Origin of the sequence: Streptomyces spiramenti (assembly GCF_012034385.1) — a bacterium.
GTDB classification, from domain to species: Bacteria; Actinomycetota; Actinomycetes; order Streptomycetales; family Streptomycetaceae; genus Streptomyces; species Streptomyces spiramenti.
The window spans coordinates 1-45152 of sequence record NZ_JAAVJB010000016.1 but is presented as its reverse complement, the minus strand read 5'-3'; the positions used below and the strand labels follow the sequence as shown (position 1 = coordinate 45152).

The following is a 45152-nucleotide window of genomic DNA, read 5'->3' as shown; positions in this document are numbered from 1 at the left end:
GCTGAGCGCAGAACGGCGGGGCGGAGCCGCGCGCGGTCGGCCTGCCGATGGCGTGGCCGCGCGGGTCGGCCAGGGGTCACTCCGGCGCGGCGTCGCCGCCGGGCGCCGTCCGGCCTTCGACGGTGGCGTCGTCCCGCTGCCGCTCTCCGCCGTTCGCTGTGCTGTCGACCGCATCGCGCGCGCGGGCGTCGCGACGCAGGAGGGTGTGGTTCAGGGCTGCCAACTGGGCTGCCAGAGCCAACTGCCCGACCGTCCAGAGGACGCTCAACGGCGCGTCACCTCCAACCGCTGCCCACACCAGCAACACCGCCCAGACCAGCGTCAGCACGGTGAAGAGTCCGCGGTTGAACCGCGCGATCAGCCGAACGGCGCGTGGCAGCGGATAGGTCGTGCCCGTCCAATCCCCGGAGCGACTGCGACGCCACAGCACCGCGGCCCCGCCCATGGCGACCGCCACCCCGGCGCCGACGAGAAGAACGACGGTCCGGCTCGCGCCGGTTGCGCCGAGTACCACCCCGGCCACCCCCGCGAGCAGCAGGATCACGCCCGGCAGCAGGACGACTCTGCGACCGTTCATCGGGCCTCCCCCGCCTCGGCGCCCCCCGATGTCGCCGCTCGGCCACCGACCGCCTGCGCCCCGGAGCGTCGGCCCGTTCCGGCCGCGGCACGCGCCGCGGTGTCCCGGCGAAACACCCTGCGCCGACCGAACCATCCGAGCGTCAGCGCCAGGCTCGACAGTGCGAACCGCAGCACGGCCCCGGCCCCCGGCCGGTGAGCGGCGCCTGGACCTGCGGAGGCGACGCCCACCACGGACGGGACCGCACCGGCCCACTGGAGCGCGGGGTCGAGACGGCGCAGACCGTCGCTCATCGGATACTCGGTCCGGCGTAATGCCATGGCAGCCTCCCGGTCGGATCGGTTCGTCACGACGGGCGGCGGTGGAAGACCCCGGAGGGGGCGGGTGGCCTTCCACCCCCTCCTACGGAGCAGGGCCGTGCCCGGCCGCCCCGTCCGCAGCGACGTTCTCCGGCCTCTGCCCCGGCGGTCCCCCCTCCATGCGCGCCCCGTACCGGTGTGCGGTCATGACCGGTCCGGGTGCATGACCGGTCCGGCCCGGCGGAGCGGGCCCGTGGCGCTACGGCCCCGACATGCACCGTGCCCCGGCCCCCGCTGGTCGCGGAGGTCGGGGCCCGTGGGGTGCGCCGTGCGCCGGAGGTCAGGCCACCGGGGTCATCAGCCGGCTCTCCTCCTTCTTCCGCGCCCGGGAGCGCTGGACGAGGAGGCCGGTGACGCCGAGCGCGAGGACGATGTACAGCGTCGCGGAGATGGGGCTGGAGACCAGGGCGAACGGGTCACCCTCGCTGACGGCCATGGTGCGCCGGAACTCGGTCTCGGCGAGCGGGCCGAGGATGACGCCGATCAGCACGGGGGCGACCGGCAGCCCGTACCGCCGCATCCCGAAGCCCAGCAGGCCGATGGCGAGCACCAGGACCAGGTCGAAGACCTTGCTGCTGGTGGCGTAGATGCCGAGCATCGCGAAGACGGTGATACCGGCGTAGAGGTAGTGCCTCGGCACCTTCAGCAGCTTCGCCCAGAGCGGGGCGAACGGCAGGTTGAGGATCAGCAGCACGACCATGCCGATGAAGAAGCTGGCCAGCAGCGCCCAGACCAGTTCGCTGGCGCGCTCGAAGAGCAGCGGGCCGGGCTGCAGCCCGTACTGGCGGAAGGCGGCCAGCAGCACCGCCGCGGTGGCGGAGGTCGGCAGGCCCAGCGCGAGCAGCGCGCCCATGGCGGTGCTGGCGGTGGCGTTGCCGGCCGCTTCCGGGCCGGCGACGCCTCGGCCGTCGCCGCGCCCGAACATGTTGCCGGGCTTGCGGGCGGCGAGGCGGCGCTCGGTGCCGTAGGCGAGGAAGGTCGGCACCTCGGAGCCGCCGACGGGGATGATGCCGAACGGGACACCGATGGTGGTGCCGCGCACCCACGCCGGGAGCGCGAGGCGGAACTCCTTGCGGGAGAGCCACAGTCGGCCGGCGGAGGTGATGAGCTTCGCCTCCTCCTTGGTGCCGCGTCGGGCAGCGACGGCGATGACCTCGCCGAGGGCCAGCAGGCCGACGGTGATCACCACGATGTTGATGCCGTCGAAGAGTTCGGGCATCCCCCCGGTGAACCGGGAGGCGCCGGACATGCCGTCGATGCCGACCAGGGCGATGGCGAGGCCGATGACGAGCGAGGTCAGACCCCGCAGAATCGATTCGCCCACCACCGCCGAGATGGCGACGAACGCGAAGACCGCGAGGGCCAGGTACTCGGCCGGACCGAAGTGGGTGGCGAGTCTCGCCAACGACGGTGCGAAGAAGACCACGAGGATCGCGGCGACGGTGCCGCCGAAGAACGAGGCGATCGCGGAGGTGGCCAGCGCCTGCGCGGCCCGGCCGTCCTGGGCCATCTTGTGGCCCTCGATGGTGCTCGCGATGGCGGTGCTGTTGCCCGGCGTGTTCATGAGAATGCCGGAGATGGAGTCGCCGAACAGTCCGCCGAAGAGCACACCGGCGAACATGATGAACGCGCCGATGGGGTCGAGGGAGAAGGTGACCGGCAGCAGCAGCGCCACGGCCATCGCGGAGCCGAGCCCCGGGAGCACGCCGACGGCGGTGCCGAGCAGGGCGCCCACGAACACCCACAGCAGGTTCATGGGGGTGAGGACGGTCAGGAAGCCGTCCCCGAGGTTGCTCAGCTGGTTCATCAGAAGACTCCCGCGAGGATGCCGGGGGGAAGGTTGAGGCCCAGCCCCGCGGAGAAGGCCAGCTGGATGCTGGAGGACATCGCGACCGCCACGAAGATGTCGAAGACCGGTCGGCGGCTGCCGAGGGTGCGTGCGACGCCCCAGAAGAGCAGCGCACCGGCGATGATCCAGCCGAGCGGCACGAGCAGCGCGATGAAGACGATCACGGTGCCGACCAGGCCGAGCACGGCGGGCCGGTTGGAGCGGATGCGCGCCGGCTCCTCGACCTCGGCGCCGCCGACTGCCGGGGGTTCACCGGCGGCGGTCGCGCCGCCGATCGCGGTGGTGTCGCGGTCAGGGGTGGCGGCGGTCGTGGCCGGGGTCGCGTCGGCGGCCTGCGGGGTGTCACCGGCCCCCGCGCCGGCAGGTGAGGTACCGGCGGGCACGGCCGTGGTGGCGGCCCGCCCGGCGGTGCGGACACCGACCTGCTCCGGCTCCGGGTTGCGCAGCACGTCCACGGCGAGGAGCACCGCGAAGACCAGGCAGGCGACCGAGATGAACGCGGGGAACACTTGCGGGCCGGGCGAGGCGACCCCGCTCGGCACGTCCATGGTGAACGTCCCGATCGCGAGGACGATCCCGGCGACCAGCAGCAGCGCCGGAATGACGAGGCCGGTCCGGCGCGCGAGGAAGTCCGACTGCCCACGGTCGGGAACGGGTTCGGTGGTCACAGCCCCAACTCCTCGATGACGGCGTCGACCCGGGCCTGGTCTTCGCTGATGAATGCGGCGAAGTCGTCACCGGTGAGCAGGGCGTCGACCCACTTGTTGCGGTCGAGGGCGTCCTGCCACTCCGGGGTCTCCGCCATCTCCTCGACGATGTCGATGAGTTCGCGGCGCTGTTCGTCGGTGATCCCGGGCGGGGCCACCAGACCACGCCAGTTGGGCAGCGCCACGTCGATGCCCTGCTCGATGAGGGTCGGGGTGTCGATGCCGTCGACGGGCTCCTCGGCCGAGATGGCGAGGGCGCGGAGGTTGCCGGCCTCGATCTGGTCGCGGAAGTCGTTGTAGCCGCTGACGCCGAGCTCCACCGTGTGGGAGAGCAGCGCGGTGAGGACCTCGCCGCCGCCGGCGAAGGCGATGTAGTTCATCTGCTCCGGGTCGACGCCCGCCTCGCGGGCGGTGAGGCCGGCGAGCAGGTGGTCGGTGCCGCCGAGGCCGCCGCCGCCGATGGCGTGGCTGCGGGGGTTCTCGCGCCACGCCTCGATGAAGTCGTCCAGCGTCTCGTACGGCGAGTCGGCGGGGACGATGAGGACCTCGTAGTCCTCGGCGAGCCGGGCGATCGGGGTGGTGTCCGCGAGGTCGACCGGGCTGTTGTTGACGGTAATGGCGCCTTCCATCACCGTTCCCGTCATCATCATCCGCGTCGGGTCGGCGCCGAGCTCGACGAACTGGCCGAGCCCGATGGTGCCGCCCGCGCCGGGGACGTTGACGACCTGGACGTTGTTGACGATCGAGCCGGCGCGAAGCGCCTGTTGGAGCTCCCGTGAGGCGAGGTCCCAGCCGCCGCCGGGCGCCGCCGGCGCCGTGACGGTGAGCTTGGACCGCGGTGTGGCGCCCGAGGTGGAGTTGCTGGCGTCCACCGCGGCGAACCCCGCGAGGACCAGCGTTGCCGCGACCCCGAGGACCGCGAGCGCGGGACGTTTCTTCCGCACGGTCACTCCTTGATTGGCCTGTTTGCAGAGGGTTTGGGCCACCCGAGGGTGTCCGCCTAGTAGATATAGATGACCGCCAGGTGGTATACAACCCTTCAGTTCGAACAGATTTCAGAGGAGGCCCTGGATCGTGTCCGCAACTACCGCAGACGGCGGCGACAACGCCGGTGGAATCCGGGCCGTGAGCCGGGCGTGGCGCGTGCTGCGCGCCTTCACTCCGGACCGCATGTCCCTCTCCCTCGCCGATCTCGTCCGGGAGACCGGCCTGCCGAGGACCACCGTCCTCCGGCTGGTGGACACCCTGGCCGGCGAGGGACTGCTGGAGGTGGGCGCGGACGCGCAGATCCGCGTCGGCACCAGCCTCATCGCGTTCGCCGCGTTCGCCGAGTCCGCCTGGGCGGTCCCGGCGGCGTCCCTGGCGCGGATGCGCGCCCTGGCCGCCGAGACGGGCGAGACCGTCAGCCTGTACGTGCGGGAGGGCACCCGCCGGGTCGTCGTCGGCCAGGCGCCGAGCCCCAACACCCTCCGGCACGCGGTGCAGCCCGGAGACGAGCTGCCGATGACCGTCGGCTCGGCGGCCTACGTGCTGCTGGGCATGGAGCCGGAGGCGGAGCTCGACGGCCTGATCGCCCGCATAGTCGCCGACGCCGACGCCGGTGACACCGCCGGCACGGCGGACGCAGGGGAGATCCGCGAGGGGGTGGCCCTGGCCACCTCGCAGGGGTGGAGCCTGACCCACGGGCAGCGCGAGGCGGGGAACAGCGGCCTGGCCGTCCCCGTCCGGTTCCCCGACGCCCGCCGCCCCGCCCGCACCGTCGTCCTGGCGCTGGGCGGGCCCACCGTCCGCTTCACCGAGGACAAGATCCCCGGCTTCGTGCACGCCGTCCGCCGGTGCGCCGAGGACGTGGCCCGCACCGGGCTGCCCCCCGCGCTCTACTGACGGCTGCCGCCGCCCGCCCGGCGGGAGGACCGCCCGCACCACGCCCGGTACCTCGTCACGCCCGGCGCCCCGCCCGCACCTCGCCCCGCCCGTGGCCACCGACCGGCCGCGGCTCCGACCACAGGGAGAACCGTGCCCGACCACCCCGCCCCCGGCGCCCTGCCGGCCGCCACACTCTCCGACGCGATGAACCGGTTCGGGGCCGTCGAGGGCATCCGCCCGCTGTGGCGCGGCGCCGTCCTCTCGGGACCGGCCTTCACCGTCTGGACCCGCCCCGGTGACAACAAGGGCCTCCACGCCGCCTTCGAGACCATCCGCCGCGGCGAGATCCTGGTGGTGAACGGCGGTGGCGACACCACCCGCGCCGTCATCGGCGAGTTGATCGTCCAGAAGGCCAAGGCCCTGGAGATCGGCGGCATCATCCTCGACGCCGCCGCGCGGGACGTCGCGGAGCTGGAGGAACTCGGTGTCCCGGTCTTCGCCCGCGCCGTCACCCCGGCCGGCCCGTGGAAGAACGGCCCGTTCCGCGTCGGCGAGCCGATCGCCGTGGGCGGGGTCCCGGTCCACCCCGGGGACTGGGTCGTCGGCGACGACGACGGCGTCACCGTGGTGCCCCGGGCCCGGGTGGCGGAGACCGTGGCGGCGGCCGAGCGGCTGATCGAGGGCGAAGCCGAACGCCGTGCGGCCAACCAGAAGTTGGTGCCCCGTGACTGAGCAGGGCACCGCGGGCGCCGACCGTGCCGGCGGCCGTCCGCTGGTGTGGATTCCCCGGCCGGTCCACGAGGACGCGGTCGCCAGACTGCGGGAGCACGCCGAGGTGAGCCTCGGGCACGGCCCCGACGCGGCGACCTTCGACGAGGTCTGCGACCGCGTCACCGCGATCCTGCTGCGGACCGCCCGTGTCGACGGCGACATGATGCTACGCGCGCCGAACCTGCGGGTCGTCGCCCGCCACGGCGTCGGTCTGGACACCGTCGACACCGACCGGGCGCACGAACTGGACATCGCGGTCACCACCACGCCCGCCGCCAACACCCGTTCGGTGGCCGAGCACACCATCGCGCTCCTGCTGGCGGTGAGACGGGGAATCGGGATCGCCGTCCGCAACGAGGGCGGCGACGTCCGCTCCTCGATCAGCGGCCGGGAACTGTCCGGCGCCACACTGGGGTTGGTCGGCTACGGCCGGATCGCACGCGATGTCGCGGCCATCGCGTCCCACGGCTTCGGCATGCGGATCCTCGCCCACGATCCCGGGCTGAGCGACACGGGGATCAGGGACGCCGGCGCCGAACCGGTGGACCTGCCGACGCTGCTCACCGACTCGGACAACCTCAGCCTCCACGTCCCGCTGGTACCGGCGACACGCGGGCTCATCGGGCTGCCGCAGCTCAGGGCGCTGCCCCGGGGCGCGGTGGTCCTCAACACCGCGCGGGGCGGGGTTCTCGACGAGGCCGCACTACTGACGGCGATCCGCGAGGGCCACCTCGCGGGCGCCGGTCTGGACGTCACCGCCGTCGAGCCGCTGCCGGCGGACCACCCGCTGCGGGCGGAGCCCAGCGTCGTCATCACCCCGCACGTGGGGGCGCAGACGGAGGAGGCGATGCGCCGCGTGGCGCTGGAGGCGGCCGACCACGTCATCGCCCACCTGGGCTGATCGGCGCGGGCGGCGTGGGCCGGTGGTGCCGCGACGGCCTTCGCGGCAACACCGGCCCACGTGTGGGCGCTCGGGCTCAGCACCAAGAGGCCTGCCCGCCCGCGCCGATCGCGGCGATGGCGCCGCAGGTGACACGCGTGCGGGAGATCGCGTTCACGCGCATGGGGTGTCTCTTCCTTCGTCCTGGGTTGACCGAGGTGGAGCGCCGCAGTCGGTGTCGACCGCGGTGGCTGGGGACGGGCTGTCGGCGCCTGTCACTGAGCTTGTTCTTTTTCTTTCGGCTTCGAGTGGTGTCTCGAAGCCGAAAGAAAAAGAACAAGCTGAGGGCCGGGCGGCGCCGGCCGTTTCGGGCGGGCCGGGGACGACTCCTAACCGCTCCCTGAGGGATGTATCGGCCCGGAAGTCGTGCGAGTCTGCACCGGCCGGTGACGAGGTGAGTCTCCGCGAGCGCACGTGACCTTGCTGCTCGCGCGTGCTGCGGGTGCTCCGCTGCTACTGCATGGCCCCCTTGGCGGCCGGAGTGCGGTCGGCCGCTGTCGCGAGGCCGCGCGGGCGGCACGTGCGTCGGTGTGCTTCATCGAGTACTGCCCCTCCCCTGCGAGCGCCCCTGCCGCGCCTCCGCGCGACCAGCCCGCTCGCAGGGAAGGCGCGGCGGGGGCCGCCCGGGCGAGGGCTACTCCCCCGCGGGCACCTCGTCCGCCCCGCGCCGGGGCAGCTCCCGTTCGGCGGGGCCGTGGTAGCCGGCGAGCAGCGGGCGGGGCAGCGGGCCCTTGATGCGCGCGCCACCCTCGCTCTCCTCCCAGGCGTGCGAGAGGATGCCCACGCTGCGGGAGAGCACGAACAGGCCGCGGCCGAGTTCGGCGGGGAACCCCAACTCGGCGTAGATTATGGCGGTCGCGCCGTCGATGTTCATCGGCACCGGCCGGGCGCGGCCCTCCGCCAGCGCGGCTTCCAACTCCTCGCCTGCCCGCAGGGCGTCACCGCTGACCTCGCCCGCCGCCACCGCCTCGCGCACCAGCTCCAGCAGCGGGTCGCGGCGCGGGTCGCGCGGGTGGAAGCGGTGCCCGAACCCCGGTACGTAGGCGCGGCGTTGCCGGTACTCGGCGACGATCTCGCGGGCGTCCTCGCCTCCGACGACGCGGGCCAGTACCTCCATGCACTGCTGCCCGGCGCCGCCGTGGACGTCGCCGAGCAGCCCGGCTCCGGTGGCGACCGCGCTGTTGAGCCCGACCCCGCAGGTGGCGGCCATCCGGGCGGCGGCGATCGACGGCGCCTGCGGCCCGTGGTCCACCGCGGCCACCAGGGCCGCCTCCAGCAGTCGGCCCTGCACGGGCGTGGGGAGTTCACCACGCACCATGAGCCAGATCTGCTCCGCGAAGCTGACCTTGCCGATCAGCTGCTCGACGGGGTAGCCGCGCAGCAGGATCTCGCCGGGCCGGATACGGGAGACGGCGGTGGACCAGTGGTCGGTGATCCGCCGTTCGGGGACGGTTCGTTCACCCACCGGCTGCTCTGCTTCCGGGCCACCGGCGGACGGCGTTGTGGGACCACTCATACGGCACCGCTCTCTCGCAGCTCGGCGATCTCTTCCGGGCCGTAGCCCAGGTCGGTCAGGAACGCGTCGGTGTGCTCGCCGAGCAGCGGCGGCGGGGCCGGGGCCGGCGCCGGTGCGGCGTCCACCCGGAGCGGGCTCCCCAGCACGCTCAGCGAACGGTCCCGCCCGTCGGGGAAGGCGATCTCCTGCACGAACTCCCGTGCCGCCAGGTGCTCCAGACCGAGCGCGTCGGGCACGGAGAGCACCCGGGCCGCCGGGACACCGGCGTCGGAGAGGACGTCCTCCCACTCCGCCGCCGGGCGGGCGGCGAGACCCGCCTCTACCTCCTCCCGCAGTTCCTCGCGGCGCGCCTTGCGGTCGGCGGGGTGGGCGAACCTTTCGTCGGTGGCGAGTTCCTCCCGTCCGATCAGTCGGCAGAGCGTGGCGAACTGCTGCTGGCGGTTGGCGGCGATGTTGAGGTGCCCGTCGGCGGTGCGGAAGGTGCCGGAGGGAGCGGCGGTGAAGTTCTCGTTGCCCATCGGCTGCGGTTCCCGGCCGGTGATCAGGTAGTTGGAGGTCACCCAACCCATCGCGGTCAGCGCCGACTCCAGCATGGAGACGTCGAGGAAGGCCCCCTCGCCGGTCCGGCCGCGCCGCACCAGTGCGGCGGTGATGGCGTAGGCGGCGGCCATCCCGCCCAGGGTGTCGGCGACCGGGTAGCCGGCGCGCAGCGGCGCCGTGTCCGGTGTCCCGGTGACGCTCATCATGCCGCTGAGCCCCTGGATGATCTGGTCGTAGGCGGGGCGGTCCCGCATGGGGCCGCTCTGACCGAAGCCCGATATGGCGCAGTAGACGAGGCCGGGGTTCTCGGCGCGCAGCGTCTCCCAGCCGACGCCGAGGCGGTCCATGACGCCGGGGCGGAAGTTCTCCAGCACCACGTCGGACTCGCGGACGGCGCGCAGCAGCACCTCGCGGCCGGCGGGCGACTTGAGGTTGAGGGTGAGGGAGCGCTTGCCCGCGTTCTGCGCGAGGAAGGAGGCGCCGAGCAGGTCGTCGGCGAGGCCGCGGTCGGCACCGAGCTGCCGGGCGAGGTCACCGGCGCCGGGGATCTCCACCTTGACGACGTCCGCGCCCTGGAGGGCGAGCTGATAGCCCGCGAACGGGCCGGCGAGCACGTTGGTGAGGTCGAGGACGCGGACCCCTCCGAGCAGGGCGGATGACATCAGGCGGTTCCTCCGATGCAGTCGAGCGTGGTCAGGGCGCGGGCCGTCTCCAGCAGCGGAGGCAGGAAGCCGGCCACCGCCTCCTCGGTGAAGCGGATCGTGGGCCCGCCGAGCGCGACGGCGGCACTCATCCGGCCGGAGCCGGTGAACACCGGCGCGGCGACACCGGAGACCCCCGGCTCGCGCTCGCCGTGGCTGACGGCGTGGCCGTCGGCCACGGCCCGGCGGACCCGCTGCCACAGCGCGTCGGACCAGTCGTCGTGCGGCGCGCGGGCGGCGATGGCGGCCACGTCGGCGCCATCGGCGTCGGACAGCAGGACGTGGCTGGCTGCGCCGGACCACAGCGGCATCTCCTCGCCCACGTGGACGACGTGCCGCAGCGAGCGGGTGCCCTCGTGGCGGGCGATGCAGACACGGGCGGCCTGCTGCCGGACGTAGAGGTGCACCGTCTCGCCGCTGCTGGCGGCGCTCAGGTCGGCGAGGAGCCGCTTCGCCTGCTCAGGGAGGCGCCAGGTGCGGTTCGCCAGCTCGCCCCAGCGCAGCAGGCCGGTCCCGGGCACGATGCGGCCGTCGCCTCTCGCCCACAACAGCCCCGTCTGTTCCAGGGTGTGGACGAGGCGGACGACCGTGGTCTTGGGGAGCCCGGTGGCGTCCACCAGTTCCCGCACCGAGCGGCTGGGATGGTCGGTGTCGAAGAGGGCCAGCAGGTCGATCGCGCGCTGCACGCTGCGGACGCCGCCGGAGTCTGCCTCGGCCATGAGCGGGGTCGCCCTCCTCGGTCCTGGGTACGTCCGCGCCGCCGACCGGCGCGCGGCTGCCCCCATCACACCATCGAACCGACTGGCGGCACAAGTGTTCCATCAGGTGGTACAGCGCTCCCCTGCCTCCGAGGACCGACCGCGTCGGAGCGTCGGGGCGGGCGCGCATGCGGGCCCGCCCCACCGCCACGGGTGGGGCGGGCCCGGCGCAGCTGCACTGCGGTCCCGGCCGAGGCCGGCGACTACCCCGGGTCCCGGTGCTCCGACCTGCCACGGACCGCGGGACGGGCGACCGCGTAGCCGACCGCCACACACCCCGCGGCAGCACACCCCCACCCGACCGCGCCACTGCCCGCGCCACCGATCACCGCCGCGAGCGCGTGCGCCAGCACCCCGACGACCGCGCTCACGACGGCGCCGTGCCGGAGGTAGTCACGCGGCCTCGACACCCCCTCAGGAAGACACCGCACCAGCAGTGACACCAACACCACCGTCAGCAGAGCCATGCGGGCCGCCTCTCCGGACGACCGTGGCGACGTCCCGCGCGCACACCGGCCGAGGGCGGGGCGCCGCTTCCACGGCCCCGCCCCCGCCGCCGGCGCCGTCCCCGCCGCACACCGCACACCGCACACCGCACACCGACTCACGCTTCGTCCTCTGCGATGACGTCTGTATCGGCGTCGGTATCGGCTCACGCACAGACGTCTGCAACGGCTCGCGCATAGACGCTCCCCACCGGGCCCCCGCCCTCCCCACCCCCGCCGCCACAGAAGACCTGCCGCCCCCGAGCGGCCTGACGAGGCCCGAGCGTAGCGATCCGACCCCGGAAAGCTCGGCGATCGATCTCCTTCCGGCCACTCCGGCCCGCGCCCACCCGACCGTCCGGCACTCCCGGGCGGGGCACCCCCGGCGCGCCATCTCTCCGAGGCGTCCGACGGAGGCGTCCGACGGAGGCGTCCGGCCACGCGACGCTCAACTGGGCTGAGGGACGCCCGAATCGGACGCCGTCGCCGGGGTAACCGAGCCGTAAGACCGCCATCCCGCCCGGCCCCGGACAACCACCGTGGAGTTCACCGTGCCCGACGCGTTCCCTCCCGACAACTCGACCGGCCCGCAGCAGATAGCGCAGGGACGACTGGCCGAAGGACCGAGAAGCCTCTTCGTCTACGGCACTCTCCAGTTCGAGTCCGTGCTCATCGGCCTTCTCGGCCGACTGCCGCAACTCGCCGCCACCTCGGCCCCCGGCTGGCGCGCCGCCCCGCTCGAAGGCCGCGTCTACCCGGGCCTCGTCCTCGCCCCCGGAGTCACCGCGGACGGCTACGTCCTCACGGATCTCACCGCTCGCGAGTGGCTCGTCATCGACGCCTTCGAGGACGACGAGTACGACCTCGGGCGCATCATCCTCGCCTCCGGCGAGGAGAGCTGGTCATATCTGTGGCGGGGCGAGGAACTGCGCGGCGACGACACCTGGAACGCCGAGACGTTCCGCCAGGAACACCTCGGCGTCTACGCCGCCCGCTGCGCCCGACTCGGCCCCCTCCTGGCACAGGACGCCCGCGTATGAGCCGGACACCGAGCACCCTCGCAAGGCGGGTCAGCCGGAACCGGTGACTCTGTAGCGGCGTCGATACCGAACGATACGGTTGGGGAGCCGTTGTGTTCGAACCGATCCTGGGGGTACCCGCGTGAACCGCCGACCTCGCCACGCCCACCGCCGCACCACCACAGCACTCGCCGCGGTCGCAGCCGCCGGCTTGCTGCTCTCCGCCTGTGGAAGTGACGCCGCCGACGAGGAGATCGCGGGGGTCGACCGGGGTGAGACCCGGGACGACGACGCGGCGAACGACGAGCCGGACACGGACGCGGACGACGGCGACGAGACCGACGCGCCCGCAGAGGATGCCGTCGACCGCCCCGACATCCAGGTGGCGGACTCGCTGGAGATGGTCTTCGAGGAGCCCGACACCGGGGACCCGGAGCACGACGCGATCCTCACGGACAGCCAGTGGCAGATCAAGTCCGTCTTCGAGGTCCTGACCACGCACGACCTGGAGAACTCCTCGGTCGGCTTCTACACGACCGGCGAGTCCTACATGCAGGACATGGAGGCCCTTGAGTTCCTCGTCTCCGAGGGCAGGACTTCGGAGGGTGAGATGCGCTTCTACAAGCACCGGGTCACCGAGTCCGACGGCAGCGTCGCCTTCGTCGAGTACTGCAGAGACTTCAGCCAAGTAGTCGGAACCTACTTCGAGACCGGAGAGACACGCTCGGAGGCCAACCCCGATGCAGAAGCCACCTATTACAAGGCCCGGTTGCAGGTGAACGACCTCGGCGTGTGGCAGACCACCGACACCGAGATCGAGGAGTCGTCCTCAAAGTGCTGAGCGCTAAGCGGGTCTGGGCAACGTGCGCCGGCGCGGCGGCCGTCACCCTGGTCGCAGCCCTGCCCGCAGCAGCTTCTGATGACTGGGGGGAAGCCAGACCCGGTACCGGCGGCGAGTCGGACGGCAGCGGGAGCATCGGAGCCGGCGTCGGCACCGGGACGCCGGAAGATGTACGCGTCACCTTCACCCCCAGGGCGTCGGGCCCCGAAGGGGCACTGAAGACGACCTCATGGACTCCTCCCGCCTGCTACTACGCCCCACTGCGCACGCCGGAGGAAGCGGAGGGCTACTGGAGCGACTTCATGGCGCGAATGACCTCCCCGCCATTCCCGCAGGAGGATGTCGAGTCGGGCTGGGCATCGCACGACCGCTTCTTGGAGGAGTTTCCGGACTACAACCTGGATGAGCAGGGGAATGGAGCGTTCTGGGGGGTCGTGCGCAACGATGCCTACCCCCTTGAGGAACGCACTGCCTGCGAACCCCGCACCTTCTGGGTGGACTTCTCGGACCCGCCGCCGGTCGAGGAGTTGGCGATCCAGACCGACGGGCTTGCCGAACTCGCCTGGGAGCAGACGCGGGTACCGGACACCGAGGTGTCGCTGAACCCGGAGGGGACACAGAAGGTCAACCTGCCGACCTGGGTCTGGCTCGACTCGGCGCAGTTCGAACCCGTCACCGTGCGCGCCGAGCTGGACGGCTACGGCATCTGGGCCGAGACGACGGCGACGCCGACCGAGCTGCACCTCCAACCGGGCGCCGACGCGCGCGCCTTCCCCGCCTCCGGCCGCTGCACCCTCACCGACGGCAGCGTCGGACAGCCGTGGTCGCCCGGCCGGTCCGGCGAGGACCCACCCTGCGGCGTCCAGTACCAACACGCCACCCACAACACCGGTCCCCACCAGCTACAGGCGACCCTCACCTGGGACGTCACCTGGACTGACCACGCCGGCAACGGCGGGGGGCTCCCCGCCGGCAGCGTCGCCACCACCACGGACATCACCGTCGAAGAAGTCCAGACAATCGTCCGCTGACACCCCAACAGCGCGTGCACCGCCGACGGCGCACGGTGCACCGGCACCACCGCGTCGCCCGGTCACACCATGGAGATGCCCGCAGCAGTGGCCTCGGGGGCGACGAGGTCGACGACAACGACGGGCTTCGCGGCCCAACCGTTGACGACGCTGTGGGTGAAGGCCAAGTTGCCCTGGGTGGAGACCCGTTGCCGCTCCCAGGAGAAGCCGTCGAGCGTCGGGACCACGGTGCGGAGCGTGTCGAGGCCGCCGCGCATCTGCGGGCTGTGCTGCACGTAGGGCTCGGCCCAGTACCGTTCGAGGGCGGTGAGGTCCCCCTCGACGAACAGCTCGCGCATGGCGGTCAGCACGAGGTCCGTGTTGCGCCGGGCCGGGTCGGCGGAGGCGATGTGGTCGTTCATGCTCGTGTCTCCTCCGTGTCGCCGGGGGCGGCGAGTCGGTACTGCAGCGCCCCGGAGGGGCAGCGGTCGACGACTTCGGCGACGCGGTCGGCGCCGGCAGCGTCGGGGGTGATCCACGGTCGTCGTCCGGGGTCGAAGACCTGCGGCAGACCGCCGACGCACTCGGCGGCGTGCTTGCAGAGCGCGGCCTCGAAGCTCACCGCCACGGCCCGGCCCCGGTAGGTCCGCACGCCCGGCGCCGGGTCGGTCGCCGCCGCAGCGGGGGCCGTGCCCTCGGGCTCAGTCGCTGACATTGCTGCGCGACTGGTAGAGCAGGTCCTGGTAGTCCGGGTGCCGTGCGATCCACTGCGCGAAGAACGGGCAGGTCGCCAGCACGCGCAGGTTGTCGGCGCGTGCCGCGTCGAGGGCGCGAGAGACCAGGGCGGAGCCGACGCCCTGGCCTTCGTGCCCGGGTTCGACCTCGGTGTGGGTGAAGGCGATGAGTTCCGGGGTGCGGATGTACTCGGCACGGCCCGCGACCTCGGTCCGGCCGTCCACACGCGCCTCGTACCGCTTGAGTTCGGGTACGTCGCGTACTTCGACTGACATGTGCTCTCCATCGTCCGCTGCGGGCGGTCGCCCGCACGCGTGGTTGTTGTCGTGAGGCGCGGCCCGGTGAGCGGGCGCGCCTGCCCGGCGTCAGCTCAGCAGTGAGCTCGGCCCGGGCGGACCGCGCAACGCCGTCGCTGAGCCGGACGGCGTCGCTCCGTGGTGCCGTTCTCACCCACGCGCCGCCGCCGGCCGTCCGAACCGGGCCGCCTCTCCGCCACTCGGTCCGACCGCCGCCGACCCCGCGTCGCCCCTGCCGGCCCGGAGCGGGCGCCCGTCTCTCGGCGTGGGCTCCTGCCCCGGCCCGGCGAGCGGTCGCCTCAGGCGCCGCGCTCGCGCCCGGCGAGGAGCTGGGTCTCCCAGGCGAAGGCGACGCCGGTGGCTCCGCCGTGGTGCGTCAGCACGTCCGTGGTGCCGGCCAGGGTCTTCTCGCGGGCCCAGTCGCGCTGCCACTCGGCGGCCACGGCCAGCCAGGTGATCGGCACCACGCCGGCCTGAGTCATCCGGCGCACCGCCATGTCGTGGGCCTCCGCCGAGGCGCCGCCGCAGGCGTCGGTGACGACGTGGACGTCGAACCCCTCGCCCGCGGCCTGGATGGCCGGCATCGCGACGCAGATCTCCGTCCACAGCCCGGCGATGATCAGCTTCTGGCGGCCGGTCGCCTTGACGGCGTCGACGACACGCTGGTCCTCCCAGGTGTTGATGAAGGTGCGGTCGATCGGCTTCTGCTCCGGGAACACATCCTGGAGCGCCTGGAGCAGCAGGCCGCCGCGGTCCTCCAGGACCGTCGTCAGGATGGTCGGGACGTCGAAGACCTTGGCTGCCTTGGCGAGGCCGACGGTGTTGTTGATGATCATCGTCGGCTCGTGGCTGTTCAGGTTGGCGAACTGGAACGGCTGGTGGTCGATCAGCACGAGGACGCTCTCCTCGGGCGTCAGCAGCGCGCCGAGTCCGGCCTTGTTCTCCGTGCTCATGGGGTTCCCTTCCGGAGCCTCACGTCCACGGCCCCCGGGCATCGCACCGGCCTGCCGGTGCCGCACCCGGGTCGCGCGGGGAGCGGCCAACTGCCACCCCGAACCATTTGGTTGACGCATCACCCAAACTAGGCGCTGATGATTGACACGTCAACCAATGCCCCGAGGGCCGGGTTCGCGACCATCGCAACAGCCCCATCGCCCCCACCCGACGCATCCGACCCGCGCGGCCGGTACCGCCCACCGGCCCACGACCGGCGCGCACGCCTCCGAAAGGCCGGGCCCTCGGGATGGATGCGACCCGAGCGATGTGGTTACGTTCCCCCATGAACGCAACGCCTCACTGGCTCGACCCCGAGCAGAAGGCGGCCTGGGACAGCTTCATCCGCATGCAGGAGACGCTCATCGGGCGGCTCTCCCGCCGCCTCCAGGCCGACTCCCGCATGTCCGCCGCCGACTTCGTCGTCCTGGCGGGCCTCACCGAGAGCGAAGGCGGGCGCATGCGGTTCCTCGACCTGACCAAGCGGGTCGAGTGGGAGAAGAGTCGGATGTCCCACCAGATCGGCCGAATGGCGAAACGTGGACTGGTGACGCGGGAGGAGTGCCCCGACGACGGACGCGGCGCGTACATCGTCGTCACCCCGGAGGGGTACCGGGCCATCGAGGAGGCCGCGCCGCTGCACGTCGAGCACGTCCGCCGGCTGTTCGTCGAGGCCATCACCCAGGAGGAACTCGACACCCTGGGCCGCATCTCGGCGCGCGTCCTCGCGCACATGGAGCGGCAGCCCGACTGACGGCGGTCGCGAAACCCGACGGCAGTCGCACCCGCCACCGCCGAGCCGCGGACGGCAGTTCCCCACGCGCTCCGCAAGGCCGGGATTCCCGACGAACTCCGTTCGGCGGTACCGGATCTCATCCGTGGTTCACCCGACCGTGGCCGGAGTGTGCGACCTTCACGCCGGGCGCCACCGCGCCCGACCCCCCGGCTGAGGGAGAACCACTGTGCGTGCCCGATACACGGCCACCGCCTGGTGTGCCGCACTCGCCCTGTCCGCACTCGCCGTTCCGGCAGCCGCCGACGACGGTATCGCCGACCTGGCCGCGCCGCCGACCGGCGGGGCGCTCTACGTCCAGAACGTCGCCGGCGGGAACCACCTGTCGTCCTCGGGGTCCTGGGTGACGACCAACCGGCCACGCGGCGACGAGGACCGCCAGCACTGGGAGTTGGACGCCAACGCGGACGGCACCCACAAGTTCCGGGTCGCCGGAGCGGCGGACGCCTGCCTCACCGAGGAGCGCGGCGCAGCCGGAAACGCCCGACTGAACGTCGGCCCCTGCGGCGCAGCCGCGACCGACTGGGAGGTCCGGGAGGTGACCGCGGACCGCTACCGAATCCAGGCACGTGACTCCGGCCGGCGACTGGTCGGCGCGGCGGGGCACGGCGCGCTCGCCGAAGCGCGGGCCACCGCCTCCGACGGCCCCGCACAGGACTGGTACCTCACACCGGTCTCCCCGCCACGCGCACCGATGCCGGCGACGCCCCGCCTCGACGAGGTCACGTTCCTGACGACGCACAACGCGATGCACAACACCGAGGACCAGCCAGGGTTCCTCGTGGCGCCGAACCAGCCGCACGCCGTCACCACGCAACTGCGGGCCGGTGCGCACGCCTTGATGCTCGACGCCCATCACGCCTCGGGCCGGGTGCGGCTGTGCCACGACATCCCGGTGCTCGGGAACTGCTCGCGCGCCCGCCCCGCAGCGGACTTCTTCGCGGACATCGCCGCGTTCCTGGCGGAGGACCGCGACGCGGTGGTCACCGTCTTCCTGGAGGACTACGCCACCGCCGACCAGTTGCGCGCCGAACTCGGCGGGGTACTCGGGGAGGGGGGCGCGCTGGCGGACCGGGTGTTCCGTCCCGACGCCGCCGGGGTGCGGCAGGACGGCTGGCCCACCGTCGCGTCCCTGCGGGAGACCGACCGGCGCCTGCTGCTGTTCACCAGCGACACCGCGGCGTCTTCGCGGACCAACGGCAAGAACGTCCTCGGGTTCATGAGCCAGCGCGACTGGACGGTCGAGAACCACTGGTCCATGGGTGGCGGGCTCGGCACCGGCGACTGGAGCTGCCACAGCCGCTGGGACGACATCCCGCTCTCCCGCCAGGAGGACGGCTTCCAACGGCTCTTCGTGATGAACCACTTCCGCGACGTGCCGATGGCGCCCACCTACCGCACCGACAACGAGAAAGTGCTCAACCGCGCGGAACGCTTCTGCGCACCGGCAGCCCGCACCAAGCCCAACTACCTGGCGATCGACCAGTACCGCGACGGCGACCCGATGGCCGCGGTCACGGCCCTGAACCGCTACGTGCACTGACCGCCCCACCACCGAAGCCACCCGCGCCGACGCCGTCCACCGGTCGGCGCGGGTGGCCGCACACCCCCGGCCGCGGCTTCCGCCGTCCGGCACGGCGCCCGGTCGCCAGGCCGGCCGGTGCCCACCCGGCAGCGGTGGGGCGGGGCGGGGCGCGCGTCAGCCCGCCGGGACGAGGGCGCGGTGGGCGGGGGCCGGCTCGGTCGACGTGCCGGGCAGGTGATGGTGGCAGGTGCCGGCGGCGGCGATCAGCGCGTCCAGCGATTCGAGGGTCCGCCCCAACTCCGCGATGTGACGCGCGAGTTTTTCTCGCTCCTCCGCCAGTCGCGCCTGCGCCTTGCCGCTGTTCTCCTCGCTCGGCCGCTCCAAGCAGGGCAGCAGTTCGGCGATGGTGCGGCTGGAGATGCCGGCGGCGTAGAGGCGCTGGATGAAGTGGACCCGCTCCACCTGCTCCTCGTCGTAGGTGCGCTGTCCACCGGCGCTGCGCGAGCTGGCGAGCAGCCGCTGGTCTTCGTAGTAGCGCAGCGAGCGCACGCTGACACCGGTCCGACCTGCCAGTTCACCGATTCGCATGCGGTCCTCCTCCGGCCTGTCGGCCGCTTTCGGGCGGGGCCGCTCGGAGTGAGCCGCACCACATGGCTTGCATCTGACGTCAATGTCAGGTTCTAGCTTAGCGGTGTGCCCACCTCCGGGCGCAACGGCCAACCCTCAGGAGCCTGTTGTGACCTCCCTGCTCAGCCCGTTCCAGCTCGCCGGCCTGACTCTCCCCAACCGCGTCGTCATGGCGCCGATGACCCGGGTCCGCGCGACGGCAGACGGGCTCGCCACCTCCCGGATGGCCGCGTACTACGCCCAGCGGGCGACTGCGGGGCTGATCATCACCGAGGGCGTGCAGCCCAGCGCGGTCGGCCAGTCCAACCCGGGCACGCCGGGGCTGCACAACGACGAGCAGGTCGACTCCTGGCGGCAGGTGACCGACGCCGTGCACGTCAACGGCGGTCGTATCTTCGCCCAGTTGATGCACGGCGGCCGGGTCTCCCACCCCGACACCACGGGGTTGCAGCCGGTCGGCCCGTCGGCCGTCGCCGGTGAGGGCGACGTCTTCACCCCGACCGGCCCGCAGCCGATGCCTGTGCCCCGCGCGCTGACCACGGCGGAGGTGGTCGAACAGGCCGCCTCGTACGCCGAGGCCGGTCGCAGGGCGGTGGACGCCGGGTTCGACGGGGTCGACGGGGTCGAGCTGCACGGCGCCAACGGCTACCTGATCTCGCAGTTCCTGTCTGACACCGCCAACCTGCGGACCGACCGCTACGGCGGATCGATCACCAACCGCATCCGGTTCGCGGTGGAGTCCGTCGCGGGAACCGTGGACGCGATCGGGGCCGCGCGCACCGGTATCCGGCTCTCCCCCGGCGCCAACTTCTGGGGTGCCACCGACGGAGAGACCAAGGAGCTGTACACGGCACTGCTCACCGAACTCGCCACCCTGGAACCGGCGTACATCCATGTCGAGGCCACCGCCGAAGACGCGTTGCTCCGCGAGCTCCGCCGCGTGTGGCCGGGTGCGCTCATCATGAACCCGTCGCTGCCCACGGGCTCCAAGCCGACGAACCGGGAGGACGCCGACCGCTGGCTGGGTCTGGGAGCCGAACTGATCAGCTTCGGTCGGGCGTTCATCTCCAACCCGGATCTGGTGGAGCGGCTCCGGGCCGAGCTGCCGATCGAACCGTTGGACATGGCGGCGCTCTACCAGGGCGGCAACGACGGCTACCTCACGTACAACGCCTACCAGTATCCCTCGGAGGCGGCATCCGTCCCGGTCGCCGCCTGACACGGACCGCCCGGCAGGCGGCCGGGCAGCCCGGCGGACGGCGGCTCGGCCCGGGTCGGGGGGGCACCCCGGTCCGAGCCGCCGTCCGCACCGGTCCCGCACGGGCCGGTTCAGGGTCGGCGCAGCCGGAGGGCGAGGAACATCGGCTGTTGGTGGGTCTTCCGCCACCGGCGCTCGTCCGCCACCCGCGCCGCGTCGGTACCGCGGGGCTCCCGCAACCGCTCCAGCACGAAGCCGGCAGCCAGCAGCTCCCCGATGACGGTCTCCAAGGTGAGCCGCCGGTAGACGAGCGCATGGCCGCCGTCCCCCATCGGGAGCCGGACGCGCTCCTCGTCGAAGTAGGAACCGCCGAAACCCACCCAGTCGCCGGTCGGGTGGGTGGTGGAGAGTACGAGCGCCCCACCGGGGCGCAGCACCCGGTGGACCTCCGCAAGGAACTCCGTGCGGCGCTCCAGATGGTGGTGGACCAGTGCCGCTACGGCGAGGTCCGCCGAGCCGTCGGAGAGGAAGCCCAGCGGCTGTTCGAGGTCGTGGAGGTGGAGCGCGACCCGCCCGGCGGGCGCGGACGCCAGGCGCTCCCGGGCGGCGTCGAGCAGGGAGGCGCTGCCGTCGACACCGGTGACGGCCGCAGCACCGCGTGCCACCAGCTCGGCCGCGTAGTGCCCTGCCCCGCAGCCGAGGTCGAGGACGTGCAAGTCCGTGACGTCACCGACCAGTTCGAGCATCGCGGGACGGTCGGTGTGGGCGTTGTACGCACTGTCGGTGGCCTGGGCGGCGAACAGTTCACCCAGCGGTCCGTGATAGGCGGTCTCGGCAGTCATCGGGACATCGTCGCAGGCGGGGGCCGTCGAGACGACAGGGTTCCTCGCCAGACCCGGACGCGGGCAAGACCCCGGGCCGGGGCCGGGGCCACGGCTCCCGGGGACGGTACCCCGGCAGCACACTTGCCGGACACGGACGTAACCTTTACGGTTACGACGAACGGCGGCGACGGACAGGCGGGGGCGAGCATGAGCGCCAACAGCAGGCTGACCATCGCAGCCCACTCGCTCACCTGGATCGGGCTGTACCAGCGACGCGGCCACGAGGTCGCCACCTCGGAGCAGATCGCGACCAGCGTCAACACCAACCCCGTCGTCATCCGGCGCCTGTTGGGCGAGCTGCGCGGGGCCGGCCTGGCCGACTCACGGCGCGGGGCCGGGGCGGGCTGGACCCTCACGCGCGACCTGGCGACGATCACCCTGCTCGACGTCCACCGGGCGGTGGATCCGGGGCCGGTCTTCGCCCTGCACCGGGCGGCCCCGGACCCCGCCTGCGTGGTGGGCCGCGGCATCGGACCGGTGATCAAGGCCGTGTACGACGACGTGGAGGCCGCCATGCAGCGGGAGTTGGCGCGGACGACCCTGGAGGACGTCCTGCGTGACATCCTCCGAGCCGACTGACCGCACCCCTCGATGCGACGCCGGGCGCTCCGTCGGGCCGTGAAGGTAACAGCAACAGTTACACCCAATGCCGGCCGGTGCCACGGTCGGCCCACACCGAGGACGGGAACGATGACAGCAGACACCCAGAGCCCACGGGCCGTGGTCGAGGAGTTCCTGCGGCACCTCGACCGACAGGACGCCGACGCCATCCAGCGACTGTTCGCGGCGGAGATCGACTGGTACGTCCCCGGCAGTGCGGCGCTGCCCTGGACCGGACGCCGGACCCGCCGGGAGGAGGTCGCGCCGTACTTCACCACGATGTGGCCGCACTTCACGCCCGGGAGGAGCACCGTCACCCTGGAGCGGTTCATCGTCGACGGCGGTGACGTGGTCCTGCTGGCCGTCTTCACGCACACCGTGCTGGCCAACGGAAAGGAGTTCACGACGCCGGTGGCCATGCACCTGGTCGTCGACGACGGCAGGATCGTCCGCATGCACCTCTACGAGGACACACTGACGGTGGCCGAGGCGCTGCGGGCCGACTGAGCCGCCCGTCGGGGCGAGGCGGGCCGTTCAGCCGTCGGCCACCTCCACGCCGTAGCCGCGGGCCAGAGAGACCAGGCCCGTGTCGTAGCCCTGGCCGACGGCACGGAGCCGCCACACCGGACCGCGGCGGTACAACTCGGCCAGCAGCAGCGTACGTTCCGTGGTCGAGGCGTCGAGAGTGGCCTGCGCCAACGGCGCGGCGCCCGGACCGGGCGCGGCGAGCAGGTGGACCGCGCCGACGTCGCCGAAGGTGGCGTCCCCGTCGATCGCGGCGGCCAGCACCACCTTGCGGGTGGCGGGCGCGAGCGCGGAGAGCTCCACGGCCACCGTCTGCTCGGTGGGTCCGTCCGCGAGCAGTCGGACGGAGCCGTCGGGGCACTCCGGGGCGCCGTAGAAGACGAAGTCCTCGTCGGCTCCCACCTGCTCGTCCTCGTCGACGGCGAGGGCGACGACGTCGATCTCGCAGCGGGTCTGCTGCGCCCAGGAGACGGTCAGGTCCCAGCCGGTGCCCGCGGCGGCGACGGGGAGGTCGATGACCGCACCGAGGGAGAGGATGTGCGGGGTGTGCGGGACGGTTTCCGACGGCAGGGCGGCGGGCGGCGGGGAGTCGAGCCAGCGGGGCCCGTGCACCGGCAGCCCCAAGGCGCCGATCCGCCGCATCCGGCGGTCCTGCTCGCCGCCGGGCAGCGTCACGACGTCGCTCACGCTCGCGGAGAGGTTGATGGCGGCCCCGCCGCCGAGCGCCGTGACCCGGGCCCGCGCTCGGGCCGTCTCCTCGTGGACACCGCCGAGGACGAGGACCCGGCGGCCGATCAGCGGCTGCTCGATGGTCGGGACGCGGCCCCCGCCGGGCTGCCGGCTTCCCGGCCGCGGCACGGGCGCCGCCGCCTCCGGTGCCGCGCGGTCGGGGACACCGGCCGCAGCGGCTGGGGCGGGGTCGGCAACGACGACGGCGACCGGGGCGGCCCTCACCGGCGAGTCGGTTCCCTCAGGCTCGGTCGCCGCTGGCTCGGCTGCCGGTGGTTCGACGGTGGGCGCGGCTGCCGGCGGCACGCGGGCGGCGGGGACGGCTGCGACCTGCAGGTCGTGGCGGGCCCCTGGCCGAACGTCCGCCAGCAGCGAGAGGAAAGTGCGCTCGTCCACGACGGGGACCCCGGCGGCGACGGCACGCCGGGCCTTGCCGGACCCCGAGCCGAGGTCATTGGTGACCAGGACGCTGGTGTGGCGGCTGACCGAGTTCATCAGGTTCAGACCGGCGGCGACGGCACGGGCGCCCAACTCGGCGCGCGGCGTCGCGGTGTCGCCGGTGATCGCGACCTTCATGCCCTGTGCCAGCGGTCCGCCCGGCGCGAGCGGGCCGGGGTTGCGGAACGCGCAGGGCTGCTTGCGGGGCTGCGGGGCGAACTGGGCTTCCTGGCGCGGCGGGCAGGCCACCAGAGGCAGCTCCAGGCCGAGGTGGCGGGCCTCGCCGAGGGTGGCGCGGAGCACGCCCTCCAGCACCCGGGTGTCGTCCCCCGCGTCGTGCGGGGCGAGCTGGGTGACGCCGTAGTGGGCGGCGAGCGTGCCCAGTTTCAGGTTCTCGGTCGGCGGGTCCACGCGGCGGTTGAGAGCCAGGGTGCAGAGCCGCTGCGCCACCGGGAGAAACTGGCCCGCGCGGGCGAACTCGTGGGCCAGGAAGTCGTAGTCGAACTGCGCGTTGTGCGCGACCATCACGCGGTCGCGCAGCAGCGCCGCCACGCGGTCCAGCACGAGGTCGAACGTCGGTGCGCCGCGCAGGCGTTCGGAGGTCAGCCCGTGGATCTCCACCGCCCCCGGGTCGCATCCGGGGTCGAGGAGGGTGGCGAACTCCCCGGTCCGCCGCCCGTCCCGGTCGAGCGTGATCACCGCCAGCGACAGGACGCGGTCGCGTCGCGCCACCAGGCCGCTGGTCTCCACGTCGACGAGTGCCCACTCATACGCGTAGCTGCGCAGTCCCGCCCCGTCCGGGGCCTGCAAAGGGACGGTCATGACCACAGGATGTTCACATCACGGTGATCTCCGTGGCGGAACGGCGATTTGCGGTGGCTTGTCACCCGTGACGCAGGTGGGCGCCTGCCGCCCGGGGCCGTCACAACCCTCGGGCGGCAGGGGATCGGACCCCCGCCCCGACGGGCGGGGAGGGCTCCCTCAGAGCGCGTGTGAGACCCCGCGCGGATCAGCTCGCGGCGTCAGATGCGGTCAGCTGCACGGCGGAGGGGCGCCCTCATACCGGGTCACACTCGGGCGTTCCTGACAACTCAGCAGATGGCCGTAGCTGGCGTCGCGGGCCCGGCGTGGGGTCTCAGTCACGCTCTCAGCCGGGTCGGCCACCAGCCGCAGCCGCGCCGGGGCGCCGGCGGCGCGCGCGTGACGGGTGGCTCCGGGGCCGAGGCGGACCGTGGCGCCGGCCCGGCGCGGTGCCGCAGCAGGGCGGCGACGCGCTACGGGCGGGTGGCTCTCGTCGGCGCGGTGGTCCCGGGCGGTGGTCGCCTCCTCGCGCGCCGCGCGCTCCGCCACCCCGTGGACGGCGCGGAGTCCGCCCCGTTCGGCACCGAATCCGAACCCGTCCGGCAGCTCGGGCCCCGTCGTCGGCTCGGCGACGAGGTGGGTGGCGGCAGCGACGCCGTGCTGGTCGAGGCTGACCCGGAACACGGTCCTGCCGTCCTTGGTCTCGACCGGCTGCACGTGGAACGCCATGGGCATGGGGGAGTTACCTCTCGGAACGAAGCTGGTGGGGGTGGGGCGGAGGCGGCCCGAAGGACCGCCGAAGGAGGGACACCGCACGGTGCGGATGCGTCGGGCTGTCGCTGCAAACGACAGCGGGACCTTCGACCGGCCACCCGCGCACGGTCGCCCGCTGCCGGATCCCGGCCGCGGCCACCGACGCCGGGGCCGGTGACGCCGGCACCGAGCCGAACGACCGCAGCGGAATACCCCGAGGTCACAGGAGTCCACGCACCGCTCGGCGGGTGACACCGACCGGCTCGACGATCCGGCCGAACACCGCTTCACCATGATGCGCAGATCCCATCCGGCGTGGGTGACAAGGCCCGGTTCGCGGCGCGGACGGCCAGCTGGCCGCGATCGCGGTGCGCAATCCCGCGCGATTGCATCGCAGGTCACGGCGGGTGAGGCCCCCCGCATCGACGGTTCCCGACGGCGACGGACGGCGTTTTCGCACATTCGTGCCCCGGGTGGATCCCCTCGGGGGCGCCTGGCCCACTCCCCTGCGACGCGCCCCAGCTCACCACCGCTCATCCCACCCGAGAGGCGAACGCGCTGCCCACGCGGTTGACCACTCAGCTCGTCCATGCGCGCCCCTGTCGCACACCCGTGGCACCTCGGCGACGCAGCAACCGTGGCCCCGCAGCCCCCTGCGCGACGCGGCGCCGGAACCGCCGGACGGGACAGTGCGCCGCGACGGGTACGGGCCCGGGTCACGGGCGGTGCGGGGCGGAGCGAGAACGCGCGATCAGGGGGGCGCCCCTGCCGAGGAGGCGGCGGACGATGTGCGACGGGGCGTGCGGGACGGGCGGTGCACCTGGTGCGTGTCGGTCAACTGGCGGGCGGTTCCCGCCAAGTTCGCCCCTGGCTCCCCGTAGGGCCTTCACCACGACAAACTACTCATCGCAGTTGTCCGACCACGACCGACGGAGGTCCATGTGTCCCGTAGGGACAACGACATCGTGCCGATCCTGATCGACACGAAGAACGAGATGAAGCGCGCGATCGACGGCCTCGACAGCCGGGTGGGCGACCTCGACCGGGAACTGCGCACGACGCTGCGGGGCGCGATCGCGGAACTCCGCAGCGGGCCGCTGGCCGATCTGAAGACCTCCCAGCGCGAGATCCGCACCATCGCCGGGAACGCAGGGCGCAGCGCGGGGGACGCCGCAGCCGCTGTCGACGAACTCCGCGACGACGTGGGCCGGTTGCGGTCCGGCTTCGCGTCGCTCCAGCGCGACGTGTCGGAGCTGCGATCCCTGTTGTCCACCGCCGTGGCGGCCCCCGTCGGCGGCCCCTCCGGGTGGGACGGGCCGGTACCGGTCGGCGGGGCGACGACGGAGGTGGACGCCGACGCCCGCGTCGCACATCTCGCCGTGGTACCGGCTCAGGCCGCCGCCCCGCCGGAGGAGTCCCTGCCGAAGGCCGTGGCCGATGCCGCCCTCGGGGGTGACGCCGAGGGCGGCGGTGCGGAACCGACGAGGGTCGAGGCCGCCGATGCATCCGATGACGCCGAGCCCGCCGGCCGGCCCGGCGGGGCGGACAGCGACCGCGCCACGGCCGACGAGGGCCACAACGGCGACCGCGACGTCCGGCACGCCGAGGCGGCGGACGCGGAACCGGCCTGCGCGGCCGACGTCGACCACGCCGCCGCCACCGAACCGGACTCCCCCGACGGCCGGTCGGGCGGTGCCGAAGCCGGTGCCCAGGCCGACGCCGGTACCGCCGCCGACGGGGGACGCGACCGGGGCGGGGAACGCGACCCCGGCGGGGCGGAGCGGCGGCAGGCGACGGACCGACTCGACCGCCCGTGCTGGGAGTTGGACGGCGACGAACCGCGCGTCTTCACCACCGGCGGCCTGCAGCGCGCCATCCTGCGGGCGAGCAAGGTGGCGTCGGCCACGCTCACCTGCCACCCGGACACCTGGGAGTTCGTGACGTCGAAGACGGGCGGGCACCCGCACTTCCGCACTCCGACGACGACGGGGACGGAGAGCGGCCTCGTGGCCGCGCACCTCTCGGGACGCTCGCTCGTGGCGCTGCTGCTCACCCTGCACAGGGTGGCGGTGACCCCGCTGGAGACGGGGTGCGACGAGGACCTGACCAAGCGCTCCGACTGGGCGATGGCCGCGCAGGTCTACGGCACGACGGCCGAGGTGCTGCGCCACACCCTCACCGACGGCACCGCCCCGGTCGTCATCACCATCGACAACCGCCTGCACAACCTGCCGTAACCGCGGCGGACGCGCGGTGAGCGACGAGGCCACACCCCCGGCCGCAGGAGGCCGCCCCACACCCGGCGGCCCTCCCTCCCCCGCTCGGCCCCTCTCCCGCCCCGCCCGCGGGCCGACGCCGAGGGGCGCGGCGACACGTTTCGGCCGCCCGCTCCGGGAGCGGGCTCGACCGCGGCGGCTCCGGCGTCGTCCCCGGCTCCCTCAGCTCTTCTTGCGCCGTCGTCGGGCCACGTCGTATGCGGACCACGCCCCTTGGTGGTCCTGGCACCGGGCGGTGCCGGGGACCACGTACCGGCGGCAGCGCGTGCCCGCCTTCGTCCGTCCGCAGCATCGAGTCCTCATGCGCAACCTCCGCCGTGACCGCCCGCACCGCGCGCGGGCTCGCAGCGGACAGCCTGGTCGGCCGGGCTCGCTCGGTGCAGGCGCGAACGGGGTGCACCGGGGTCGCGGGGCCGGCCCTCCCCCCGGATCGCGCCTCACCGGCCGCCGTCGCGCTCGCCGGTCCCGCCTCCTGGCGGGCCCCCAACTCCGGGTGGCCGGCCGGGGCGGGCAGCGGACGGTGCGGCCCATCGGGGCGACACACGCGAACCGGCGGTGGCCCGGCACGTGTTGTGCCGGGCCACCGCCGGGCGGCCGGGTCGCGCGGGTGCCGCTCGGACACAGCTCGGGTGCCGCTCGGATGCTCGGGCGCCGCGGGTGCGACCGGGTTACTCGCTGCCGCCGTTGAGTGCTTCGGCGAAGAGCGGGGCGACCTTCTCCAGCGCGAACGGCACCGAGAGGATCGTCTCGGTGGCGAAGGCGGTGCTGATGCCGTCGGTGCTGTCGATGATCAGCGAACGGCCGTCCTCGACCGCCGGGATGGCCTGGAACAGCGAGTCGTCGGCGATCTCGTCGGCCTCGATCCCGATGGGCGCGATGATCACCAGGTCTGCGTCGAGCATGTTGAGGTTCTCGCGGGAGACCTCGATGGAGAAGTCGTCGGTGGCCTGCTCCTGGACCTGCTCGTTGTTGACGAGCCCGAGGCGCTCGACGAAGTCGACGCGACCGGTGCCGCGCACGTAGGCGCCGTAGCCGTTGGAGGTGCGGGAGCCGACGGTGACCGACTTGCCCTCGAACTCGGGGTACTCCTCGACGGCGGCCTCGAACGCGGCGTCGACCTCGGCGAGCAGTTCCGCACCCTTCTCGGGCATGCCGAGCGCGGCCGAGATCATCTCGGTCTGGGTCCGGTGGGAGGTCAGGTAGTTGTCGCCGCCCTCGGGGACGCCGACAGTGGTGGCGATCTTCGACAGCGTGTCGTAACGCTCCTGTGCGCCGCTGGACTTGACGTCGATGATCAGGTCCGGGTCGAGCGCGGCGATCTTCTCGAACTCCGGCTCCAGCGTCCCGATGATCTCCGGGCTCTCCTCGTAGAGCCCCTCGGCCCAGGGGCCGACGCCGTCGCCGCCGAAGGCGAGCCAGTCGCTGGCGCCGATCGGCTGCTCGCCGAGGGCGAGGACGGTCTCGGCGTCACCCCAGCCGAGGGCGAGGATGCGCTGCGGCTTCTCCTCGATGGTGATCTCGCCGAACTTGGTCTGCACGGTGGCGGGGAACGCGCCGTCGGTGGTCTCCGAGGAGCCGGTGTCGCCGCCGTTGTCACCGGCGGTGTCGTCGCTGTCGGCGTCGGAGCCGCAGGCGGTGAGCGACATGAACAGCATCGGTGCGGCGAGGGCCGCGGTCAGCCGGGTGAGGCGGCTGAGCGGGCGGCGGGACCGCCGGTCGGCGGTGCGGGTGCCGGGGACGGCTATGGCTGCGTGGCGCATCGGAATCTCTCGTGTGGGTGGAACGGCAAGGTCGGTGCGGGCGGCGGGTGTCGGCGCCCGGCGGTCAGTCGGGGCGGTCAGCGTGGTCGGCGGGCGAGGCGCCGCACCGGTGGCAGGCGTCCGCGGGCAGCGGCTCGGCGGCCCGCGCGGCCGGTGGGGCGGCGGCTTCGGCGGCCGGTGTGTCGGAGGTGCTCGGCCGGGCGCCGTGGTGGCGGCCGGCGGGCACGATCAGCGGGGTCGCGGAGACCGGGTCGATCGCGACCGTGCACTCCAGGCCAAAGACCTCCCGCACCAGGTCGGCGTTCATGATCTGCGAGGGCGGGCCTTCGGCGACGACCGAGCCGGCGCGCAGCGCGACGAGGTGATCGGCGTAGCGGCAGGCGAGGTTGAGGTCGTGGAGGACGGCGACGACAGTCGTGCCGTACTCGTGGTTGAGATCGGTGACCAGATCCAGGACGTCGAGCTGGTGGGTGACGTCGAGGAAGGTCGTCGGCTCGTCGAGCAGCAGAATGTCGGTGCGCTGGCAGAGCGCCATCGCGATCCAGACGCGCTGCCGCTGCCCGCCGGATAGCGCGTGGACGGGTCGGTCGGCGAGGTCGAGGATGCCGGTGTCGGAGAGGGCGCGGGCGACGGCTTCGTCGTCCTCGGGGGTCCAGCGGCGGAACCAGCCCTGGTGCGGGTACCGGCCGCGGCCGACGAGGTCCTGGACGGTGACGCCGTCGGGGGCGACGGGGTTCTGCGGGAGGATGCCGACAACCCGGGCGACGTCCTTGGTGGGCGTCTCGCTCAGGTCGCGGCCGTCGAGGAGGACGGCACCGTCGGTGGGCGCCAGAAGTCGGGCCATCGACCGCAGCAGCGTCGACTTACCGCAGGCGTTGGGTCCGACGATCATCGTGATGCGGCCGGGCGGGATGTCGAGGCTGAGCCGGTCGACGACGGTGCGGCCCTCGTAGCCCAGGCTGACCTCGCGTGCCTGGAGGGTGCGTTCCTGGATCATGGCTGGCTGCTGTCCTCTCCCCGCGTCACGCGGGACGGGGCGGGCCGGAGCGGGGTGGGCCGGTGTGCGGTGGGCCACTGTGCGGCAGGGCGGTGTGCGGCAGGGCGGGGCGTGGTTCGGGCGGTCATCCGCCGCTGCCCTCCTTGTTGTTGCGGGCCAGCAGCCAGAGCAGGTAAGGGGCGCCGATGATGCTGGTGGCGACCCCGACGGGCAGCTGCACGGAGGAGATGAGGTGCTGCGCGGCGAAGTCCGCGAGCAGCACGATCAGCGCGCCGACGAGCGCCGCGGGGACCAGCGCGGCGCCGCGGCCGGGGAGCAGTCGGCGGGCGATCGGCGCGGAGACGAAGGCGACGAAGGCGACCGGCCCGGCCGCCGCCGTGGCGACACCGGCGAGGGCGACGCCGCAGGCGATGAGCGCGAGCCGTGCGGCTTCCACGCGGACCCCGAGACCACCGGCGGCGTCGTCGCCGAGTTGCAGCGCCCGCAGCCGGCTCGCCACCAGGGCGGTCAGCGGCAGCAGCACCACGAGGGAGATCGCGAGCGGTACGAACTGGTCCCAGGAACGGCCGTTGAGGCTGCCGGTGAGCCAGACGAGTGCGCTCTGCGCCTCGGTGACGCGGGAGCTGGTGAGCTGGTAGCTGATGACGGAGGCGAGCCCGGCGGCGATGCCGATGCCGACGAGGACGAGCCGGTAGCCGCTGACGCCTTGCCGCCACGCCAGCCCGTAGATGAGCGCGGCGGTGACGAAGGCACCGCCGAGGGCGGAGAGCGAGAGCGCGAAGCCGCTGACGCCGAAGGTGAGGGTCGCCGTGACCGCCGTGGCGCTCGCCCCCGCGCTGATGCCGATGACGTCGGGGCTGGCGAGCGGGTTGCGCAGCAGCGTCTGGAAGACGGCTCCGGCCAACCCGAAGGCGATGCCGACGGTCAGCGCCAGCAGGGCCCGGGGCAGCCGGAGTTCCATGACGACGAAGCGAGGGCCGCCGCTGCCGCCGCCGGTGAGGATGGCGATGAGGTCGGGCAGCGGGACCACCATGTCGCCGTAGCCGACGGCGAGGGCGAACGCGGCGGTCACGGCGGCCGACAGCACGAGGACGACGGCGGTGGTGCGGGCCTTGACCCGCAGCCGCGCCCCGCGGATGGTCGCGACGGCGGCGGCCTCGTCGGCGGGGTGGAGGCGCTTCCCGGTGCGGATCGGCGCGGCGTCCCGGTCCGCGCGGCGGTCGGCGCCGGCGTCGGGCCCGGACCAGGCGGCGAGCGTGACGCCTCCGGCGGGGGTGACCGCGGTGGCGGTGGTGGTGCCGCCGGCGGCGTCGTCACGGGTGGCGCTGCCACCGGCGCCGGTCCGCGCTGTGGCGCCGGGGTCTGCGCCGGGGTTCGCGGGGGTCTCGCGCACGGTGGTCTCGCGTTCCCGATCGGGGTCCTGGGGTGCGGCGGTCCGGCCGCCGGTGGCGGTCACAGCTCGGCCAGCCGGTGGCGGCGGACGAGCAGCACGAACGGCACGCAGCCGATCGCGGCGGTGACGACGCCCACCTGTACCTCGCCGGGTGAGGCGAGGAACCTGCCGACAAGGTCGGCGGTGAGCAGCAGCGCGGGCGCGGCGAGGGCGCTGTACGGCAGCACCCACCGGTAGTCGGGGCCGGTGAAGGTGCGGACGGCGTGCGGCACGATCAGGCCGAGGAAGGCGATGGGCCCGGCGACGACAGTGGCCGAGCCGCAGAGCAGAACGACGGCGGCGGCTGCGCCGAGTCGCGCGCGGCCGACCTGCTGGCCCAGTGCGCGCGCCAGGTCGTCGCCGAGCGCGAGGGCGTTGAGAGAGCTGCCGAGGCCGAGGGCGACGACGGCGCCGAAGAAGATGAACGGTCCGGCGAGCCAGAGCACGTCGGCGTCGCGGGCGGTGAGGGAGCCGACCTGCCAGAACCGGTAGTGGTCGAAGGTCCGCGAGTCGGTGAGAAGGACGGCGGTGGTGATCGATCCGAGGACGGCACTGGTGGCCGCGCCCGCGAGCGCCAGCTTGACGGGTGTGGCGCCGTCGCGGCCGAGTGAGCCGATGCCGTACACCATGACGGAGGCGAGCAGCGCGCCGAGGAACCCGAACCAGATGTACTGGTTGGCGGAGTTGAGGCCGAGCAGGGTGATGGCGAGCACGACGGCGACGGCGGCGCCGGCGTTGACGCCGAGGATGCCGGGGTCGGCCAGCGGGTTGCGCGCGACGCCCTGCATCACCGCGCCGGCGAGGCCGAGCGCGAGCCCGGCGAGCAGCCCGGCGATGGTGCGCGGGATGCGCACCTCCCAGACGATGAGCTGGCCGTGCTGGGTGAGGTCCTTGGCGAAGAGGGCGTCGCGCACGTCGGCGGCCCCGGCCGGGCCGGAGCCGTTGACGAGGCTGGCCCAGGTGAGGGCCGCGAGGACGACCAACAGGCCCAGGAGGCCGAGGGTGAGGACCGCCGGCCGGTGCGACCGGCGGGCGGGCACGGTGCCCGGTGGTGCGGCCCGGCCACCGGGGCCGGGGGCGCTCTCCGACGCGGCCGGCTTGGCCAGGTCGACGGGCCGGGTCCGGTCGGCCGGGGCCGTCGTCCCGCTGCTTCCGGGCCGGTCGGGGCCGGGTTCGTCCCGCACGGGGGACCTACTGCTCGTTGCACTCACCATGTGTCCGTACGATGGGGACGTCGCCTACCGGCGCACGCGGGCATGGACCCGGTGCACACCTGGCCAGAAGGTTAGCCTAACCTTACCTTGCACTACTGGGGTATCCGACGGGAGTACGACGTGCTGGACGTGACCGAGGCGACCGCCGATCCGGAGCAGCAGACCGCGACGGACGAGGCGAAGCCCCCGGCGGCGACCCCGATCGTGCCGCTCCGCGACGCGGACCAGCTCTCGGAGCTGCTCGGCACCCCGCACCCGCTGGTCATCGAGAAGGTCCACGCCGAGCTGACCGAGGACGACCTGTCGGTCCTCGCCCGCTCGCCGTTCTGCGTCCTCTCGACCGCCGACGCGGCCGGCAACTGCGACGCCTCCCCTCGAGGGGTCGAGCCCGGCTCGCTGCAGATACTCGGGCCCTCGACCATCGCGCTGCCCGACCGGCCCGGCAACCGCCGCGGTGACAACTTCCGCAACATCCTGGAGAACCCGCACGTCGGCCTGCTGTTCCTGGTGCCGGGCAGCTCCGAGGTGCTGCGCGTCAACGGCCGCGCCACGATCGTCACCGACGGGCCGTTCTTCGACGCGATGGCCCACCGAGGCCGCCGCCCGGTGCTGGCGACCGTCGTCGAGATCGACGAGATCTACCGCCACTGCCCCGCCTCACTGCGCCGCGCCAAGCTCTGGGACACCAGCAACTGGCCGTACGACGAGTGACGGTTCCGGCTACCGCCGGGCGCACGGCCCCGCCGGGCGCGCCGCCCCGCTGAGGTGCGGCCCCCGCCGGGTGGGCTCCGACCCGCTGGACTCACGCCGCGTCGCTGGAGTCACGCCAAGCCACCGGCTCCGCTGTACCCCACGCCGCTGTCTGCCGTGCGGTCACCCCACGGGGGAGGTGACCGCACGGCAGACAGCGGCGCGACGGCGGCACTCGGCAGGAGCGGCACTCGGCCGGGGCGGGGCCGGAGCGGCGGAGTAGCCTCCTGCCGTGACGGGACACCAGGACGAGACGGGCGCGGCCTACGACGGCGTCGTCGCGCGCTATGCGGCGGCGTTCGCCAACCGGCTGGAGGGTCAGCCGTTCTCACGGAACATGATCGGCACCTTCGCCGAGCTGGTCCGGGAGACGGGCAACTTCCCTACCGCCGATCTCGGTTGCGGCCCGGGCCATCTGACGGACATGCTCGCCGGTCTCGGCCTGGACGCCTTCGGACTCGACCTCTCCCCCGGCATGCTGGCCCACGCCCGCCAGGCCCACCCCGAGCTGTGCTTCGCGCAGGCGCGGATGGAGTCCCTGCCACTGGCGGACGGTGCCCTCGGCGGCGCCCTGGCGCACTACTCGATGATCCACACCCCGCCGAGCGAACTGCCTGACCTGCTCGCCGAACAAGCCCGCGTCCTGGCACCGGGCGGCCTGCTCCTCGCCTCGTTCTTCGCGACGGAGAAGCCGGAACCCGTCCGCTTCGACCACAAGGTGACACACGCCTACAGCTGGCCGGTCGAACGGCTCGCGGAACTCACCGCCGAGGCGGGCCTCTTCGTCGTGGCGAAGCTGACCCACGACCCACAGTCCGAACGCGGCTTCCTCGACGCCCACATCCTCGCCCGCCGCGTCTGACAGGTGCGCGAGCGGGGACAGCGCGAACCTGGCAGCCGCTGGCTGACGGTGGGCGCCGGCACACCGAATGCATCTGAACCAACTGTGTGGGAAACCGCGTTGGCACCGCAGGTCGGTTGCGGCGCAGAGAGAGCGGCAGCAGATGCACCGCCCCTGCCGGGGCCATGACGGAGAAGGGGAAGAACCGTCGGTCCATCCCGGCAGGGGCGGGGTCGGGGGCGCCGCATCAAGTGGTCATCGACCCGATGCGGGCCGCAGGAGCGGGCGGGCGGAGAGCGAGTAGAGAACCTCGACGTCCTCGGAACCCCAGATGCGGTCGGCACCTCTGGCATTGGCGCTGACGTGTTCCCCGCCGGCCAGCGCCGCGCACTGCACCGCACGGAACTCCGCGTCGGCCGCCCACTCACGGAAGACCACGGACACCGGACAGGCACAGCCGCCGTCCCCCTCGGCCGGGTCGCCGTCGACAGCCTCCAGCACAGCCGCAAGACGGCCCGCCTCACCGTGCAACCACGCCACGGCCTCCTCCGGCGTGTCCAGCCAGGCACCGGACAAGTACCACTCCCCACCCGCCTCCGGCGACCGCACTTTCACCTCCGCCCAGTAACCGTCGACCAGTCGGCGGCCGGTCACGAGCACAGTTCCGTGAAGTGTGCCGACCTTGCCTCGCGCCACCGTTCGGATGGCGGACGCGCGGTCAACGCTGACCCAAGGCCCTGAGATGAGCATCGATGAGGCGCGTCAGGCAGGCCGAACGGCGCAGCAGCTCAGACGTAGGCAGTCTCGACTCGTCGTCCGCCGACGCAGACGGACCGCCTCGCTCGCGGTTCGCGGTCCGTGGCGCGTACTGCTCTTCGACCGTTGGCTCGAAAGCGGCGTCATCACGCGGGTGGTCGTCAGTGCTCTCGCTCACGGCTCCCTCTCTGTGGCGCGGGCAACACACCACGCTTACGTCCCACCGGGTGTCGATGGCCACAACCACGTTGTCGTTGCGTGGGGCCAGGCGCTAGCGGCCTACTGTCGGCCACCCGTCGGCCACAATGGGTGCATGGGCAACGTGATCGGGGCCAACATCCGGCGACTTCGAGAGGCACGCGGCTGGAGCCAGGCGCGACTCGCCCGGGAGACCTGTAGAGCCGCTCGCATCCAGGGCGAGCCCGTCGGGCGACAGGAGATCAGTCGCTACGAGCATGGCAAAAGGACACCTCGCGAATGGTTACCGCACATCGCTGCAGCGCTCGGCGTCCGCCTGGAAGACCTCACCTCGGAGTCAGCCGAGCTGCGACCGCCGAAGGCGCGCTTGGGCGACTACCTCCCGGACGTCAACCCGCTGTCGCCCGTCTGCGGTACGAGAACAAGAAGGCTCGGTAGCCGGGACGTTCAGGACATCGCACATCGAGCACACGGGCTGAGGCTCGCGGACGACGTGATCTCGGGCGGCGATCTGATCCGCCCGGCATTACGAGAGCTGCGCACCACGGTGAAGATCTACCGCGAGAGCACCTACACCGAGAGTGTCGGCAATTCGCTCTTGGCACAGATCGGTGAGATGGCTCAGATCGCAGGATGGATCGCCAGCGACGCCGGCCGACCGGAGGAGGCGGAACGCGTCTACCGCCTCGGCATGGACGCCGCCCGACAGGCCGAGGACGGAACGCTCCTCGGATATCTCGCGGGATCGCTCGCCTACCAGTTCAGCAACACCGGCCGCGAGGACGACGGCGTCGCGCTGGCCCAAGCTGCTGTGGACCAGGCGGGGCACGAAGCGCAACCGACAGCGCGGGCCCTGTATCTGGATCGCCTCGCCTGGGCGCACACCAAGGCAGCGGACGCACGGTCGGCAGTCCGTGCCCTGGGCGATGCCTCAGAAGCGCTCGCCGCCGACGACGGCGGGCGAGCGGCGCCGGGCTACGTGTACTGGATGAACACGGATGAGCTGAAGATCATGGAGGCACGCTGCTACACGGAGCTCCGCAGGCCACTGCGCGCGGTTCCGCTGTTGCGCGACGTGCTCGCCAGGTACGACGTGACGCACACACGCGAACTTGCCCTCTACCTCTCCTGGCTCGCAGTTGCCCTCACCGATGCCAACGAACCAGAGGAAGCAGCGGATGTCGCACGACGCGTCATCGACATCTCACAGTGCATCGCGTCAGACCGAACCAGCGACAGGGTTCGCGTGATACTGCATCACCTGCGCCCCTTCGAGGACGTGCCGGAGGTAGCCGTCCTTCTGGAGGACCGAGGTATCAGAAAGCAGTAGGCATCCATGGTGATCACCATCTTGTTTGAGCCCTGCCGCAAGCTGCCTCGTTGGTTCGGATCCTCGCGCTTCCACCGGGCCACACAATTTTCCAGAGCGGTGGGTTCGTTTCCCGTGCGCGGGGAGGAGCTCGCCCTGGTGGAGCGGGGTCAGACCCGCACGGGAACACCCCCGCATGCGCGGGGAGGAGCGCCTGGTTCGGGTTCATCCCGACGGCGAAGCCGGGAACACCCCCGCATGCGCGGGGAGGAGCATTTCGTCGCGCACAGCAAGGTCGGTCACTGGGGAACACCCCCGCATGCGCGGGGAGGAGTCGATCTCGATGCAGAGCGGGCCGCCCGTGTGGGGAACACCCCCGCATGCGCGGGGAGGAGTCGATCTCGATGCAGAGCGGGCCGCCCGTGTGGGGAACACCCCCGCATGCGCGGGGAGGAGCATGATGCTGCTCCTCTCTTACTGCACGCGGATGGGAACACCCCCGCATGCGCGGGGAGGAGGACGCGGACGTCGTCGCGGACGCCATCAAGGAGGGAACACCCCCGCATGCGCGGGGAGGAGGTGGTGAGGGCGTGCTCCAGGCGGTCCCACACGGGAACACCCCCGCATGCGCGGGGAGGAGCTCATGGGTGGCGGTGGCTCGTCGTCCGCCAAGGGAACACCCCCGCATGCGCGGGGAGGAGTGCTGCGCGAGGTTGTAGACGATCGCGCCGGTGGGAACACCCCCGCATGCGCGGGGAGGAGTGCCTGCAGGTCTTGCAGCCGAGGGCCTCCGGGGGAACACCCCCGCATGCGCGGGGAGGAGCCAGGTGCCCTGTGCGATGGCTTCCTTGCGGCGGGAACACCCCCGCATGCGCGGGGAGGAGCCAGTGCCGACGTAGAGCTTCGCCTTGTCCATGGGAACACCCCCGCATGCGCGGGGAGGAGCCTCTGCCTCCTTGCAAGATCCACACGGCTACGGGAACACCCCCGCATGCGCGGGGAGGAGCTGCTCGAAAATCGCCTGGAGCCCGGCAAGGCGGGAACACCCCCGCATGCGCGGGGAGGAGCTGAGGGTCCCGCCCAAGAAGACCGCCAGCATGGGAACACCCCCGCATGCGCGGGGAGGAGAGTGCGCGACCTGGGGCGTTAGGTGGCGGCAAGCCGGATTTTACTTACTTTGCCAAATTCCGGCATTTGACACATACACACCATCTCGCCGTCTCGGGTGTCGCGCGGGGTTCTGGTCACAGCAGGACCGTACCGGTTCCGGGTCGCCGACACGCGGCCGTTCGCCGGGACCGCCGGTGGCACGGTGCGCGTGCCGCGTCGGCTGCCGTCTAGCATCCGGTCGTATGAACGACACCGTGTACGTGGGGAACGCCGGCAAGGACGCGCCGTTGGACCGGGGCTGGCTGTTGGGCCACTTCAAGGAGCCCGGCGACCCCCGTCACAGTGACGCCCTGGAGATCAAGTGGGGCGTCCACCCGCCCGGCGACGAGCGCGCCGAGTGGGTGCGTGGCGAAGAGCGGACGGCGCTGCTGGTACTGATCAGCGGCCGGTTCCGGGTGGAGCTGCCCGGGCGCAGCGTGGTCCTGGCCGAGCAGGGCGACTACGTCGTCTGGGGCAAGGGCGTGGACCACTCCTGGCACGCGGAGGTGGAGTCCGTGGTGCTCACCGTCCGCTGGCCGTCGGTGCCCGGCTACGCCGTCCGGCAGCCCGCACCGGACGGGCCCGGCACGGCGGCGGCGCACAGCTGAGACCTCCGCGCCTGCGGCCGGGCCCGGGACTGCCGTGCCCGGCCACTGCGGGGAGCCGCCACGGCGGGCGTGAGCCGGGTCCGCGCCCGTCCCGTGAGTTGCCCGGTCCCGGCAGGGCCGGAGAAGAGACCGGCGAGAGGCACAGGGACGCATGATCGAGTCGCATTGCACCATCCGTATCGCTCGGCCCTCGCTGGATCTCGACGCCGCCGAACGGTTCTATGTCGGCGGCCTGGGACTGGCAGTGTTGTACCGGGCGACCGGGCGTCCCGAGGCCGGCGAACGCGACCTGCTGATGGTGGGACCGGAGAACGCAGCCTGGCATCTCGAACTGACCGCGAGCGATCACGACGTCGTCGTTCCCGCGCCCACGCCGGAGGACCTTCTGGTCGTCTACCTCGGGAAGCCGGTGTCCGAGACGTTCGTGGCCCGCGCGACCGAGCACGGCGGCACCGTCGTCCCGTCCCACAACCCCTACTGGGACCGGCAGGGCGTGCCCCTCGCCGACCCTGACGGGTACCGGGTCGTCCTCACCGAACGCAGCTGGAGCAGCTGAGCCGCCACCGTCCGACCGCCGGCCCGCGAAGCGCGGCCGGTCAGGGCCGGACGGCAGTGGGCGGGTGGACGGCGACGGCAGCGGGCCGGGGGCTCCGGCCTACGCTTGGGTCCATGCACGCCGCCCGCCCGCCGTCCCGCCCCGTGGGCACGATCACCCGGGGGACGACCGGGGTGAACCGGTTGCGCCGCATGGACCGCTGGATCGCCGACGCCCACGGCGCGGTGCTGCGCGGCAGCGCCACTCCGCCGCTGGCGGTCGACCTCGGTTACGGCGCGGCGCCCTGGACCGCCGTCGAGCTGCTGGGACGGCTGCGCACGGTGCGGGGCGACGCCCAGGTCGCCGGGGTGGAGATCGACTCGGCGCGGGTCACCGCCGCCCTGCCGTACGAACGGGACGGGCTGCGGTTCCTGCGGGGCGGTTTCGAGGTGCCGCTGCCGGCGGGTACCGCTCCCCCGCTGCTGATCCGCGCCGCCAACGTGCTGCGGCAGTACGACGAAGCGGACGTGCCCGCCGCCTGGGCCCGGCTGACCGGCGCGCTCGCTCCCGGCGGGCTGCTGGTGGAGGGCACGTGCGACGAGATCGGCCGCCGCCACGTCTGGGTGGCGCTGGGCCGCGAGGGCCCGCGCACGGTCACCTTCGCGGCGCGCCTCGCGGGGCTGGACACCCCGTCCGACCTCGCGGAGCGGCTGCCCAAGGCGCTGATCCACCGGAACGTCCCCGGCGAACCCGTCCACGCGCTGCTGCGTGACCTGGACCGCGCATGGGCCACCGCCGCACCGTACGGCGCGCTGGGCGCCCGGCAGCGGTGGATCGCCACCGCCCGCGCGGTCGCCGCCGACTGGCCGCTCACCGACGGACCGCGGCGCTGGCGGCAGGGGGAGATCACGGTGCGCTGGGACGCCGTCGCACCACGCGCTGGCTGAGCCTCACGACAGCCGAGCGCCGGACGGCACACCGGCTCGGGTCGGCGCGCGATCCGCTCGGTGCGCACGCGGATCGGCACGGGGCCCAACCAGCGCGCGATCGAATCCGCACGTGACCGAACCGGCCCGCGCGCGACCCCGCACGGCCACGAACCCGCCCGACCTCGAACCCGCGCTTGCTCGAACCCCGCCAGGGCGCGAACCCAGCGCGGGCTCGTGCCCTGGTCGGCCGTCGCCACCGGGTGCACGAGACGTCGTGCGGACGCGGGCGGTCCGGAGGTCAGCGGGGCGATGTCAGCAGCTGATGTTAGGACTTGGGCATCGTTCCGCCCGATCGACGAGGTGTCAGCCCATGCGGCCCCCACTCCCCCTCCCCCCTGCCGACACAACCGGCCGCGTGCCCGGGATGCTGCTCATACGCACCGGTGACGACGACGAAGTCTGGGAGGACGTGCTCTCCCGCATGGGCGAGCTGCCCGGCCGATGCCGCCCGGACGGCACCGGCCTCGACGCCACGGACAGCGCGAGTGTCGCGGACTCCACGGACCGGACCGACACCATCCCCCGCCGCCTCGTCATCGCCCACGAACCCGCGTGGCGGGGCGCGGAGCCCGACGAGATCGCCGCAGCGCTGGCGGCCTCCGGCACGTGGACCCCGGACCTGGTGCTGCTCACCGACGACCGGACGACGGTCAACGCGGAGCTTCGCCCGCTCCTGGCCTTCGGCCCGCTGATGGACAGCGAAGAAGAGGACGACGAAGCAGGCCACGACGACGAGGAGGAACGGGAGGTGGCGGCGTTCTGGATCACGCCGCGGCAGGCCGCCATGGCCTACCTGGTGCTGCACCAGCCCTGCACCTCCTTCCACCTGGAGCAGTTCGCCGAGGACGCGCCGATCGAGCCCGAGTGGGAGGTCGAGGACGGCGACGAGGTGACCGAGGACGACCTGTACGAGCCGGCCGGGGCCGCGCTGGAGACCCGCGACGACCCGCCCCTCTACACCCGGCCGCACCGGCCGCTCCCGCTGCTCGGCAGCAGTCTCGACCTGCTGGTCCGCACCGACTTCGGCGACGACGCGGCCTGGGCCGCCCTGATCGCCACCGTGTCCGCCCCGTTCCCGGGCTCCGAGGACGGCTACGGCGACGCGATCGAGTTCGTGGACGACCCGGCTTTCGAGGGCGCCACCCCCGAGCAGGTCCTGGCGCAGACCCGGAACCGGGGCAGCGAGGGGATCATCGCGGACGTGGTGGTGCTCGCCGATGCCGTCACGCTGCGGGAGCCGGGGAGCCGCGTCCTGGTGATGCCGATGACCGACGACATCGGGCTGGACTTCCGGGTCCGCGCGGACGCGGTCGGCTCGATGCTCCCCAACCTGGGGCTGTCCAACATGGACCTGGACGACTTCCGCGAGTAGCGGCGGCCGGCCGTCGGACTGCCGCCCGGCGAACCGACGGGCGGCGGGCGGCGGACCGCCCGTCGACCGCAGTCCTCGCGCCCCGCGGTCGGTCGGCTCCGCGGGAACCCGCCCCAGCGGGGAGGGCGGCGTTGCCCCGCAGCCGTGCCGTACGCCGGGTGCCCGGGCGGCTGCCCGCACCGGTGAGGCCGGTCGGCCGCCGGTGCGGCGGACGCCCTGCGGTCGTCGCCGAAAGCGAGCAGACGTCACAGCATGGCGCGGCGCGGCGCGGTGCGTGCGGGGTTGCACCTTCCGTAGCGGCATGTGGTGCGCTGGAGCCGCGTCCCGATCCTGCGAGAAAGGCCCCAGCCCATGCGCGCCCGCATCACCTCACCACGCCAGGTCACGATCGGGGACGCGGCTGCCTTCGCCGGCACCACGCCGCGGGCGATCCGCCACTACCACCAGATCGGGCTGCTCCCCGAGCCCGAGCGCGGCGGCGACGGCCGTCGCCGGTACGGGTACGAGGACATGATCCGCCTGCTGTGGATTCGCCGGATGGCCGACGCCGGGATCGCCCTGGACGACATCCGCGACGCCTTCACCGGCGGTGCGGCACCCGCCGATGCGGCAGCCTCCGGTGCGGCACCCGGCGCGGCAGCCGCCGGTGCGGCCGGCGGGGCCTCCATCGAGGACACCCTGAAGCGGCTGGCGGACACCCTGGCCGAGCAGGAGTCGGAGCTGCGGCGGCAGCGCGTCGCCGTGGAGCGGATGCGTGCCGAGGGCAGCCGGATGGGCCTGCTCTCCGACCTCGTCACCGAACGCCTCACGAGCGTCCCCGGGAGCTCACTGCGCCAGGCGGACCTGGACACGCTGCTGGTCACCGAGCGGATCTTCGGCCCGCTCGGGGCTGCCGTCCAGGCCGGCCGGTTCGTCGCACTGGCCCGCGACCCCGATCTGCGCGAGGCGTCCGACCGGATCGACGCGGCCGAGGAGGCCCTCGACGACAGCGTCGCCGTCGACGACCCGCAGGTGGCCCGGGTGGCCGGCGAGCGGCACGCGTTCGAGAGCAGGCTGAACGCCGTCATGGAGGGGTCCGGCCAGAACGAGAGGGACGACGCCCTCTTCGACGCCTGGGAGAAGACGCACCCGGCCGACGACGAGACCGGGCACGGTGGCGGCGGCCGGGCGCCCGGCGCGATCAGCGCGGGCGAGGCCGTCGGCATGATGCCCTACGACTTCTCCCCGGCCCGCCTGCGCTGCATGGAGCTGGCCGTGGAACTGGGCGCCGGGGAGCAGCAGACGCCCTGACGCTGTCGGCCGACAACAACGACCGGCCCCGAACCGGCCGGTGCCGGCCCGATGCGGCGCCCGTCGGACGGACACCGCACCCGGCCCCGGTCCCGGCCGCACCCGGCCCGTCCCGCGCGGCCCGGTCTGGGCGGCCCGACCCGCGCGGCCCTGCTGGCTCAGCCGCCGGCCGGGGCGCCGGCCGTGGTGGGGGCTCCGCCGTCCCACGCCGCCGCCGCGGCGGCGTCGAGCAGCGGGCGGTCCCACGGGTTGCTGAGGTGGCGGCGGGCCTCGGGCGGGTCCAGCCAGACCATGCGGTCCACCTCGTCGTTGGGCACGAACGCTCCGCTGGTCGCGCGCGCCTCCCAGTAGGTGACGACCTTCGGCCGGTCCTCCGCCGTGTAGCGGGTGGTGGGGAGCCGGGCGCCGAGTTCGCAGCGCATTCCCGTCTCCTCCAGCACCTCCCGCACCGCCGCGTCGGCCTCGCTCTCCCCGGCCATCAACTTGCCCTTGGGATGCGACCAGTCGTCGTAGCGGGGGCGGTGGATCAGGGCCACCTCCACCGCGCCGTCGACGGGTCGGCGGCGCCACAGGACGCAGCCGGCCGCGCGCACCAGCTCAGTTTCCGCTGCCACGTCGTTTCCTCCGTGCCTCGATGAGGGTCTCTTGCATGTCCCGCAGGGGGGCGCCGTCCTCATCGACGGCGTGGCGGGTCCAGCCGCCGTCCGGGCCCAGGTGCCAGGACGCGGTGGAGTCGGAAGTACCCGTCGCCAGCAGGCGGTTCAGGGTGTGCCGGTGGGCCGGGTCGGCGACCTTGACCAGCACCTCGATGCGCCGGTCCAGGTTGCGGTGCATCAGGTCGGGGCTGCCGAGCCAGACCTCGGTGTCGCCACCGCTGCCGAACGCGTAGACCCGGGAGTGCTCCAGGAAGCGGCCGAGGATCGACCTCACCCGGATGTTCTCCGACAGTCCGGGTACCCCGGGGCGCAGCGCGCAGATGCCGCGCACCCATACGTCGACCGGAACACCCGCCTGCGAGGCGCGGTACAGCGCGTCGATGACCCGCTCGTCCACGATGGAGTTGACCTTGATCCGGACCGCGGCCGGTCGACCCTCGCGGTGGTTGACGACCTCTCGCCGGATACGGCTTATCAACCCGTCCCGCAGCGAGCGCGGCGCGACCAGCAGCCGGCGGTAGTTGTCCCGACGGCTGTAGCCGGACAGCCGGTTGAAGAGGTCGGAGAGGTCCGCGCCGACGTCGGGGTCGGCGGTGAGCAGCCCGATGTCCTCGTACATGCGGGCCGTCTTGGGGTGGTAGTTGCCGGTGCCGATGTGGGCATAGCGCCGCAGGTGGTCGCCCTCCTGCCGGACGACGAGGCAGAGCTTGCTGTGCGTCTTCAGCCCGACCAGGCCGTAGACGACGTGGCAGCCGGCCTGTTCGAGCTTCCGCGCCCACTTGATGTTGGCGTGCTCGTCGAACCGTGCCTTGATCTCGACCAGCACCAGCACCTGCTTGCCGGACTCGGCGGCGTCGATCAGGGCGTCCACGATCGGGGAGTCGCCGGAGGTGCGGTACAGCGTCTGCTTGATGGCGAGCACGTCCGGGTCGGCGGCGGCCTGTTCCACGAACAGCTGCACCGAGGTGGAGAACGAGTCGTACGGGTGGTGGAGCAGCACGTCCCGTTCACGGACCGCGCCGAAGATGTCGGGGGCGGTCGCCGACTCGACCTCCGCCAGGTCGCGGTGGGTGCCGGCGATGAACTTGGGGAACTTCAGCTCGGGCCGGTCCAGCGAGGCGATGTCGTCGAGGCCGGTCAGGTCCAGCGGCCCGGCCAGGGCGTAGACCTCCTCCTCGGTGATCTTCAGCTCGCGGATGAGCAGGTCCAGCACCTCGCGGTCGATGGACCGCTCGACCTCCAGCCGGACCGGGGGCCCGAAGCGGCGGCGCAGCAGCTCCTTCTCCAGCGCCTGGAGCAGGTTCTCCGCGTCGTCCTCCTCGACCTCCAGGTCCTCGTTCCGGGTGACCCGGAAGATGTGGTGGTCGAGTACCTCCATTCCGGGGAACAGCTCCTCCAGATGGGCGGCGATGACGTCCTCGACGGGGACGTAGCGCTGGGCCGACGCCTCCAGGAACCGGGCCAGCAGCGGCGGCACCTTCACGCGGGCGAAGTGCTTGTGGCCGGTCGCGGGGTTGCGGACCACCACGGCCAGGTTGAGGGAGAGCCCGGAGATGTAGGGGAAGGGGTGCGCCGGGTCCACGGCCAGCGGCGTCAGCACCGGGAAGATGCGCTTGCGGAAGAACGAGAACAGGCGTGTCTGCTCCTGCTCGGTGAGGTCGGGCCAGCGCAGCAGATGGATGCCCTCGGCTGCCAGCGCCGGGGAGATCGTGCGCTCGAAGCACTCGGCCTGCCGCTCCATGAGCGCCCGGCTGCTGGTCCAGATCGTCTCCAGGACGTCCCGGGGGCGGCGGCCGGAGGCCGCGCGGGTGGCGACGCCGGTGGCGATCCGCCGCTTGAGGCCGGCGACCCGCACCATGAAGAACTCGTCGAGGTTGCTCGCGAAGATCGACAGGAAGCGGGCTCGCTCCAGCAGCGGGGTCGAGTCGTCCTCGGCCAGTTCCAGCACCCGCTGGTTGAACGCCAGCCAGCTGCGCTCGCGGTCCAGGAACCGGTCGTGCGGCAGGTCGGCGTGCTCGGGACTCAGCGCGCCGGACGACTCCCCCGAGGAGTGGTCCGGCGAATGCTCCGGACGTTCCTCGACCAGGACCGCCGAGCCGACGGACCCGGCCGTCGGCGCCGTCCGGGTCGAGAGGTCCGGCCGGGCCGGTTCCGCCGCCGGCTGTTCGGCGGACGGCGGCGGAC

At 73.0% G+C, this 45152-nt stretch carries 43 protein-coding genes and 1 CRISPR repeat array; of the genes, 20 read left to right on the top strand and 23 right to left on the bottom strand.

Going from position 1 to position 45152, the window contains the following annotated elements; genetic code table 11:
* Positions 1–76: 76 nt before the first annotated feature.
* The 4 genes from HCJ92_RS04095 to HCJ92_RS04080 form a co-directional block, all read right to left on the bottom strand.
* On the bottom strand, positions 77–577 hold the full coding sequence (locus HCJ92_RS04095) for a hypothetical protein (protein WP_167932011.1): 501 nt from the start codon (positions 575–577) through the stop codon (positions 77–79).
* 639 nt (positions 578–1216) lie between these two features.
* A complete protein-coding gene (locus tag HCJ92_RS04090) occupies positions 1217–2743 on the bottom strand; it encodes a tripartite tricarboxylate transporter permease (protein ID WP_167932010.1) in 1527 nt (508 codons plus the stop codon).
* Positions 2743–3453: a tripartite tricarboxylate transporter TctB family protein gene (locus HCJ92_RS04085; protein WP_338054012.1), complete on the bottom strand. Its 711-nt coding sequence runs from the start codon at positions 3451–3453 to the stop codon at positions 2743–2745. The genes HCJ92_RS04090 and HCJ92_RS04085 overlap by 1 nt, the downstream gene beginning before the upstream one ends.
* A complete protein-coding gene (locus HCJ92_RS04080) occupies positions 3450–4436 on the bottom strand; it encodes a tripartite tricarboxylate transporter substrate-binding protein (protein ID WP_167932009.1) in 987 nt (328 codons plus the stop codon). The genes HCJ92_RS04085 and HCJ92_RS04080 overlap by 4 nt, the downstream gene beginning before the upstream one ends.
* Positions 4437–4566: 130 nt before the next feature.
* Between HCJ92_RS04080 and HCJ92_RS25525 the strand changes: the two genes are divergently transcribed.
* From HCJ92_RS25525 to HCJ92_RS04065, 3 genes are all read left to right on the top strand, one after another.
* Positions 4567–5376, top strand: coding sequence for an IclR family transcriptional regulator domain-containing protein (locus HCJ92_RS25525; protein WP_167932008.1), 810 nt, complete (start codon positions 4567–4569; stop codon positions 5374–5376).
* A gap of 132 nt (positions 5377–5508) precedes the next feature.
* Entirely contained in the window at positions 5509–6090 is a 582-nt protein-coding gene (locus tag HCJ92_RS04070; RefSeq protein ID WP_167932007.1) for an RraA family protein, read from the top strand.
* A complete protein-coding gene (locus HCJ92_RS04065) occupies positions 6083–7030 on the top strand; it encodes a hydroxyacid dehydrogenase (RefSeq protein ID WP_338054011.1) in 948 nt (315 codons plus the stop codon). The genes HCJ92_RS04070 and HCJ92_RS04065 overlap by 8 nt, the downstream gene beginning before the upstream one ends.
* 673 nt (positions 7031–7703) lie before the next feature.
* Here HCJ92_RS04065 and HCJ92_RS04060 read toward each other — a convergent pair.
* The 4 genes from HCJ92_RS04060 to HCJ92_RS04045 form a co-directional block, all read right to left on the bottom strand.
* Positions 7704–8534: a citryl-CoA lyase gene (locus HCJ92_RS04060; protein WP_338054010.1), complete on the bottom strand. Its 831-nt coding sequence runs from the start codon at positions 8532–8534 to the stop codon at positions 7704–7706.
* A 47-nt stretch (positions 8535–8581) separates the two neighbouring features.
* Positions 8582–9787: a CaiB/BaiF CoA transferase family protein gene (locus HCJ92_RS04055; RefSeq protein WP_167932005.1), complete on the bottom strand. Its 1206-nt coding sequence runs from the start codon at positions 9785–9787 to the stop codon at positions 8582–8584.
* Positions 9787–10545, bottom strand: coding sequence for an IclR family transcriptional regulator (locus HCJ92_RS04050; RefSeq protein WP_167932004.1), 759 nt, complete (start codon positions 10543–10545; stop codon positions 9787–9789). The genes HCJ92_RS04055 and HCJ92_RS04050 overlap by 1 nt, the downstream gene beginning before the upstream one ends.
* A 242-nt stretch (positions 10546–10787) precedes the next feature.
* Positions 10788–11051: a hypothetical protein gene (locus tag HCJ92_RS04045; RefSeq protein WP_167932003.1), complete on the bottom strand. Its 264-nt coding sequence runs from the start codon at positions 11049–11051 to the stop codon at positions 10788–10790.
* 569 nt (positions 11052–11620) lie between these two features.
* On the opposite strand from HCJ92_RS04045, the gene HCJ92_RS04040 reads away from it, so the two are divergent.
* From HCJ92_RS04040 to HCJ92_RS04030, 3 genes are all read left to right on the top strand, one after another.
* Positions 11621–12109, top strand: a complete 489-nt coding sequence (locus tag HCJ92_RS04040) for a gamma-glutamylcyclotransferase (protein ID WP_167932002.1) — start codon at positions 11621–11623, stop codon at positions 12107–12109.
* Positions 12110–12230: 121 nt separating this feature from the next.
* Complete coding sequence (locus HCJ92_RS04035) at positions 12231–12929, top strand: hypothetical protein (protein WP_167932001.1); 699 nt, start codon at positions 12231–12233, stop codon at positions 12927–12929.
* The gene (locus HCJ92_RS04030; protein ID WP_167932000.1) at positions 12923–13960 is read left to right on the top strand and encodes a hypothetical protein; all 1038 of its coding nucleotides are present in this window, start codon (positions 12923–12925) and stop codon (positions 13958–13960) included. The genes HCJ92_RS04035 and HCJ92_RS04030 overlap by 7 nt, the downstream gene beginning before the upstream one ends.
* A 62-nt stretch (positions 13961–14022) precedes the next feature.
* On the opposite strand, the gene HCJ92_RS04025 is transcribed toward HCJ92_RS04030, so the two are convergent.
* The 4 genes from HCJ92_RS04025 to HCJ92_RS04010 form a co-directional block, all read right to left on the bottom strand.
* Positions 14023–14361: a nuclear transport factor 2 family protein gene (locus tag HCJ92_RS04025; protein WP_167931999.1), complete on the bottom strand. Its 339-nt coding sequence runs from the start codon at positions 14359–14361 to the stop codon at positions 14023–14025.
* The gene (locus tag HCJ92_RS04020) at positions 14358–14654 is read right to left on the bottom strand and encodes a (4Fe-4S)-binding protein (protein ID WP_167931998.1); all 297 of its coding nucleotides are present in this window, start codon (positions 14652–14654) and stop codon (positions 14358–14360) included. Before HCJ92_RS04020 ends, HCJ92_RS04025 begins: the two co-directional genes overlap by 4 nt.
* Entirely contained in the window at positions 14641–14949 is a 309-nt protein-coding gene (locus HCJ92_RS04015) for a GNAT family N-acetyltransferase (RefSeq protein WP_167931997.1), read from the bottom strand. The genes HCJ92_RS04020 and HCJ92_RS04015 overlap by 14 nt, the downstream gene beginning before the upstream one ends.
* 320 nt (positions 14950–15269) lie before the next feature.
* On the bottom strand, positions 15270–15923 hold the full coding sequence (locus tag HCJ92_RS04010; RefSeq protein WP_167931996.1) for a hydrolase: 654 nt from the start codon (positions 15921–15923) through the stop codon (positions 15270–15272).
* Positions 15924–16249: 326 nt separating this feature from the next.
* Here HCJ92_RS04010 and HCJ92_RS04005 point away from each other — a divergent pair, with 326 nt between their 5' ends.
* Together HCJ92_RS04005 and HCJ92_RS04000 are read left to right on the top strand one after the other, a co-directional pair.
* The gene (locus HCJ92_RS04005; RefSeq protein WP_167931995.1) at positions 16250–16717 is read left to right on the top strand and encodes a MarR family winged helix-turn-helix transcriptional regulator; all 468 of its coding nucleotides are present in this window, start codon (positions 16250–16252) and stop codon (positions 16715–16717) included.
* Between the two features lie 208 nt (positions 16718–16925).
* Positions 16926–18299 carry a phosphoinositide-specific phospholipase C-related protein gene (locus HCJ92_RS04000; protein ID WP_167931994.1) on the top strand — a complete coding sequence of 458 codons (1374 nt, stop codon included), beginning with the start codon at positions 16926–16928 and terminating at the stop codon, positions 18297–18299.
* A gap of 156 nt (positions 18300–18455) precedes the next feature.
* Here HCJ92_RS04000 and HCJ92_RS03995 read toward each other — a convergent pair whose 3' ends face one another.
* Complete coding sequence (locus tag HCJ92_RS03995) at positions 18456–18869, bottom strand: MerR family transcriptional regulator (protein ID WP_167931993.1); 414 nt, start codon at positions 18867–18869, stop codon at positions 18456–18458.
* Between the two features lie 148 nt (positions 18870–19017).
* Here HCJ92_RS03995 and HCJ92_RS03990 point away from each other — a divergent pair, with 148 nt between their 5' ends.
* Positions 19018–20127, top strand: a complete 1110-nt coding sequence (locus HCJ92_RS03990; RefSeq protein ID WP_167931992.1) for an oxidoreductase — start codon at positions 19018–19020, stop codon at positions 20125–20127.
* Between the two features lie 110 nt (positions 20128–20237).
* On the opposite strand, the gene HCJ92_RS03985 is transcribed toward HCJ92_RS03990, so the two are convergent.
* Positions 20238–20948, bottom strand: a complete 711-nt coding sequence (locus HCJ92_RS03985; RefSeq protein ID WP_167931991.1) for a class I SAM-dependent methyltransferase — start codon at positions 20946–20948, stop codon at positions 20238–20240.
* Between the two features lie 189 nt (positions 20949–21137).
* Here HCJ92_RS03985 and HCJ92_RS03980 point away from each other — a divergent pair, with 189 nt between their 5' ends.
* Positions 21138–21569, top strand: coding sequence for an Rrf2 family transcriptional regulator (locus HCJ92_RS03980; RefSeq protein WP_167931990.1), 432 nt, complete (start codon positions 21138–21140; stop codon positions 21567–21569).
* A gap of 111 nt (positions 21570–21680) precedes the next feature.
* Positions 21681–22097 (top strand): nuclear transport factor 2 family protein, encoded by a 417-nt coding sequence (locus HCJ92_RS03975; protein ID WP_167931989.1) that lies wholly within the window; start codon positions 21681–21683, stop codon positions 22095–22097.
* A gap of 27 nt (positions 22098–22124) precedes the next feature.
* Here HCJ92_RS03975 and HCJ92_RS03970 read toward each other — a convergent pair whose 3' ends face one another.
* Complete coding sequence (locus tag HCJ92_RS03970) at positions 22125–24104, bottom strand: TerD family protein (protein ID WP_167931988.1); 1980 nt, start codon at positions 24102–24104, stop codon at positions 22125–22127.
* A 210-nt stretch (positions 24105–24314) separates the two neighbouring features.
* Positions 24315–24818 carry a hypothetical protein gene (locus HCJ92_RS03965; protein ID WP_167931987.1) on the bottom strand — a complete coding sequence of 168 codons (504 nt, stop codon included), beginning with the start codon at positions 24816–24818 and terminating at the stop codon, positions 24315–24317.
* Positions 24819–25777: 959 nt separating this feature from the next.
* Between HCJ92_RS03965 and HCJ92_RS03960 the strand changes: the two genes are divergently transcribed.
* The gene (locus HCJ92_RS03960) at positions 25778–27073 is read left to right on the top strand and encodes a hypothetical protein (protein ID WP_167931986.1); all 1296 of its coding nucleotides are present in this window, start codon (positions 25778–25780) and stop codon (positions 27071–27073) included.
* Between the two features lie 707 nt (positions 27074–27780).
* Here HCJ92_RS03960 and HCJ92_RS03955 read toward each other — a convergent pair.
* The 4 genes from HCJ92_RS03955 to HCJ92_RS03940 form a co-directional block, all read right to left on the bottom strand.
* Entirely contained in the window at positions 27781–28872 is a 1092-nt protein-coding gene (locus HCJ92_RS03955; protein ID WP_167931985.1) for an iron-siderophore ABC transporter substrate-binding protein, read from the bottom strand.
* Between the two features lie 64 nt (positions 28873–28936).
* Positions 28937–29869 (bottom strand): ABC transporter ATP-binding protein, encoded by a 933-nt coding sequence (locus tag HCJ92_RS03950; protein ID WP_167931984.1) that lies wholly within the window; start codon positions 29867–29869, stop codon positions 28937–28939.
* A 124-nt stretch (positions 29870–29993) separates the two neighbouring features.
* Complete coding sequence (locus HCJ92_RS03945; RefSeq protein WP_167932015.1) at positions 29994–31061, bottom strand: iron chelate uptake ABC transporter family permease subunit; 1068 nt, start codon at positions 31059–31061, stop codon at positions 29994–29996.
* Between the two features lie 260 nt (positions 31062–31321).
* Positions 31322–32515, bottom strand: coding sequence for a FecCD family ABC transporter permease (locus tag HCJ92_RS03940; RefSeq protein WP_209310696.1), 1194 nt, complete (start codon positions 32513–32515; stop codon positions 31322–31324).
* Between the two features lie 129 nt (positions 32516–32644).
* On the opposite strand from HCJ92_RS03940, the gene HCJ92_RS03935 reads away from it, so the two are divergent.
* The gene (locus HCJ92_RS03935; RefSeq protein ID WP_420824668.1) at positions 32645–33226 is read left to right on the top strand and encodes an MSMEG_1061 family FMN-dependent PPOX-type flavoprotein; all 582 of its coding nucleotides are present in this window, start codon (positions 32645–32647) and stop codon (positions 33224–33226) included.
* A gap of 271 nt (positions 33227–33497) precedes the next feature.
* Positions 33498–34127: a methyltransferase domain-containing protein gene (locus HCJ92_RS03930; protein ID WP_167931983.1), complete on the top strand. Its 630-nt coding sequence runs from the start codon at positions 33498–33500 to the stop codon at positions 34125–34127.
* Positions 34128–34361: 234 nt separating this feature from the next.
* Here HCJ92_RS03930 and HCJ92_RS03925 read toward each other — a convergent pair whose 3' ends face one another.
* Positions 34362–34760: a hypothetical protein gene (locus HCJ92_RS03925; RefSeq protein WP_167931982.1), complete on the bottom strand. Its 399-nt coding sequence runs from the start codon at positions 34758–34760 to the stop codon at positions 34362–34364.
* Positions 34761–35175: 415 nt separating this feature from the next.
* Here HCJ92_RS03925 and HCJ92_RS03920 point away from each other — a divergent pair, with 415 nt between their 5' ends.
* The 6 genes from HCJ92_RS03920 to HCJ92_RS03895 all read left to right on the top strand — a co-directional run bounded on the left by HCJ92_RS03920 (position 35176) and on the right by HCJ92_RS03895 (position 42312).
* Positions 35176–36390, top strand: a complete 1215-nt coding sequence (locus tag HCJ92_RS03920; protein WP_167931981.1) for a helix-turn-helix domain-containing protein — start codon at positions 35176–35178, stop codon at positions 36388–36390.
* Positions 36391–36551: 161 nt separating this feature from the next.
* Positions 36552–37497: direct repeats of the CRISPR family, unit length 29 nt; unit sequence GGGAACACCCCCGCATGCGCGGGGAGGAG.
* A gap of 224 nt (positions 37498–37721) precedes the next feature.
* On the top strand, positions 37722–38126 hold the full coding sequence (locus HCJ92_RS03915; protein WP_167931980.1) for a cupin domain-containing protein: 405 nt from the start codon (positions 37722–37724) through the stop codon (positions 38124–38126).
* A gap of 151 nt (positions 38127–38277) precedes the next feature.
* Positions 38278–38682 carry a VOC family protein gene (locus HCJ92_RS03910; protein WP_167931979.1) on the top strand — a complete coding sequence of 135 codons (405 nt, stop codon included), beginning with the start codon at positions 38278–38280 and terminating at the stop codon, positions 38680–38682.
* Between the two features lie 113 nt (positions 38683–38795).
* The gene (locus HCJ92_RS03905; protein ID WP_167931978.1) at positions 38796–39608 is read left to right on the top strand and encodes a class I SAM-dependent methyltransferase; all 813 of its coding nucleotides are present in this window, start codon (positions 38796–38798) and stop codon (positions 39606–39608) included.
* Between the two features lie 406 nt (positions 39609–40014).
* Complete coding sequence (locus tag HCJ92_RS03900; RefSeq protein ID WP_245240560.1) at positions 40015–41022, top strand: DUF6924 domain-containing protein; 1008 nt, start codon at positions 40015–40017, stop codon at positions 41020–41022.
* A gap of 351 nt (positions 41023–41373) precedes the next feature.
* Entirely contained in the window at positions 41374–42312 is a 939-nt protein-coding gene (locus tag HCJ92_RS03895; RefSeq protein ID WP_167931976.1) for a MerR family transcriptional regulator, read from the top strand.
* 158 nt (positions 42313–42470) lie between these two features.
* Here HCJ92_RS03895 and HCJ92_RS03890 read toward each other — a convergent pair whose 3' ends face one another.
* Positions 42471–42926 carry an NUDIX hydrolase gene (locus tag HCJ92_RS03890; RefSeq protein WP_338054009.1) on the bottom strand — a complete coding sequence of 152 codons (456 nt, stop codon included), beginning with the start codon at positions 42924–42926 and terminating at the stop codon, positions 42471–42473.
* On the bottom strand, positions 42910–45152 hold a 2243-nt coding region (locus HCJ92_RS03885; protein ID WP_245240559.1), incomplete at its 5' end, for an RNA degradosome polyphosphate kinase. The genes HCJ92_RS03890 and HCJ92_RS03885, both read right to left, overlap by 17 nt.

Bases quoted from the DNA above. Each gene is read 5' to 3' on its own strand.
- HCJ92_RS03985 (WP_167931991.1), bottom strand. From the start codon at position 20,948: ATGACTGCCGAGACCGCCTATCACGGACCGCTGGGTGAACTGTTCGCC.
- HCJ92_RS03940 (WP_209310696.1), bottom strand. From the start codon at position 32,515: ATGGTGAGTGCAACGAGCAGTAGGTCCCCCGTGCGGGACGAACCCGGC.
- HCJ92_RS03905 (WP_167931978.1), top strand. From the start codon at position 38,796: ATGCACGCCGCCCGCCCGCCGTCCCGCCCCGTGGGCACGATCACCCGG.
- HCJ92_RS03910 (WP_167931979.1), top strand. From the start codon at position 38,278: ATGATCGAGTCGCATTGCACCATCCGTATCGCTCGGCCCTCGCTGGAT.
- HCJ92_RS03915 (WP_167931980.1), top strand. From the start codon at position 37,722: ATGAACGACACCGTGTACGTGGGGAACGCCGGCAAGGACGCGCCGTTG.
- HCJ92_RS04090 (WP_167932010.1), bottom strand. From the start codon at position 2,743: ATGAACCAGCTGAGCAACCTCGGGGACGGCTTCCTGACCGTCCTCACC.
- HCJ92_RS03980 (WP_167931990.1), top strand. From the start codon at position 21,138: ATGAGCGCCAACAGCAGGCTGACCATCGCAGCCCACTCGCTCACCTGG.
- HCJ92_RS03955 (WP_167931985.1), bottom strand. From the start codon at position 28,872: ATGCGCCACGCAGCCATAGCCGTCCCCGGCACCCGCACCGCCGACCGG.
- HCJ92_RS03920 (WP_167931981.1), top strand. From the start codon at position 35,176: ATGGGCAACGTGATCGGGGCCAACATCCGGCGACTTCGAGAGGCACGC.
- HCJ92_RS03965 (WP_167931987.1), bottom strand. From the start codon at position 24,818: ATGCCCATGGCGTTCCACGTGCAGCCGGTCGAGACCAAGGACGGCAGG.
- HCJ92_RS03900 (WP_245240560.1), top strand. From the start codon at position 40,015: ATGCTGCTCATACGCACCGGTGACGACGACGAAGTCTGGGAGGACGTG.
- HCJ92_RS04050 (WP_167932004.1), bottom strand. From the start codon at position 10,545: ATGGCCGAGGCAGACTCCGGCGGCGTCCGCAGCGTGCAGCGCGCGATC.
- HCJ92_RS04010 (WP_167931996.1), bottom strand. From the start codon at position 15,923: ATGAGCACGGAGAACAAGGCCGGACTCGGCGCGCTGCTGACGCCCGAG.
- HCJ92_RS03895 (WP_167931976.1), top strand. From the start codon at position 41,374: ATGCGCGCCCGCATCACCTCACCACGCCAGGTCACGATCGGGGACGCG.
- HCJ92_RS04005 (WP_167931995.1), top strand. From the start codon at position 16,250: ATGAACGCAACGCCTCACTGGCTCGACCCCGAGCAGAAGGCGGCCTGG.
- HCJ92_RS04055 (WP_167932005.1), bottom strand. From the start codon at position 9,787: ATGTCATCCGCCCTGCTCGGAGGGGTCCGCGTCCTCGACCTCACCAAC.
- HCJ92_RS04095 (WP_167932011.1), bottom strand. From the start codon at position 577: ATGAACGGTCGCAGAGTCGTCCTGCTGCCGGGCGTGATCCTGCTGCTC.
- HCJ92_RS03975 (WP_167931989.1), top strand. From the start codon at position 21,681: ATGACAGCAGACACCCAGAGCCCACGGGCCGTGGTCGAGGAGTTCCTG.
- HCJ92_RS03970 (WP_167931988.1), bottom strand. From the start codon at position 24,104: ATGACCGTCCCTTTGCAGGCCCCGGACGGGGCGGGACTGCGCAGCTAC.
- HCJ92_RS03950 (WP_167931984.1), bottom strand. From the start codon at position 29,869: ATGATCCAGGAACGCACCCTCCAGGCACGCGAGGTCAGCCTGGGCTAC.
- HCJ92_RS03995 (WP_167931993.1), bottom strand. From the start codon at position 18,869: ATGCGAATCGGTGAACTGGCAGGTCGGACCGGTGTCAGCGTGCGCTCG.
- HCJ92_RS04045 (WP_167932003.1), bottom strand. From the start codon at position 11,051: ATGGCTCTGCTGACGGTGGTGTTGGTGTCACTGCTGGTGCGGTGTCTT.
- HCJ92_RS04015 (WP_167931997.1), bottom strand. From the start codon at position 14,949: ATGTCAGTCGAAGTACGCGACGTACCCGAACTCAAGCGGTACGAGGCG.
- HCJ92_RS04025 (WP_167931999.1), bottom strand. From the start codon at position 14,361: ATGAACGACCACATCGCCTCCGCCGACCCGGCCCGGCGCAACACGGAC.
- HCJ92_RS04020 (WP_167931998.1), bottom strand. From the start codon at position 14,654: ATGTCAGCGACTGAGCCCGAGGGCACGGCCCCCGCTGCGGCGGCGACC.